The sequence below is a fragment of the Pseudoclavibacter sp. 8L genome (genome assembly GCF_902506465.1).
Taxonomy (GTDB): Bacteria; Actinomycetota; Actinomycetes; order Actinomycetales; family Microbacteriaceae; genus Pseudoclavibacter.
Map to the genome: position 1 here is coordinate 1,040,270 of NZ_LR733185.1, position 56,018 is coordinate 1,096,287.

Sequence of the window (56,018 nt, forward strand, 5' to 3'; positions counted from 1 at the left end):
GTATGCGAAGCGAGGGCTGAGCCGCGCGTGCTGCGTGAGGCTCGTCATGAGGTCACGGGGCGGAGTGCTGGCGATGAACGCGATCGACAGCATGCCGATGACCGTCGTTCGCAGGGCCAGCGCGAACCCGATGGCGAGGCCCTCGCTGGTCACCCGAACCGGCAGACCTTCGAGGATCTCGCTCCCTGGGCGGCTGAGCGCGTTGACCATGACCAGGCCGATCCCGAACGCCACGAAGGGGACGGATGCGGCGAGCAGTCTTCCCGGGGTGAGCCTCGTCGTCGTCAGCGTGGCGATGATCGCGAGCACGGTCAGCACGCCAAGGGTCAGCGGGTTCAGGATGAACAGCGTCGCGAGCGAGCAGGCGAACAGCACCACGAGCTTGACGGTGGGGTTGCGGCGCTCGAGTGCGGGACTCATGCCGCGACCCGTGTCGCGGCGCCGTCGAGCTCGCGCAGGATCGCGCGTGCCCGCTCGGCGGGGAAGCGCCGCGCCTGGAGCCAGCTCAGCAGCGGCGTTCGCTCGAGGCCCGCTGCGGCGAGGAGGCTCTCGTCCTCGAGGAGCTCGAACGGCGTCACTTCGGCGAGGAGACCGCCTTCGGCGAGGACCAGCACGCGGTCGGCGTACGTGCAGACGGCACGCAGCTCGTGGCTGGAGAAGAGCACGCCGCAGCCGCTGCGCGCGGTGCGCTCCAGGGCGTGCATCGCGGCAATGCTCGAACGGCGGTCGAGGCCGAAGCTGGGCTCGTCGGCGAGGAGGAACGGCCGGTCGTGGGCGAGCATGGCGGCGATGCTCACCCGCCGCTGCTGCCCGCCCGAGAGGCGGAATGGGCTGTGGTCGAGTTGTGCCGAGAGGTCGAAGCGGGTGACCAGCTCGGCGATGCGCTCCGCGTCATCCGCTCCGAGGCCGTGCTCGATCTCGCGCCGCACTGTCGGCTGGGAGAACTGGTGCTCCGGGTTCTGGAAGATGAGGCCGGGGCGGGGGCCGTGCACCTGCCCCGAGCCCGCCCGCGCGAGACCCGCGAGCGTTCGCAGCAGGCTCGACTTCCCGCATCCGTTGCGGCCGAGGAGCGCCACGACCTCACCCGCTCTGAGCTTGAAGCTCATGCCTCGGAGGACCGCCTCTACGGCGTTCTTCGCGCGAGGGCGCTTCGGGGCCCCGCCAGCGACGACGTCGAGGCTATCGACGCTGAGGACCTCCGCCTCGCGGGTCGGCGTCGAGGGCGCCGCTGCGGCTGCGCCAGTTGCGGCGCGCGCCCCGAGCGCGGCGACACGGTCCGCGACCTCGTCGTTCGCGAGTCCGCCCTCGAGGCCGGTGAGTGCGGCGAGTTCCGCGTCGAGCGGCAGCCAGCACCCGGCCTCCTGCAGCTCCGCTGCGTGCTCGACCAGCACGCGCGCCGTCGGGCCGTCGTGTGCGATGACACCACCGCGCGCGACCACGACCGTTCGTCCCGGGAGGCCCGCGATGCCGCGCGCTCCCGCGTACTCGTCCAGTCGGTGCTCGACGAGCACGATCGTGGATGCTCGTGCAGAGGCCGCGTCGACCGCCTGTCGGACCGACGCGATTCCCGCAGGGTCGAGCATCGATGTGGGCTCGTCGAGCACCAGGACACGGGGCTCCGTGACGATGGCCGCGGCGATGGCCACGCGCTGGGTCTCGCCACCCGAGAGCGTCGCCGTGCGACGGTCGGCGAGCGTCCCTGCGCCGACGAGGTGGAGGGCCGCGTCAACCGCTGGCCCCATCGCCTCGGGAGCCCAGGCGTGGTTCTCGAGCGGGAACGCGATCTCGTCGGCGACGTCGGGGAGGCACACCGATGAGCTCGGGTTCTGCGCGACGACGGAGAGATGCCTGGAGAGGCGCGGCACGTCCGACTCCTGCGTATCCACCCCGCAGATGCGGATGCGCCCGCTGACCTGTGCGGGGACGCTGTGGGGGATGACCCCGCTGAGCGCCTGCAGCAGCGTCGACTTCCCCGCCCCCGACGGCCCGATGACGAGCACGTGCTCGCCGGGCGCCACGCGCAGATCCACTGGCCCGAGCCCGTCTCCCGAGGAGTGGATCGCCTCGAAGCCGACCGCCTCGATGTCCACGCTCGAGATGTCGACGCTCGAGCTGTCAGGCCGCACGGCGCACGGCAAGCGGCTTCGAGTCCTGCACGATCGCGAAGTTGTCGAGCACGCCGGTGTGCACGAGCGAATCGACGATGAGCTTCGCGAGGAGACCGCCGAGGATGATGCCGGACGCGACCTGGATGCCGAAGCGAAGGAACAGGATCTCCTGGCCGTACCAGCCTGAGCGGAACGCCGAGTAGAAGAACACGAGGCCGGCGCCGAGCGCGCCGGAGATCGCGTACCGCAGCCAGCCGTACTTCCGGTACCGGCCGAGCGCGAACGGCAGCTCGCTGCCGATGCCCTGGATGGCGGCGGCGACGAAGAGCAGGGGGCCGACGGCAGAGCCGAGGAACACGACCTCGATGACGGAGGCGAGCACCTCCGCGATGACACCGACGAACGGCCGGCGGATGATGGCGATCGCGATGGGCGCGACGAGCAGCCAGCCGCCGAAGAGGAAGTGCTGGGCGAGGTCGCCGGCCGGCCCCATCGCGATGGAGAGCGCAGTCCACGCCTGCACGAGCGCCCAGTACAGGAAGCCGAAGACCGTGCCGAGCACGACCATGAGCACGATGTCTCGCAGCTTGAGGCTCATGCGCGGGCCTCGGCTGCTGCGTCGAATGCCGAGTCAACTGCTGTGTCTGCCTGGCGGCCTGCGTGGCTGGGGCTGTTCAGCGAGATCGTGAGGTGGCTCGTCACATGCTGCACGTGCGCCCCGACCCCCGCCCAGGCGACCGCGACCGTCTCGAGCACGCGCCCGAGGTCGCCGCTGAGCTTCGTCACGAAGTGCTCGGAGGCTACGAACGTGCCGCTCGCCTTCGCCGTCTCTATGGCCGCGTAGATCTCGCGCATGTGGTCGGGCGTCCGCTCCGCCGAGCCCGCATCCTCGAGGGGGTAGAGCGCCCACTCCGCACTCGCGAAGCTGCCAGACTTCCGGCCGCGGGGCGCATCCACTTGCCTGGGGCCGGCGCCTCCCGGCAGATCGCACACGGCCTCGCCGGGGCAGCCGCGAGACAGCAGCACCTGGATGGAGGCGTGCAGTCCCGTCGCCGCGATGTGCTGCGAGAGGTCGGTGAGCCAGCGCAGCAGTGACTGCTCGTCGCCGCCCGCGTAGGTGCTCACGTCGCCCGTCTCGAGCACGAGGCCGGAAGCGTCCGCGGCGTCGAGTGCGGCGAGGATCACGTCGACGTATCGGTCTGACATGACCGAGACGGTGACTCGTGCGCCCACCCCGAATGCGAGCGGGTCCTGGGTGATGGTTTCCATGTGCGTGCCTTCCGTCGGAGCGTGACGGCACGGGTGGGTTGACTCCCTTCGCTGGCATTACCCAGATCAGGTTCAACGGTCGGAGTTCGAGTACTCCCTCTCAGCCCGACTCATCGGGCTCCCGTGCACGGCCACACTGTAGCCCCGGCGCAGTTCGCGCCTAGCTCCCTGCGCTCGTGAAGACCACGTGGTTGCCTTCCGGGTCGAGCACCTGGAGGATCTGGAAGTGAGTGGCGTCTTCGATTCCGCCGTGCTCGATCCTGGCCGCGTCGAGCCGTTCGGCGACACCGGCGAGGTCGTCTTCGGTGAACACCACCGTGGATCTGCCCGAGCGGCTCGAGTCGGCCCAGAGCTGCAGGCCGGCTTCGCTTGTGAAGTGCCACTCCAGAAGTCCGGGCATCGGATTCTCGTCGGGGCCACGGCCGAAGAGCCTGCCGTAATATTCCGTAGCCTGAGCCAGGTCGGACACGGTGATCTGCGCAAGTACGCCCTTGATAGCCATGCCCCGATGATGCTCGCCTCTGGTGCGAGGAGCCTCCACGAACATGTCCCCACGTTGCGACGCGTAACGGGGTGCGTCAGGCGCCGTGGTCCCGCCGCGAGGCGCCACCTAGCGTCAGACCATGACGAACCCACCCCGAATCCACCTCGGCGTCGCACTCGATGGCGCCGGCATCCACCCGGCCGCCTGGCGGGAGCCGAGCGCCCGTCCGGACGAGCTCTTCACGCCCGACTACTGGGTGGGGCTCGTCCAGCTCGCCGAGCAGGGGCTCCTCGACTTCGTATCCATCGAGGACTCGTTGGCGCTGCAGTCGTCCGAGCGGCTGCACGACGACGATCGCACCGACGAGGTTCGGGGTCGACTGGATGCGCTGCTCATCGCCTCGCGGGTAGCCCCCGTGACCCACAGCATCGGTCTCATCCCGACCGTCACGACGACGCACACCGAGCCCTTCCACGTCTCCAAGGCTGTCGCGACGCTCGACTACACGAGCGAGAGTCGCGCCGGCTGGCAGGCTCGACTCTCGATCGGGTCGGACCACACGCACTTCGGGCGCCGCGACCCGGCGGAGTTCCTGGAGACCCTCGAGCGCGCATCGACCGCCGACATCGGCGACCTCTTCGCCGAGGCCAACGACTTCGTCGAGGTCGTGCGCAGGCTCTGGGACAGCTGGGAGGACGACGCGGAGGTCCGTGACGCCTCCACGGACCGCTTCCTCGATGCGGCGAAGGTGCACCGCGTCGAGTTCGAGGGCAGATGGTTCAGCGTGCGTGGTCCGTCGATCACGCCGCGTCCGCCGCAGGGGCAACCCGTGGTCGCTTCCCTCGGGCACGCCCAGGTGCCGTACGAGTTCGCCGCCGCGAGCTCCGATCTGCTCTTCGTCACCCCGTCGGATGTCGCCTCGGCCGTGAGCATCCTGTCGGAGGTGCGGGCTGCCGAGCAGAAGGTGGGCCGTGCCGGCGAGCCGCTCTCCGTCTACGTCGACGTGGCCGTGTTCCTCGACGGGCCCGAGGAGACCGGGGCCGCTCGTCTTGCGCGCCTCGACGCGAAGGGCCGCACGCTCGGGCAGCCGCCGGCGGTATTCACCGGTTCGGCCTCCGAGCTCGTCGAGCACTTCGAGACGCTCTCGGCGCTCGGCTACGACGGCTTCCGTCTGCACCCCGGAGTCGTGACGGACGACCTTCCCCGCATCGTCGCCGATGTCGTTCCCCTCCTCCAGCAGAAGGGGCTCTTCAGGGAGCGCTACGAAGCACGCTCCCTGCGCGGCCTCCTCGGCCTGCCGACCACCGTCCCGAACCGCTACGCCGCCGTCTAGGCCCGACTCGATCAGGAGATCATCGTGACCAAGAAGCAGATCATCCTCGCCGCCTACGTCGGCGGAGTCAACGAGCACACCCTCTGGGAGCACCCGGATGCGGGGAGCCAGATCGAGTTCTCGACGTTCAAGCACGCCGCCCAGAAGGCGGAGGCGGGGAAGTTCGACTACTTCTTCCTCGCGGAGGGTCTCGCGCTGCGCTCGCGGCGGGGCGAGATCTTCGACCACGACATCGCGGGGCGCCCCGATACCATTCCCGTGCTTGCCGCCATCGCCGCGGTCACCGAGCACATCGGGCTCGTGGGCACCATCAACGCCACCTTCAACGAGCCGTTCGAGCTCGCGCGCCAGTTCGCCAGCCTCGACCACCTGTCCGGGGGGCGGGCTGGCTGGAACGTGGTCACGTCGTTCGACGCGTTCACCGGTGCCAACTTCCGACGCGGCGGCTTCCTCCCGCATGCTGAGCGCTACGAGCGGGCAGAGCAGACGGTCAACACGGTCCGGGAGCTGTGGGATTCCTGGTCGGCGGATGCGATCGTCGCTGACAAGGAGTCCGGCCGGTTCCTGGACTCCGCCGACGAGGGGCGCTTCGACGTCTCGACGAGTCAGTTCGACATCAGCGGTCGGTTCACGGTTCCCCGCAGTCCACAGGGCAGACCGATCATCGTGCAGGCCGGCATCTCGCCGCAGGGTCGCGACTTCGCGGCCGCCAACGCCGACGTCATCTTCTCCCCGTACTCGCGCCTCGAGGAGGCACGAGACTTCTACGCCGACATCAAGGGTCGGGTCGAGGGCTTCGGGCGCAACCGGGATGACCTCAAGATCCTCCCGCAGTCGAGCTTCGTGCTCGGCGACACCCGCGAGGAGGCGCAGGAGAAGGCGCGCTGGGTGACGGAGCAGCAGCTGAGCCCGCGCACCATCCAGGTGCGACTCGAGCAGGTCTGGAACCGAGACTTCTCGGAGATCGACTTCGATGGTCCGCTGCCCGACTTCGACCCGGATGGGGAGAGCGCGCCCATCATCGAGGGCCGGGCCTTCACCTACGGCGACCGCCTCGCGACTGTGCGCAGGTGGCGCGAGAAGGCAAGGGAGAACGACTGGAGCATCCGCGAGTTCGCGCGCCACGAGCTCGGCGGTGTGCGGTACGTCGGGACGGCGTCCCAGGTTGCCGAGGAGATCGACGACTTCGTGCAGAACGAGGGCTCGGACGGCCTGGTCATCGGCTCGCATCTCACCCCGGGCGGCATCGACGAGTTCGTGGACCGTGTCGTTCCGATCCTCCAGGAGCGCGGCTCGCTTCGCGAGGAGTACACGGGGACGACGCTTCGGGACAACCTCGGCATTCCCGTGCCCGAGCGAGGAACGCGCGCGCCTTCGGCCTTCGCGCACTGACCCGGAGCTGGGCCGAGGCGCTGCGTTCGACTACGAGTTGGGGTAGGTCTCGCGGAGGATGCGCCCGAGGAGAGCGGCGATCGCGCCCGGCCCGGATCCTTCGGCGACGCGCTCGACGTCGGCGTTGTAGTTGGTGTTCGTGTTGATGTCGTACACCACCTGACGGCCGTCCTCGGTCTCGATGAACTCGATGCCGGCGATCTCGAGGCCGATGTCCTTCGTGAACGCGACGAGGCGCTCGACGAGCTCGTCGTGTCCGCCCTGTCGGAGCGAGAAGATCGAGGTGCCTGGCTCCGGCGCGAGCTCGGCACCAGGTGGCACGACCGGGCGCCCAGTATCTGGGTCGATCGCGCAGGCATCCGCCGGGCAGAGCTGGAACCCGCCGTGGATGGTGTCTGCCGCGATCGAGTAGATGTGCTCGCCGCCGACGATCTCGACGCGGGTGATGAACCCGCCTGCCGGTCGCAGGTACTCCTGCAGGAGGGTGATGCCGTCGAGCGGCTCCTCGAACTCGGGGGAGTCGAGGTAGCTCTCGAAATCGGCGAAGGCGTCGAAGCGGCGCACGCCGAGGCCCTTGCCGCCCTGGTTGTGCTTCGTGATGAAGGGCGTCGGGAACTCCCTCGCAGCGTCCCGCAGCCCCTGCTTGCCGATGACGGCGACCGTGCGGGGCGTGTCGATGCCCGCGCGGCGCAGGAGCGTCAGCTGGTCGACCTTGCTGACCTCGAGTTCGATGGCCCGCCGGCCGTTGACGGTGCGTCGGCCGGCAGCCTCCACCCAGTTGAGCACCGAGCGTGCGTAGTCCTTCGAGAGTGCGTGGTCGCGGGTGTGCGACGAGGCGCTGATGCGCGACCAGAAGATGCCCTCTGGCGGGAGCGCGTCGATGTCGAGCACGCCCTCGACGAGCCGCCACTCGACGACCGGGACGCCGGCCGCGTCGAAGGCGGCCTGGAACGGCGGCCACCATTCGGGGTTCTCGTGCAGGGCGTAGACGACGGGGCCCGCAGCTACGGGCTGGGAGGAGGGAGCTGCGCTCATGAGAAGAAACCTTCGACATCGAGTGCGCCGCCGGCCGCGTCGAAGTCGGCGCGTGCGGCGGCACGGAGGTTGGAGTCGGCGAGGAAATCGGCGGCCACGAGGGCGAGGCCGGCGCTCGCATCGGCGATGGCCGTGCTCGCGGCGTCGCTGGTCGCGTACTCGGCGAACTCGCGCGTGTGCAGGCTCACATCCGGCGGGCTGATGGCGATGACCGGGTGGATGCCCGGCACGCGAACGCTCACGTTGCCGAAGTCGGTGGATGCTGCGAGGTGCGATGGCACGGACGCCTTCGTGAGGACGCGTCGGCCCCGCGCCTCCTGGTGCACCGCCCACCGCTCGGAGAGGGGCGTGTTGTAGCGCAGCGGCATCGTGAACGGCTGCGGGTCCCACTCGACCTCGACGCCGGTGCCGGTCGCGAGGGCGATGCCGTTGGCGATGTCCTCGAGGCGCAGGCTCAGCTCTTTCAGGGTCTCTGCCGCGTTCGAGCGGACGTAGTACTCGAGCTCCGCGAACTCCGGCACGACGTTGGGGCGCTGCCCGCCGTCGAGAATGACGCCGTGGATGCGGTCGCCGGGGTAGAGGTGCTGCCGGATGAGGCCCGTGGCCTGGTAGTTGAGGTTGGCGGCGTCGAGCGCGTTCCGGCCCTGGAACGGCGAGGCGGAGGCGTGCGCCGGGACGCCGTAGTAGCGCACGCGCAGAATGCGTCGTCCGATGAATGGCTGGTCGGTGACGTCGTAGCCGAACGGATGGATCATGATGGCGGCGTCGATGTCGTCGAAAGCGCCAGCCCGCGCCATGATCTCCTTCCCGTTGCCGCCTTCTTCTGCGGGCGTGCCGTAGAGCACGATCCGGCCGGCGGGGAGTTCGCGGCGGCGGCTCGCCTCGACGAGCGAGAGGAAGGCGCCGACTGCGGAGGCGGCGATGATGTTGTGCCCGCAGCCATGCCCGACTCCGGGCAGAGCGTCGTATTCGGCGAGGATCGCGACCGTCGGTGCATCTCTCGAATCTGGCTTCGCTTCGCCCACGACGAGCTCAGCGACGAGCGCCGTGTCGAGCCCGAAGGCTCCGAGCTGTGCCGAGATGCCGTGCTCCGCGAGCAGCTCGGCGATGTCGGCGACGCTCTGCGTCTCCTCGAAGCCCTCCTCGGCGTACTCGAAGATGCGGTGGGAGAGCTCGACCAGCTCGGGCTGCAGGGAATCGGCGGCCACGCGGATGGCCGACGCGTCCTCGATGGATGCTCCGTCGTGCGATGAGGTGATGCGCGGCGCAGCAGCCGCCGCGATGGCGGTCTCCGCGGCGACGAGGTCGAGGTAGGTGGTGCTGGGCGTCGTGGGGGATGCGCCCACCCGGATTCCGCGGGTCGCCCCTGTTGCTCTGGGTGCGCTGGTCGGGTCCGCTGCTTCGCTCACGTGGTGTGCTCCTTGCCGCCGGCAGCCCCGGGTGGGCCGTCCGCTTCCATCGTGCCTCGATTCTCCGGGAGCGTGGTGGGCCGTGTCGGGGTCGCCGTCGTGGGCCGTAACGTGAATCTCGATTACAGTGGCAGCGTGATGTTCATCCTCGGTGCCGTGCTGCTCGGGCTCAGCCTCGTGCTCACGACCTGGGCGCACTTCCTTGTCGGCCGGGCGGGTGCCGGGCGCAGGCTGCCGATCTTCAGGGACCCGCCGGGGACGCCGAAGTTCGCGAGCTGGCTGCGCATGGGTGGGGCCCTCCTGGCTGTCATCGCCGCCGGGCAGCTGTGGCACGTCATCGGGCTCTTCGCGATGCTTCCCGTCGCTCTCGTTCTGTTCGTGCCAGGGCTCGTCATGCACACGCGACACGAGCGCGCGCTTCACCGCTGAGATCCACGATCATCTTGCCCGTGTTGGCACCGCGCATCATGTCGAGGAACGCCTGCACGGTGCTGTCCAGGCCGTCGACGACCGTCTCGTCGTAGGCGATCTCGCCCGCGCGGATCCACTCGACCATCTGCTGCTGGAACTCCCCGGCGAGGTGGCCGTAGCCTCCGACGGTGAACCCCTCGAGTCGCAGGGCTCGCTTGATGAGGTTGGCCATGTTGTCCGGGCCCGCTGGCTTCTCGCGCTCGTTGTAGCTCGAGATGGCGCCGCACAGCGCCGCTCGGCCGCCCCGGTTGAAGACGTCGAGTGCCGCCTCGAGGTGGTCGCCTCCCACGTTATCGAAGTAGACGTCGATACCGTCTGGCGCCGCCGCTGCGAGCTGCTCCCGCACGGGCTGCTCCTTGTAGTTGAAGGCTGCGTCGAAGCCGTACTTCTCCGTGAGGAGGGCCACCTTCTCGGCTGTGCCCGCTGAGCCGATGATGCGGCCGGCGCCGAGCTTGCGGGCGATCTGTCCGACGGCGGTGCCGACGGCTCCCGCCGCGCCGGACACGAAGACGGTCTCGCCCTCCTTGAGCCCTGCGATGGCGGTGAGGCCGACGTAGGCGGTGAGGCCGGTCATGCCGAGCATCGAGAGGTAGAGCGACAGTGGGACACCGGGAATCTCGTCGACGACGCGGAACGATGCCGCGTCCTCCTGGACGATGTCGCGCCATCCGAAGGCGTGCAGCACGTGGGCCCCGACCGGCACGTCATCGCTGGTCGACTCGACCACGACGCCGACCGCGCCGCCGGTGAGTGTCTCGCCCAGGGCGTACGGGGCGACGTAGCTCGGCGCGTCGGTCATGCGACCTCGCATGTATGGATCGACCGAGAGGAAGAGGTTCTCGACGCGCACCTGACCCGGCTGCAGTTCGGCGTACTCGACCGTGACCGTGCGGAAGTCCGTTTCCTTGGGCCACCCCTCCGGGCGGGAGGCGAGCTGGATCTGCGTGCTGATGGCGGTTGAGGTCATCACGTCAGACAATCACAGCATTCTGACCATACCGGCCGATTACTACATTCGTAGTGGATGCACTACGTCCGTAGTTTTCGTGTCGAGATCTCTGCGTCTAGAGTTCGGGGGTGCCCTCCACGCGTGATCGTTCGCTGACCGCCGCTCTTGAGCTCCTCGCATCTGGCGGCATGCGTGCGCTCACGCACGTGCGGGTCGATGCCGAGGCGGGGCTCCCGCGGGGGTCGACTTCGAACCATTTCAGGACCCGGCAGGCGCTCATCGAGGGTGTCATCGGTCGCTTGGAGCGCAGTGACTACGCCGAGTGGCTGCTGAGTTACGAGTGGGGCGAGCCGAGCGTGGACCGCTTCTGCGCGGCGATCGGCGCCGCCGTCGACGACATGACCGGCGCCGGGCGAGTGCAGGCGCTCGCCCGGTACGTCCTGGTCCTCGAGGGAACCCACAACGCGATGGTCGCCGAGGCGATCCGGGTGGGCCGTGATCGCCTACGGGGCTGGGCGGCGGGCGCTATCGCCGGTCTCGGCGTCGACGATGCCGAGGCCTGTGCGTCAGCGCTGTTCGCGTTCATCGACGGGGCCGTCCTGCACCGGCTCTCCCTGCCAGAAGAGGACCTCCCCGACGTGTCCGTCGACGTGCAGTCGACCGTGCGACGGATACTCACTCAGCGTGACGCCGTGCCTTCCGCCTAGGGCTGGAGTTCTGCCGCCCATGCTGAGGTCGCCGCGGCGATCTGCTGGCGCCCGTCCTCGTCGGGGATCGTCGCTGTTCCGTCGCCGGACTGCGGGCCGTAGTTGCCGAACATCGCGTGGTTCGCGCCCTCGATCTCCAGGGTCTCGGCGTCGGCGGGGAGCAGGCCGCGTGCATCCGCTGCCTTCTGCGGGGTGCTGAGCCCGTCGGCGCTTCCTGTGATGCTGAGCACGTCGAGCGACTCGTCGGCGGCGAGGTCGTTGGCGCAGTAGCTGCCGAACAGCAGCAGGCCGGCGACGTCCGGCGACTCGGCGAGCTGGCAGGCGCGGACTCCGCCGAGGGAGTGCCCTCCCACGGACCAGGTGGTGACCTCGGGGGCCACGGCCGCGTAGTCGTCGAGCGTGCGGGTGTCGAAGAAGGCGAGGTTGAGGAGCGGCTGCGGGATGACGACGGTCATGTTGTCGTCGGTGACGAGGCTCGAGAGCTTCGCGGCGTAGGCCGACGGCTCGACCTTGGCTCCGGGGATGAACACGAGTCCGGTGTCGCTTGGCTCCTCGCTCGGGCTCAGCACGAGGGTGCCGTCGACCTCGGTGACCGAGATGGCTGGGTCGTTGGTGACGGATGCGAGGGGTTCCGGTTCGGCTGCCATGACCCCGACGTTCGCCCAGATCAGGAATGCCGCGATGGCGACGACGAAGACCGCGGCGATGATGGAGAACGTCCAGATCAGCGCGCGGCGCAGCCGGCTGCTTCTGCGTCGTGGTGGCTGCTGGTTCGGGGGAGTTGCTGGCACCCGCAGAGGATATCGCTCAGCTGTGGGAGGGACGCTCGGTGAGGGTGGTGCGGCCGACGTGTTTCTCGAACGCGAAGATGGGGAGGTCGAATTCCGGGATGCGTCGTTCGCCACCTTCGAAGCCCGACGCTCGGTAGAGGGCGACTGCTTCGGGCTGCCGGGAGCCGGTGGTGAGGAAGATGCGGGTGTAGCCCAGGTCGCCGGCTGCTGCGTCGAGTTCTCGCAGGACCTGTTGGGCGAGTCCGCGGCGGCGGTGCGTGTCGCGTGTCCACATGCGCTTGACCTCTGCGGTGGTGGAGTCGTATCGGCGGATGGCGCCGGCGGCAACGAGGACGTCACCCTCGAGGATGCCGATGAAGGCGCCGTCGGGGGACGTGAAGTCGGTGACGGGGTACGCGGTGATGTCGTCTTTGTAGAACTCCCGGTACCTGGTCCGGTACTCCGCGTCGAGGATGTCGAGCACTTCCGACACCTCGGCGGAGGTGATGTCAAGGTGGCGGACGGTGAGCGCATTTGTCATGCGCACATGTTGCTCCGCCTCCGGGCGTCTCGCTCTTCGTTCGGCCCCCAGGTGACGCCGTGTTTCGCCCCGCGAAGCGCGGTGTCGTCTCGTGTGTCCGTCTTGCGCAGGCTGCTGTTCCTCCGGACTGGGGATTCCTACGCTGACGGGACGACCTATCCAACCGGTGCCGCACGAGAGGGCAGATCATGAGCATCACGCTCCGCATGACGCACGGCCGCTTGACCGACAACCGCACGACGGGCGGACGCACGAACGACGGGCATGCGGCCGGCGCTCCGTCGTTCGTCGTTCGTCTGCAAGAGGTGCTCTCGCGGGTCTTTCTCTCGGAGCGCGCAGGGGTTGGCGAGCAGAGGCTTCTGCTGCGCGGCGTCGGTATCGAAGAGGTCTAGCTCGACGAGGCCTCAGAACGGCGGAGGGTCGGTGCCCGCGTCGCGTTCTGGCTGGGCGCTGCTGCCCCGCTCGGCGTCCGATCCTGTGCCTGTGCCTGTGCCTGTGCCTGTGTCTGGTCCTGCGTCTGTCTCTGTCTCTGACCCTGACCCAGACCCAGGCCTTGCATCCGCCTCACTCGTTGCATTCGGCGGGCTGGTGCTTCCGGCGTCCGCCGACGGCGCGAAGCGAACGCCTTGCCTGTCGGGTCTGTCTGTCAAGACTTTTCCGCTTGGTGTCGTCCACTGAAGGACTCCGCCTTCGAGTTGCAGAACTGACCACGGTGTTGCGTGCCTCATGACGTGGTGGAACACGCAGAGGTGCTCCAAGTTGTTCGTGCAGGTTGCACCGCCGTGCTGCCACTCATGGGTGTGGTCGATGTGGCATCCGCGCGCTGGGAGTCGGCAACCGGGGAACCGGCAGTGCACGTCGCGCGCCGCTAGGAACCGCCGCATCGCCGCTGTTGGCTTGTAGGTGTCCACGGCCTGGACAGTGCCCGTGATCGGGTGGGTGAGAATTCTCGTGAACATGGGGGCGTTGGCCGCGAGACGCTTGGCTTCGTCGAGCGGTACCGGTACGAGGCCATCGAGGAGAGCCGGAGGGTGGCCGGGTTCGCGTTCGTCGGCGAGCAGTGTGGTCGTGGGGATGACCAGGTGCACCTTCGCCTGGACCCCGGATGCCAGGGGTGCGGAGGTCGGTTCGCTCGTGAGGAGCTGGTCGCAGATGAGGTCAGCGCTGACCTCGCCGAGGGTGCGCTCGTCGGCAGCGCCGGGCGGTACCTCTCCCGTTGCTTGAGCCTTCTGCGCCCGTGATCGAGCTCGTAGGACAAGCGTCGCCTGCTTTCGGACTCTGTCCCGGACGGCGGTGAGGAGAAGGAGTGAGCCGCCGACGTGGAGCACTCCGTGTCCGTCACCGGAGTCGGTCACGGACACGAAGCCCTTCATGCGTGTCACCTTGCGCCGCTGGGCGAGCGGGACTCGCGTGAGTTCCTCTGCGATGCGTGAGGTCAGCCGCTTCAGTGCCGCGTCCGTGAGGATCTGGGTGCTCACCTCTCGGAGAGCGAGGTCGACATACTGGGCACGCAGGGCAGTCTGCTCGGCTTCGACCTCGTGGGTGACGAGGAGCCCTGAGCTGACGATGGCATCGAGGTGGCGACCGGAGATGCGCCCGTCGGCCACGGCGTCCACTGCGGCCGGAAATTCACGCACGGCGTTCCACGAACCGGCGAGCTGCCTCATGACGAAGCCGTGCTTCGCCTGCACCTCGATCGAGATCTCTGCCGAGATCGACCGTACGTGCATGCCCATCTCGGGATGCCCTTCGGCGAGGTCGAGGAGGTAGCCGAAGTTGTACGCACGAGCTTCGAGCAGGATCTGCTCGGCGTCGACCGCACGCTTGGCGGATTCGATGCGGGAGGTCTCGGACAGGATGGCGGCGCGTTCGGCGGCGACGGAGGCCGGGTCGTTGACATCGAAATGCCACCGCTCCTCGAACTTCGCCGCCGCTTGGTACATGGTTCGATCGTAGCATCACTCGAATGTAGATTCGAGGAATTGTGAATAACTTGCGAGACGCAGTCGCTGCGATCGACGCGTCCTCAGGTCTGCCTCAGGGCAGCTGCCTCGCGACGAAGCCGAGCGCGGCGGCCGTGTCGACGATCTCGGTGACGGATTCGCGCGGTACGACCACCAGCGGGTGGGCATCGCTGTCCTCCTCGAGGAACACGAGTGCGAGCCCCGCGGGCGCGAGGAGCGCATCAGCTGCGGCGGCTGCCGTCGGCACGTCGCCGTCCACGTCGCCGACCTCGTCGGTGTCGAGGCCGAGGCGGACGATCCGAGGCACTCCGGCGAGGGCGTCTGCGAGTTCCATGCCCGTGTCCTCGGCGTGGAGGTAGGCCAGCGCTCCACAGTCGTCGAGCGCGTCGATGAGCGCGCCCCACGCTTCATCTGCGCCGTCGTCCTCCTCGACGCCACTCTCGTCGCGGTCCTCGCCGGACTGGTCCTTGCCCATGTCCTCGTCTTCGTCCAGAGACTCACCCTCGAGGGCCTGCTGGACGCTCGGCCAGATCTCGGGGTCGTCGTCGATGAGCGTGCAGAGGCGTTCCCAGGCGGTGTAGTCAGTCACGGCCCCGAGGGTACCCGCCCACACGGAGCCACGCGGCTGGCCTACGCTCCCGCGACTGCCGCGATGAGGGCATCCACGTCGTGCTCGGTGGTGTCCCAGGAGCAGAGGAAGCGGACCAGGCCGCGAGACGCGTCCCAGGTGTGGAACGCGTAGCTCTCGCTGACGCGCTCGGCGACCTCGCCGGGGAGGACGGCGAAGACGCCGTTCGCCTGGCGGGGGAGTGGCACTGAGCAGCCGTGGACGCCCTCGATGCCGGTGGCGAGGCGCGCGGCCATGGCGTTGGCGTGTTCCGCGTTCTCGCGCCACAGCTCGTCGCCGAACAGTGCGAGGAGCTGGGCGGAGATGAAGCGCATCTTCGATGACAGCTGCAGGTCGATCTTGCGGGCCTCCTCGGAGCCATAGACGGCTTCCGGGTTGACGACGACAACCGCTTCGGCGGCCAGCGCGCCGTTCTTGGTGCCGCCCAGGCTGATGACGTCGGCCCCGGCCGCGCTGGAGACCTCGGCCAGCGTGCAGCCGAAGTAAGCGGCGGCGTTCGAGAGACGGGCGCCGTCGACGTGAAGCCACATGCCGCTCGCGTGGGCGACCTCGGCGAGTGCCCGGACCTCATCTGGCGAGTAGGCGGTGCCGACCTCGGTCGCCTGGCTGATGCTCACGGCGAGGGGCGTGGCCCGGTGCACGTCGCGGCGTACTGCAGCGGCCCGCTCGATGTCTGCCGGAACGAGCTTGCCGTCCACCGTCTCGACGGTGAGGAGCTTCACCCCGCCGACGCGCTCCGGGGCGGCGTTCTCGTCGGTGTTGATGTGCGCGGACGCCGGGCACACGACGCCGCCCCAGCGCGGCACCATCGACTGCAGCGCGACGACGTTGGCACCGGAGCCGTTGAAGACCGGCAAGCCGATCGCCTCTGGGCCGAAGAGGTCCCTGCACAGTGCCTGGAACGCTGCCGAGTAGGGGTCGCCCCCGTAGGCGCCGACATGCCCGCCATTGGCGGTGACGAGCGCATCCAGTACCTGCGGGTGAGCGCCCGCGGCGTTGTCGCTGGTGAAGGTGCGGAGGTGGGGGTCGTGCAGCTGCGTGATCACCGATCCATTCTTCCGCACGCGCCACATCGATGAGAACTCATGGGTTCGCGTCTACGCTCTGAGCTATGAGCAATGCGGAGGCCAACTCCATCGAGGCACAGCTGCAGGCCGCCTACGAGACCGGGCAGGTGGTTGCCGGCATCGAGCTGCTCCTGCCGCGTGAGGTGCCGCTGGGAGGCCCGCGCTCACTGCCTGTCCTGCGATCGGTGCCCAACAAGTTCCGCCACTTCATCGGCGCCTGGTGCTTCATCGACCACTACGGCCCCGTGGATGTGCCGTCGGGTGCTGGCATGGATGTGCCCCCGCATCCGCACACCGGACTGCAGACCGTCAGCTGGCTGTTCTCCGGCGAGGTCGTGCACCGGGATTCCATCGGCAGTCTCCACGAGGTCGAGCCCGGTGGCGTCAACGTCATGACCGCCGGACGCGGCATCGCTCACTCGGAGGTGTCTGCTGATCGCCCGGATCGGGCCCGCGTGCTGCATGGCGTGCAGCTCTGGGTCGCCCTGCCGGCAGCGCAGCGGGACATCGCGCCCGCCTTCATCGGCCTGGACCGGTGCCCATCGCTGCGACTTTCCTCACCGACGACGGCAGGGGCCCCCGTGGAGGCGACCGTCTTCATGGGTGAGTTCGCGGGTCTCCGCTCGCAGGCCCCCAGCTTCTCGCCGCTCGTCGGCGTCGAGCTCGCCTTCTCGGGCTGCGCGGAGGCCCAGCTCGACCTCGAGCGCAGCTACGAGCACGGCATCCTCGCGTGCTCGCCCGGCATCACCGTCGACGATGTCGAGCTTCCCGTCGGGGCCGTCGGCTACCTGCCCACCGGCACCGACCTCGCGATCGTGGGCGCGCGTGACGGCGGGCGGGCCCTGCTGCTCGGTGGCGCGCCGTTCGAGGAGAAGATCGTCATGTTCTGGAACTTCGTCGGCTCCTCCCACGACGACGTCGCGGCAGCTCGCGACGAGTGGCAGCGGGGCAGGACGAGCCCCGCCACTGATGACCGCTTCGGCCGCGTCGACAGCCACGACGGCAGGACGCTCGCCGCTCCGGCACTCCCGAACGTCCGGCTCAGTCCGCGCGGACGAACCCGCGAGGACTGAGCCGTCCCGGAGCGGCCCGCTATCGCTCGCGGTCCTCGGGGTCGATGATGGGGATGGCGTTCGTGAACACCGATGCCCGCTCCTGCGCCTGGACGCTGCCGGTGAAGAGCCCCGACCCGCTGGCGCTGTCGTCGTCGCTCCTGGTGTCCTCCGCCTGCGAGGCGCGCGATGCGGCGTCGCCCGGGCCCGCCGACTCGGTGATGAGCACACGCTGCACGGGCAGTGCCGACGGCATGGTGCGCTGAATCCACGTCACCATGGCCTCGCGAACGAAGCAGCGCAGGTCGAAGAGGGTGGGTGCATCCACCGCGGTGACGAGGATGCGGATACGGACGAGCCCGCCGGTCGCCTCGGTCACCTGGAGGACCTGCGCCCGCCCATCCCAGAGGTCGGTCTGCGTGAGCACCTCGGCGAGGCGCTCGCGCATGAGCGCCGGGGAGACGCGCCAGTCGACGTCGAGCTCCACGGAGCCGAGGAGCTCGCTGCCCTGCCTGGTCCAGTTCTGGAAGGGCTGGGTCGTGAAGTAGGTGCACGGCAGCACGAGGCGGCGGTCGTCCCACAGGTCGACGACGACATAGCTCAGCGTGATCTCGCCGATGCGCCCCCACTCGTCCTCGACCACGACGACGTCGTCCACGCGCAGCGCCTCGCTGAACACGAGCTGGAGGCCCGCGAAGATGTTCGCGAGGACCGACTGGGCGGCGAGGCCCGCGACCACGGAGGCGATGCCAGCGGACGCGAGGAGGCTGGCCCCGACGGTCCGCACCGCAGGGAACGTGAGGAGGATCGCCCCCAGCGCGATGACGATGATCACCGCGACGGCGAGCCGCCGGAGGATGAGGGTCTGCGTGCGGATGCGCCGAGCCACGCGGTTGTCCGCCACGTCGATGCGGTTGCGGCCCAGTGTGATGTCCGTGGAGAAGGCGACGAGTCCCGCCATGAGCCAGGCGCCGGCGGCGATGATGAAGATCGTGAGCGCGTGGTAGATGAGGTCGCGCCAGGACCCGTCACCGTCGGAAGGGAAGGCGACGGCGACTGCGGCCCAGAGCGCGATGATGAGCACGACGACCCGGAACGGACGCCGCGTGTGTCGCACGAGCGGCTCCGGCCAGCGAAGTCGCTTCGCGACGAGGCGGATGATGAGCGCGACGAGCGCGGTGAGAGCGACGGCCGCGACGACGGCGACGGCAATCCAGAGGGCGAAGTTCCACCAGGGATCGAGCACGTTCCTCCTCGGGGAGTGGAGGGCCCCTCCGTGCGAGAGTGGAGGGCTGGGGAAGCAACGCTAGTGAGCGAGCCTCCGTGCTGCCTGGCCTGCCCGCCAGCGCGCGCATCTCGCCAGCGGGGTTCAGCCCCGCCGCTCGGCCTCCGAGCGCTCCCGCCACTGGATGAGGTACCGCCGGTCGAAGGAAGGTGCGCACCGGAGGCAGGAGACGAGCCTGCCGCGCGTCGGGCGGCGGAACCTCAGAACCTCGTGCCCGTTCGGGCAGACGCCGACCCACTTCGCGAACTCGGTCGCCACCTCGCCGTCGTGCGTGCGACCGCCGACGTAGCCGAGCTCGTCGGCGATGCGCTTCCATTCGGGGCCGTGTCCCGCCTTGTGCCCGGCGACGGCGTGAGCCACCTCGTGCAGCAGCGTCTGGTGCACGGTGTCGTCGTCGTAGCGGGCCGAGAGGTAGCGCGAGACGGTGATGCGCTTGTCTCGGAAGTTGCAGGCACCCGCGCGCTTCTTCGCGTGATCGAAGCCGAAGCTCCAGCTCTCGTCGAGGTGCATGCGGATGAGGGCTTCCGCCCAGACTCGCACCTTGGCCAGGTCGGCCACGGACCCTGCCCCTAGGAGTCGATCGAGGTGATCGGCTCGCTCAGCTCCGAGGAGGGCTCCTCGTCGCCCTCGAGGATCGCGCGGGTGACGCGGATCGCGAACTTCGAGGACTGCAGCTGGTCGGCTGCGACGCCCCTGGCGAGGCGCAGCTCGTGCGCGCGCTCGAAGTCGACGAGCGCGTCGGTGTACTCGCGCTGCTCGAAGCGCACCTTGCCGCGATGCTGCAGGGCGAAGGCCGCGAGCTCGTCCCACTCGTGGGTGAGTGCCTCGTCGACGCAGTTGTTCAGGTCCTGCAGCGCGACGTCGTGCTTGCCCTGGAACTGCTGGACCTGCGCCTTGCGGATGCGAGCGGCGAGGGCATCCTCGCGGGCGCCCGTGAACCGCGACTGGCGGTACGCGGTCTGCGCGGTGTCGAACGCCTCGTCGAGCCGGCCGAGCATGCGCAGCAGCGCGACCTTCTCGTTGAGTGCGGAGAGGGATCGAAGCACGGCGATCTCCGCCAGGCGAGCCTCCGCGGCGTCGATGTCGATGCGCTCGCGGAGGGTCTCCGGGTCGTAGCCGAGGATGATGGGAGCGTCTGACACCCCAGCAGGTTAGCCGCAGCCGCGACGGAATGGGCGCATCCCTCGCCGCGTTGTGGAGAGCCTGTCGGTCGGCCTTCTGCTCGCGACTACCAGCCGCCCTGCCTGCGCTCGCGGAAGACGCTCTTCCCGGGCAGTGGCGACGCCGTCGCGGAGGCGTCGCGCGCTGCCTCCGTGCCGCGCACGAACTCGCGAACCGCCTTCCCGCGCACGACGACGGCTGGCGGGAAGCCCGACGCGACGCGCCTCTCGAGGCCAGGCAGCGAGAGCGCTTCCGGCGAGCGGGAGGCGACCGCGGCGATGTTCCCGAAGCGGCGCCCCTTCAGCATGGCCGGGTCGCCGACGAGCGCGACCTCGCCGAACACCTCGATCAGGGTCGCGACCTCGGCCCGCGCGAAGGCGAGATCGTGGCCGTCGGCGATGTTGACGAGCACGATGCCGTCCGGGCGCAGGAACGGCTCGAGCTCGGCGAAGAACTCGACGCTTGTGACATGCGCCGGCGTCTGGGCGCCGGAGAAGATGTCGACGACGATCGCGTCGACCGAGCCGAGGAGCCCTCGGGGGAGTCTGCCGAGCTGTTCTCGGGCATCTCCGTAGCGGATGCGGATGCTCGCGCCGGCGGGGAGCGGAACGACCTCGCGCACGAAGTCGACGAGGGATCTCTCGAGCTCGACGACCTGCTGCCTCGAGCGCGGCCGCGTGGCGTCGACGTAGCGCGGGATCGTGAGTGCTCCAGCGCCGAGGTGGAGGGCGGTGATCGCCTCCGCCTCGGGGAACGCGAGGTCGAGGACGTAGCCCATGTGCCGGATGTAGCCGAAGGAGAGCTCTCTGGGGTCGAGCGGGTTGACCGCGGACTGCGGGGTGCCGTCGACGATGAGGGTCCACTCTTCTCCGTCACGCGAGAACCGGGCCTGAGCTCCGGAGTCGAGCGTCACGCTCGTCGCGGGACTTGCACTGCTTGGGATCTTGCTGCTGGCTGGCGACACCTGGCAAGTCAAGCAGAGACACGCGGATTTCGAGCAAGGGTGACCTTGTTTGGAATCATTCAAAAGAACGGCCACGATGGTCCCATGGCCACCAGCATCGAGCACGCGAGCAGAGAGCGACGAGACTCCGCGTTCTGGCAGTCCTCGCTGCGCCGGGCCGGTCTTCGCGTCACCCGTCAGCGGGTCGCGGTGCTCGAGCTGCTCGACGCCAGCCCGCACTCGTCTGCGGAGCGAATCTTCGCCGCGGCGACCCCTCAGCGCGCCGAGCTCGGCTCGCTGACCCTGCAGGCCGTCTACGGAATCCTCGACGACCTCGGCCGCACCGGCCTCGTGCGCCGGTTCGATGCGCCGCGCACCGCGGCCCGGTTCGAGACCCGTATCGGCGACAACCACCATCACGCCGTCTGCGACGAATGCGGCCGCATCGAGGACATCGACTGCGCCGTCGGCGAGGCACCGTGCCTCGTTCCAGCTTCGCCCAGCGGCTTCGCGGTGCACACGGCGGAAGTCGTGTATCGGGGTGTCTGCGCCGACTGCGCGACGCCCTGACCCCAGATCCCCTTCCCAGTCCACAGCCCAGATGAATCCGACAAGGAGCGTTTATGACTGAGTACATCGACCCGACAGTCCCATCGACCGAGACCAACGGCTCGCCCACCGAGAGCGACCGCAACTCCCTCAGTGCCGGGGCAGACGGCCCCCTGATGCTCCACGACGTGCGCCTCGTCGAGACGCTCGCGAGCTTCAACCGCGAGCGCACGCCGGAGCGCAACCCGCACGCCAAGGGTGCCGGCGCGTTCGGCACGTTCACGGCGACGGAAGACGTGTCGCAGTACACGCGTGCCGCCGTCTTCCAGCAGGGCGCCGAGAGCGAGACGCTCCTCCGCTTCTCGACCGTCGCCGGCGAGCAGGGCTCCCCTGACACGTGGCGAGACGTGCGTGGCTTCTCGCTTCGCTTCTACACGAGCGAGGGCAACCTCGACATCGTCGGCAACAACACGCCGGTCTTCTTCCTCCGCGACCCGATGAAGTTCCCGCACTTCATCCGCTCGCAGAAGCGCCTCCCAGACTCCGGACTGCGCGACAACAGCATGCAGTGGGACTTCTGGACCCTCAACCCGGAGACCGCCCACCAGGTGACCTACCTCATGGGCGACCGTGGACTCCCGCAGTCGTGGCGGCACATGAACGGCTACGGCTCGCACACCTACGCGTGGATCAACGCTGCAGGTGAGCGCTTCTGGGTGAAGTACCACTTCATCTCCGAGCAGGGCGTCGAGGTGCTGTCGAACGATGAAGCTGAGAAGCTCGCTGGCTCGGACGCCGAGTTCCACCGCCGTGACCTCTTCGACGCGATCGGCCGCAAGGACTTCCCACGCTGGAAGCTGAGCGTTCAGGTCATGCCCTTCGAGGAGGCGAAGACCTACCGCATCAACCCCTTCGACCTCACGAAGGTATGGCCGCACGCCGACTACCCGCTCATCCCGGTCGGAACGCTCGAGCTGAACCGCAACCCCGAGAACTTCTTCGCGCAGATCGAGCAGGCCGCGTTCTCCCCGTCGAACCAGGTGCCGGGAACCGGCATCTCGCCCGACAAGATGCTCCTCGGTCGCGTCTTCGCGTACCCGGACGCACAGCGCGCGCGCATCGGCACCAACTACCAGCAGCTCGACGTGAACCGGCCGAAGAACTCCACGAACTCGTACACGTTCGACGGCAACATGACGGTTTCGCACTCCGGTGCGGCTCCCGTCTACGCGCCGAACTCGTTCGGTCGCCCCTACGCGGACCAGACGGGCCCGGTCGAGAACTCCTGGGAGACCGACGGCGATCTCGTGCGCAGCGCCTACACGCTCCGCCAGGACGACGACGACTTCTCGCAGGCCGGCACGCTCATTCGCGAGGTCTACTCGCCGGAGCAGCGTGACCGACTCGTTGAGACCGTGGCAGGAGCCCTCGAGACGGTTGTAGAGCCCGTTCGCTCGAACGCCTTCCAGTACTGGACGAACATCGACGCCGAGACGGGTGCGCGCATCCGCGCCGCCGTCGAGGCGAACGCCGTGGACACCGACCCGGCACCCGTGGGCGTCGGCCACTAGTCGCTGACCGGCACAGACAGGCGTGCCCCCTCGAGAGAGCTTCTCGAGGGGGCACGCCTTTCGTCGTGGAGCCGAGGGTCAGGATGCTCGCCAGTATCCGCAGTTGCGGGACTCGAACGTGCCGTCGGTCGCGGCGATCGTGACGACGATCTCGGTCTGCACCTTGTCGTAGGAGGACTCGATCCAGTCGCCCTTGTCGTCGTAGCGGAACCAGCGGCAGTTGTCGCTGGGCGACTCCGGCTTGTAGGTGCCCGGCTTGATCTCCTCGCCAACCTGCCAGACCCCGTCGTTGAAACGAGTGCCGTCGTTGCCTGCGGTGACGTTGGCATCGTAGGTGTTGAGCGAGGTCCTGGCGGCGTCGGCGTCGGGGTGCTCAGGGCAGAGAATGAGGGCGGATTCGAGCTGCGAGGCCTGCTCGTCGGTGGAGATGCCCGGTGAGATCGCGAAGTAGAAGCCAGGGGTGGCGCACAGCGCGTACACGTCGGCGAGGCGCACGTCGTCTGGGGCGGCCTCCTTGTCGTCGTCCGTGGCCGCCTGGCCGAGGGCATCGAGGGCCTTCTGCTCGGTCTCCGAGAACGTGGTGCCGCCGTTCGACTTGCCGGTGCAGCGCGTGACATCGTCTCCGAGCGCCCAGATCTCGGCGAGGTCGGAGGGGGCCTCCGCGAAGTTGCGGGTGTCGGCCATGCGACACGAGTAGGTGACGGCGAAGGCGCCGGTGTCGCCCGTTCCCGCGGGTTCCGTTTCCGTCGGCGCTGCCGTCGTGGTCCCGCTGGTGGCGCTCGAGGTCGTCTCGACCTCCGGAGCCTCGTTGCCGGACATCTGGTCGACGAGCGCGCATCCGGAGAGCAGGAACAGGGCGGTGAACGCGAGCGCCGACGAGCGCATGAGCTTCTTCACGGGGGTCTCCTTCGATGCGGGGCTTGGCGTGTCCGAGCTCAGCTGGGGCGCTTCCTCGCGACCCGACGGAGTCGATCTGCTGGAAGACACGCTAACGGAACAGGGGCATCCGGCGTGCATGCGGGGGAGCACTGCCCGGATGCACGGCCGGTGCTGGCGCGTGCGCGTGCCCGGCGATGAGCGTGGTGGGAAGCGTGGCAAGAGCATTGGGGGCAGAGGCACGAATGCCCCTGCCCCCAGTGCGTCGAATGCTGTGCTCGTCGAGCTGGTGCCGCTACGCGTCGCGGCGGCGTGCGAGCGCCACGCCTCCGAGAGCGAGTGCTGCGAGGGCGGTCAGCGTGATGATGGCGAGGTGCTCTGCACCCGTCGTCGCCAGCGTGGTGCCCGTGCCGACAGCCTCGCCATCCGCGTCGCTTCCACCGCTCGAAGCGCCACCGGAGCCCGCGGTCGCGCCCGGCGCCGTCGTCGCGCTCGGAGCCTCCGTGCCGACGGGCGTCTCCGTGGGTCCGGGCGTCTCCGTGGGTCCGGCAGTCTCCGTGGGGTCGGGCGTCGCGAGCGGGGCGCACGCGACCGCGCCCTGCTTGAGAGCGTCCGACTTCACGCCGTCCTCGAGCCAGTACGCTGCGCGAGTGCCGTCGATGCAGGTCTCGTTAGCCGCGATCGCAAAGCCCTCGTTGTTGGTGTCCGGCAGGCCGGCAGGGCGTGCCACGTGCGTCACGGAGTAGCCGGCGGCGCCGTCTGCCGCGCCGAACTGGAAGAGCGCGCTCGTTCCGCCGCAGCCGTTGTCGCACATGCCCCACAGGGTCTGCGTCGACTCGTCGTAGTCGAGGGCCATGACGCCGCCGAGGCCCGACTCCAGCGTCGCGATGCGCGCGGCGGTGCCGTCATCGAAGAGCGCGTAGGCGTACACGCCAGCGGTCTCCTCGACGGCGACGAAGAACAGGCCGTCGGCGCCCGGGTAGTTCGCGGAGTCGTACGGCGCCCCCGTGCGCTCATCGAGGAGGCGCCCCTCGAGCTCGCTGTCCGCCACCCACTCGATGGCCTCGATGCCTGTATTGGCGCCGACCTGGGGCAGGCTCGCGGTGAGGTCCCACTCGGCTGCCGCGACGACGTCGGGGCCGCTTGCGTCGCCGAGGTCGACCTTGAGGATCGTGTTCTTGTTCGTCGACTTGTCCGAGTTGTCGCGCTCCGAGCCGATGTAGACCGACTCGGGCTGCTCGGCCGAGACCGTCACGCCCTCGGCGTCAGGGCCCGCAGCAGCCGGGTTTTCCGCATCCGCCTGGAAGCGAACCCGCTTGGGCTGCTCCCAGCCTGCCGCCGGGGTGACGCCGCCGTCGACCGCGACGTCGAAGCGGTACAGGCCGCCTGTGCCGTTGTCGACAGCCCAGAGCGTGCTGCCTTCAGGGGAGTACTGGTACTCGAGGCCGGACATGTCCTCGCCGAGCGTGATGTCGCTCGCGATGGGAGTCACCTCGGGGGAGCCGGTCCAGGGCTCGGGCGCGGGAGCCGTGGGTCCAGGCGTCTCGACGGGCACGTCGGAGCACGCGTTCAGCGCACCCTTGGTCGAAGCCGTCGTCGCGCGGAAGTCGCCGTCGCCGTCGGCGCAGCGGGCCCAGCTCACCTCGGCGTGGTCGATCCAGGTGGTCGTGTCGACGATCGTTCCGCTGGGGTCGGCCAGCGTGGCGCTGTCCCCGCTGCCGAGCCCGAAACCGAGGCGGCTCTCCTCGTAGACGTAGAACTCGCCGGGTGCGAGCACGGTGGATGCGGGGGCGGGCGCGGGCGTGTGGCCTGCGTTGTCGTCCACGATCGTCCAGCCGGAGATGTCCACCGTCTCCGCGCTGCGGTTGTAGACCTCGACCCAGTCTCCCGGGGTGCCGCCGTTCGACTCGACCTCGTTGATGACCACGGGGGAGGTGGGGGCGACGCCGGCGAAGAGGTTCTCGGCTCCCTTGGTGGGCTCCGAGGTCTCCGTGAAGGCACCGGTGCCGTTCGGGGAGCGGCCGTAGCTGGTCGCCGCGTGCTGCGTCCAGGAGTACTCGTCCACGAGCGTGGTCCCGTCCGGCGCGAAGAGCATCGCGCTGTCGCCGCCGCCCAGGCCGAAGGCGAAGTCGGCCTCCTCGATCACGAGGTAGTCCCCGGGCTGCAGGGTCGTGCCCTCCGCCAGCGCAGAGCGGTGGGTGGTGTCCTCCGGGGAGTTGTCGGTGAAGACGTAGCCGCCCAGATCGATCGCGCCGATGCCCGGGTTGAAGAGCTCGACCCAGTCGCCCGGCTCCCCGCCCGAGGATTCGATCTCGTTGATGACGACGGAGCCGACCGCGGGGGCGTCGCGGTTCGCTGCGCCCCTGCTGCTCGCTGTCGTCTGGGCGAAGTCGCCCGTGCCGTCGGGGAGTCGCGCGTAGCTGACATCCGCGTGCTGCGCCCACGAGTGGGAGTCGACGAGGGTCGACGAGGCGTCGAAGACCCGTGCTTCGTCCTCCTTGCCGAGCCCGAAGCCGAACTGGAGGTCGTCCACGACGAGGTGAGCGCCCGGCTGGATGCTCGTGCCGGCCGGGAAGCGGAAGTCGCGGGTGTCGTCGTTGTCCTTGACCGCCCACCCGGAGATGTCGACGGGGACCTCGCCCGTGTTCTTGAGCTCGATCCAGTCGGTCGTGTCGCCGTCGGACTCGACCTCGTTGATGACGACGCCGGTCGGGTGGGGCGCGGGGGAGGTGGCCGCATTCGCCGACATGGGAACTGCCAGGGCCGCACCTCCGCCGATGATGGCGGCGACGAAGGCCGCCAGGGTGATTCGTTGTGCTTGCACGCACGCGCTCCTCTGCGCTCGGGAATGAAGCGAAGTGCGCTCGGGGCGAGCGCATGCGCCTCCCCCATCGAAGCGGGAGCGGGTGCCGTGGCGGTAGCGAGCACCTGAACAGCAGGAGAACGCCGAAGCGCCGGCCTCCTTGCGGAGGTCGGCGCTTCGGAACGGGGCCGTGGGGCGGTCAGGCGGCTTCGTAGGTGAGGCAGTCAGCGGCATCGCTGCCCTGCGCGCCCACGCGGATCGCCGGAGCGGTGCACGTGAGGTCCTTGTTGAAGCGGCAGTCGGTCGACTGGCAGGCGCCGACGCCGGCGATGACCTTGTCGAGGCCGCCCTTGCGGTCGAGTGGAATGAACGTGGCGCAGCCCTCGTGGCCGTCGATGGTCACCGCGGGCGCGTGGCAGCCGTCGTGGTTGAACGAGCAGCCGGCAACTGAACAGGTGCTGACGTTGGGAAGATCGAGCAGTGTCATGGTGTGCCTCCGATGTTGGGTTGATCCCACGGTAGGAGCCGGAGAGGCCGGTACTCAAGCCGACACTGGACTCCGTGGCACCTTTCTGATAAGGCCAGGGTCCCCTTGCTGAGCAGAGCCTTGCCTGCCTCGGACGGGTGAGCTCGGTGGAGCACGAACGCCATCGGCCAGCGCGTTATACCTGAGAATTCAGATTGAGGCAAGGTCGGGGTAGACATACCACCAAACGGCGCATACACTCGATGTTTGCGCTTCGTCTCACCATGCCTTCATATTGCGGTCGGCCTGGCAGTGCTTCTCTCACCAACTTCTTCGCGGGTCTTCCTCGACCGCGTCCGTTGGCGATGGGCACGCCTTGTACATCGTGAAACGTGGCGGAACCTCACCGACGACACTACTGGCATCTCGCGGAATCCGCGGGATCGTGGAGGGAACTTCCTTGGCTGCTGCGCGCAACGCATCTCCGACGCCTACGACCGGTCGGAATGCACGCCGACTCTCATTCGCGAAGATCAGCGACACACTCGATGTCCCAGATCTTCTCGCCCTGCAAACCGAATCCTTCGACTGGCTCGTCGGCAACGACGCCTGGAAGCAGCGCCTCGCTAAGGCGCAGGCTGAAGGCCGCACCGACGTCGCTCTCCGCTCAGGCCTCGACGAGATCTTCGAAGAGATCTCTCCCATCGAGGACCTCGGCGAGACGATGCAGCTGAGCTTCACCAACCCGTACCTCGAGCCCGAGAAGTACTCCCTCGAGGAGTGCAAGGAGCGCGGCAAGACGTACTCCGCGCCTCTCTACGTCGAGGCCGAGTTCATGAACCACCAGACGCTCGAGATCAAGACCCAGACGGTCTTCATGGGCGACTTCCCGCTCATGACGAGCAAGGGAACGTTCATCATCAACGGCACCGAGCGTGTCGTCGTCTCGCAGCTCGTTCGCAGCCCGGGCGTCTACTTCGAGCGCACCCCTGAGAAGACCAGCGACAAGGACGTCTTCTCGGCCCGCATCATCCCGAGCCGTGGAGCCTGGCTCGAGTTCGAGATCGACAAGCGCGACCAGGTCGCCGTTCGCATCGACCGCAAGCGCAAGCAGTCGGTCACCGTCTTCATGAAGGCCCTCGGCCTCACGACCGACGAGATCCGCGAGCAGTTCGCCGGATACGAGTCCATCGAGCTCACGCTCGAGAAGGACGACATCCGCACCAAGGAAGATGCCCTCAAGGACATCTACCGCAAGCTGCGTCCGGGCGAGCAGGTCGCGACGGAAGCCGCGCGTGCGCTCCTCGACAACTTCTACTTCAACTCGAAGCGCTACGACCTCGCGAAGGTCGGTCGCTACAAGATCAACCGCAAGCTCGGCATCGAGTCCGCGATCAGCGAGTCGGTCCTGACCGTCGAGGACATCGTCTCGACGATCAAGTACCTCGTCGCGCTGCACGCTGGTGACGAGAAGTTCGATGGCAAGCGCGGCGGCGAGCCCGCCGACATCCGCCTCGACGTCGACGACATCGACCACTTCGGCAACCGTCGCATCCGCGCCGTCGGCGAGCTCATCCAGTCGCAGGTCCGCACGGGCCTCAGCCGCATGGAGCGCGTCGTCCGCGAGCGCATGACCACGCAGGAGATCGAGGCGATCACGCCGCAGACCCTGATCAACGTGCGCCCCGTCGTCGCCGCGATCAAGGAGTTCTTCGGAACGTCCCAGCTCTCGCAGTTCATGGACCAGAACAACCCGCTCGCGGGTCTCACGCACAAGCGTCGCCTCTCGGCCCTCGGGCCCGGCGGTCTCTCGCGTGAGCGTGCCGGCGTCGAGGTCCGTGACGTCCACCCGTCCCACTACGGACGCATGTGCCCCATCGAGACGCCTGAAGGCCCGAACATCGGCCTCATCGGCTCGCTCGCGACGTTCGCGCGCATCAACGCGTTCGGCTTCATCGAGACGCCGTACCGCCGTGTCGTCGAGACCAAGGTCACGGAGCAGGTCGACTACCTGACCGCATCCGAGGAAGACGAGTACGTCGTCGCGCAGGCCAACGCTCCCATCGGGGCAGACGGCCACTTCGTCGAGGACGAGGTCCTCGTCCGACGCAAGGGCGGAGAGGTCGAGCTCGTCCCAGCCGGCGAGGTCAACTACATGGACGTCTCGCCGCGCCAGATGGTGTCGGTCGCGACGAGCCTCATCCCGTTCCTCGAGCACGACGATGCGAACCGCGCGCTCATGGGCGCCAACATGCAGCGTCAGGCCGTCCCGCTCGTTCGCAGCGAGAGCCCTGTCGTCGGAACCGGTATGGAGGGCTTCGCGGCCATCGACGCCGGTGACGTCATCACGGCGAACCGCGCAGGTGTCGTGCAGTCGGTCTCGGCCGACCACGTCGTCCTGCAGCTCGACGAGGGTGGAACCGAGTCCTACTTCCTCCGCAAGTTCGACCGCTCGAACCACGGCACCTGCTACAACCACCGTGTTGTCGTCTCGGCCGGCGAGCGCGTCGAAGAGGGAATGGTCATCGCGGATGGACCCGCGACGGAGAATGGCGAGCTCGCGCTCGGCAAGAACCTCCTCGTCGGCTTCATGCCGTGGGAAGGCCACAACTTCGAAGACGCCATGATCCTCAGCCAGAACCTGGTGAAGAACGACACGCTCTCCTCGATCCACATCGAGGAGTACGAGGTCGACGCTCGCGACACCAAGCTCGGCAAGGAAGAGATCACGCGCGATCTGCCCAACGTCTCGCCCGAGCTCCTGAAGGACCTCGACGAGCGCGGCATCATCCGCATCGGTGCAGAGGTCCAGCCCGGTGACATCCTCGTCGGCAAGGTCACGCCGAAGGGCGAGACCGAGCTCAGCGCAGAAGAGCGACTCCTCCGCGCCATCTTCAACGAGAAGAGCCGCGAAGTGCGCGACACCTCGCTCAAGGTTCCTCACGGTGAAGCCGGCACCATCATCCAGGTGAAGGTCTTCGACTCCGAGGAGGGCGACGACGAGCTCGGCTCGGGCGTCAACCAGCGCGTTGTCGTGTACATCGCCCAGGAGCGCAAGATCACCGAAGGCGACAAGCTCGCTGGCCGCCACGGCAACAAGGGCGTCATCGCGAAGATCCTGCCGGAAGAGGACATGCCGTTCCTCGCCGATGGAACTCCGCTCGACATCGTGCTCAACCCGCTCGGCATCCCGAAGCGCATGAACTTCGGTCAGGTGCTCGAGACGCACCTCGGCTGGGTTGCGAAGACCGGCTGGAAGATCGAGGGCGAGCCCGAGTGGGCGAAGAACCTCGTTCCCGAGGCCTACGAGGGAACGCCGGGCGTCAAGCTCGCAACCCCCGTCTTCGACGGCGCGACCGAGGAAGAGCTCACGGGCCTCCTCGACTCGACGCTCAAGACGCGCGACGGCGACCGCCTCATCAACTCGACCGGAAAGACCGTCCTGTTCGACGGCCGCTCCGGAGAGCCCTTCCCAGACCCGATCTCCGTCGGCTACATGTACATCCTGAAGCTGCACCACCTCGTGGATGACAAGATCCACGCGCGTTCGACGGGTCCGTACTCGATGATCACGCAGCAGCCACTCGGTGGTAAGGCGCAGTTCGGTGGACAGCGCTTCGGTGAGATGGAGGTGTGGGCGCTCTACGCATACGGCGCCGCGTACACGCTCCAGGAGCTCCTCACCATCAAGTCCGACGACATCGTCGGACGCGTCAAGGCCTACGAGGCCATCGTCAAGGGCGAGAACATCCAGGAGCCGGGTATCCCCGAGTCCTTCAAGGTTCTCCTCAAGGAGATGCAGTCGCTGTGCCTGAACGTCGAGGTCCTCTCGGCCGACGGAACAGCGCTGAGCCTCCGCGACAACGACGACGAGGCCTACCGGGCCGCCGAAGAACTCGGCATCAACATCTCCAGCCGCTTCGAGTCCTCGTCCGTCGACGAGATCTAAGCCTCCCCGACACGACGAAGACTCATTCTTCACAAGGAGACAACAGCATTGTTGGATGCAACCAAGTTTGATGAACTGCGCATCGGCCTAGCCACGGCAGATGACATTCGCAAGTGGTCGTACGGCGAGGTCAAGAAGCCCGAGACCATCAACTACCGCACGCTCAAGCCCGAGAAGGACGGCCTGTTCGGCGAACAGATCTTCGGCCCTTCCCGCGACTGGGAGTGCGCCTGCGGCAAGTACAAGCGCGTGCGCTTCAAGGGCATCGTCTGTGAGCGATGCGGCGTCGAGGTCACGAAGTCGGCTGTGCGCCGTGAGCGCATGGGCCACATCGAGCTCGCAGCGCCCGTCACGCACATCTGGTACTTCAAGGGCGTTCCGAGCCGTCTCGGATACCTCCTCGACATGGCGCCGAAGGACCTCGAGAAGGTCATCTACTTCGCCGCGTACATGGTCATCTCCGTCGACACCGAGGGTCGTCGCGACGACCTCAGCGGTCTCGAGAGCGAGATGCGTCTTGAGCTCAAGAGCCTCAACGACCAGAAGGATGCGGCCATCGCGGCTCGCATGCTCCGGCTCGAAGAGGAGCTCGGTGCTCTCGAGGCAGAGGGCGCCAAGGCAGACCAGCTTCGCAAGACGAAGGACGCCGGCGAGAAGGAGATGGGTCAGCTCCGCAAGGGGTTCGACGAGGACATCACCCGCGTCGAGCGCGTCTTCGAGTCGTTCAAGAACCTGAAGGTCGGTGAGCTCAAGCCTGAGGACACCGACTTCCACGAGCTCGTCGACCGCTACGGCGACTACTTCGAGGCCTTCATGGGCGCGGAGTCGATCCAGAAGCGCCTGCAGAACTTCGACCTCAAGGCCGAAGGCGAGCTCCTTCGCACGCAGATCGCTGAGGGCAAGGGTCAGAAGAAGATCCGTGCCATCAAGCGACTCAAGGTCGTCTCGTCGTTCCTGGCGACGGGCAACAGCCCCGCCGCGATGGTGCTCGATGTCGTCCCGGTCATCCCGCCGGAGCTCCGCCCCATGGTGCAGCTCGACGGTGGCCGCTTCGCAACGAGCGACCTCAACGACCTCTACCGTCGTGTGATCAACCGCAACAACCGTCTCCGCCGCCTGCTCGACCTCGGTGCTCCCGAGATCATCGTGAACAACGAGAAGCGCATGCTCCAGGAGTCGGTCGACGCGCTGTTCGACAACGGTCGTCGTGGCCGCCCCGTCACGGGCACCGGCAACCGCGCTCTCAAGTCCCTCAGCGACATGCTGAAGGGCAAGCAGGGCCGCTTCCGTCAGAACCTCCTCGGCAAGCGAGTCGACTACTCGGGCCGTTCGGTCATCATCGTGGGCCCGCAGCTGCGCATGCACCAGTGCGGTCTCCCCAAGCAGATGGCGCTCGAGCTGTTCAAGCCGTACGTCATCAAGCGCCTGATCGACCTGCAGCACGCTTCCAACATCAAGGCAGCCAAGCGCGCGGTCGAGCGCGCGAAGCCCGAGGTGTGGGACGTCCTCGAAGAGGTCATCCGCGAGCGTCCCGTGCTGCTCAACCGTGCACCCACGCTGCACCGTCTGGGCATCCAGGCGTTCGAGCCGCTCCTCGTCGAGGGCAAGGCGATCCAGCTGCACCCGCTCGTCTGCGCGGCGTTCAACGCCGACTTCGACGGTGACCAGATGGCAGTCCACCTGCCCCTGTCGGTCGAGGCTCAGGCTGAGGCTCGCGTGCTCATGCTCGCGTCGAACAACATCCTCAAGCCGTCGGATGGCCGCCCCGTCACCCTGCCTTCGCAGGACATGGTCGCGGGTCTGTACCACCTGACGACGCTGCAGGACGACGTCGAGGGCGCTGGACGAGTCTTCTCGTCCACGGCCGAGGCGATCATGGCGTTCGACCAGGGCTCGCTCGACCTCAACGCACCCATCAGGCTCCGCCTCACGGGCATCACGTTCGAAGAGGGCAAGGCTCCAGAGGGCTACGTCCAGGGAGAGACCGTGCTCGTCGAGACGACGCTCGGCCGGGCTCGCTTCAACGAGCTGCTTCCTTCCGACTACCCCTACGTCGAGGACACGATGACCAAGGGACGTCTGTCCGGTGTCGTCAACTACCTCGCGGAGCGGTACTCGAAGGACGAGGTCGCAGAGACCCTCGACCGCATCAAGGACTCCGGCTTCTACTGGGCGACCCGCTCGGGCATCTCGATCGCGCTGAGCGACCTCGTGACGCCTGACTCGAAGCGCGAGATCGTCGAGCGCACCGAGGCCGAGGTTGCCGAGCTGCGCAACGAGTGGCAGGTCATGGGCGCGATCTCCGAGCAGGAGTATCGCGAAGAGGTCATCAAGAAGTGGGAAGCTGCAACCGCGCTCGTCGCCGACGAGATGCAGGCGGCCTTCCCGTCGACCAACTCCATCCACCGCATGGTCACGGCAGGTGCAAACGGAAACTGGCTGCAGGTTCGCCAGATCGCCGGTATGCGCGGCCTGGTCGCCAACCCGAAGGGTGAGACCATTCCTCGCCCGATCGTGCACTCGTACCGCGAGGGCCTGACGGTTGCCGAGTACTTCATCTCGACTCACGGTGCCCGTAAGGGTCTGGCCGACACGGCTCTCCGTACGGCCGACTCGGGTTACCTGACGCGTCGACTCGTCGACGTCTCGCAGGACGTCATCATCCGTGAGGACGACTGCGGCACCGCACGTGGTCTCGACATCCAGATCGCCCACATCACCGATGGCGGCGAGATCGTCGTCGACGACAACGTGGAGAACGCGGTCTACGCCCGCAGCATCTCGGTCGACGCAGTCGACGCCGACGGCAACGTCGTCGCAGCTGCAGGCACCGACATGGGCGACGTCGTCATCGACCAGCTCATGGATGCGGGCATCACCGAGGTCAAGATCCGCTCCGTCCTCACGTGCGAGTCCAGCGTCGGCGTCTGCGCGGCGTGCTACGGCCGCTCGCTCGCCACGGGCAACCTCGTCGACATCGGCGAGGCAGTCGGCATCATCGCGGCACAGTCCATCGGCGAGCCGGGCACCCAGCTCACGATGCGTACCTTCCACTCCGGTGGTGTGTCGAGCGCCGGTGACATCACGCAGGGTCTGCCGCGTGTCCAGGAGCTCTTCGAGGCCCGCACCCCGAAGGGCGCATCGCCGCTCGCCGAGGCCGCTGGTCGCATCGAGATCCAGGACACCGACAAGTCGCGCAAGATCGTCCTCATCCCGGACAACGGCGACGAGCCGCACATCTACCCGGTGCTGAAGCGCGCTGAGCTCCTCGTCGAGGATGGCCAGCACGTCGAGCACGGCCAGCAGCTGCACGAGGGTCCCATCGACCCGAAGGACGTGCTGCGCGTCAAGGGCGCTCGCGAGGTGCAGAAGTACCTCGTCAGCGGCGTGCAGGGCGTCTACCGTTCGCAGGGTGTGCCGATTCACGACAAGCACATCGAGGTCATCGTCCGTCAGATGCTCCGGAAGATCACGGTCATCGACCACGGCGAGACCGACATGCTGCCGGGTGAGCTGGCTGATGGACAGCGCTTCGCTTCCATCAACCGCGCAGCCGTCATGTCGGGCCGCAAGCCCGCGACCGGCCGTCAGGAAGTCATGGGAATCACGAAGGCGTCGCTTGCGACCGAGTCGTGGCTCTCGGCAGCTTCGTTCCAGGAGACGACCCGCGTCCTCACGCAGGCCGCCATGGAAGCGACGACCGATCCGCTGGTGGGCCTGAAGGAGAACGTCATCATCGGACGCCTCATCCCGGCCGGTACTGGTCTCACCAAGTACCGCGAGATGTCGGTCGAGCCGACCGACGAGGCGCGCGCCGAGCGGTACCCGTTCGGTGCCGACGAGGGCAGCTTCGACGAGAACGACCTCACCTTCGTGGACTTCGAGGCCTTCTCGAGCGACGACTTCGGCGGATCCAACTTCAGCTAGTCACTCGCTCGCGTCGATTCGACGCAGCTCCAACGCGAACGCCCCTACCCGTCTCGGGTGGGGGCGTTCGTGCGTCTGCGGCTTGTCACCGACCCGATGTGTGCGGACGGCCCTAACGTTGGCCTCATGAGTGACGACACGCGCGCGCCTCGCCAGCCCTTCGATGACGGCCCGCAGCCGGAGGCCGGCGGAGGGACGGGCGAGCCCCGAGAGCTTTCAGACGCCCAGGACCAGCTGGAGGCCGCGCTCGCGCGCAGCCGAGGCATCGGCGAAGACGGGGACGTGCGCTCTGGCGATGTGCTCGCGGGGGACGACCTCGCGTTCGACGGACGGGCTGAGGCACCGACCGATCCGGCACTCGCCCCGCAGGACGACGTCGCGGTCGCCTTCTCCGACCCGCTGGCGGCAGACGGCGCGCCGCCTGCCGAGGCCGCAGACCCCAACGCCACGGTGGGCCTGGACCGCGAGGAGCTGGCAGCTGTGCTCGGTTACCAGCCGGATCGGGATGCAACCGAGCTGTCTGCCGAGGAGTCCCACGCCGTCCCAGAGCAGATGGATGGTGACGCCGCCTCGTCTCCGGATCTCGAGGAAGGGGCCTCGGTGCGGTCGGAGGCCGCCGAGCCAGGCGACGTCCGCTCCGATAGCAGTGAGCACCTCGTCGACACCTACGATTCCGTCCCTGTCGTGGACCGAGTGGACGCCGAGGAGGATGACGCGGCAGAATTCCCGGTGACGGAGCCGGTCCCTGCCCAGGAGCTCGCTGCCGATGCCATCGGCGCCGAATCCGTTGCCGCGATCACGGTGGACGCTGCCGGTTCGGCAACCGCCCCCGAGGACGAGCTCGACGCTCCCCGCAGGACCTTGGAGATCGACCGCACCGCGGCTCGCGTCGCAGCGGTGAGCGCCGCTGCCCCGGTCGCTTCAGCAGCGCTGGACGGCAAGCGGGCAGCGGCCACGGAGACTGAAACGGAGACCGACAGTGCCGCGAAGGCGGAGGTCGTCGTCACGGAGACGGTGACCGAGCAGCTTGCCGACGACGGGGAGACGGTCGAAGCCGTCACCGTCACGGAGCGGGTCGATGTCCTCGAGAGCGCGTCGGTCACGGACCCAGTTGTGCCCGTGGTGGACGCAGAGGCTCCAGAGGGGCTCGCTGAGGCGGACGGAGACCCGGGGGCAGAGGTCTCCTCGAATGACGCAGAGGATGACGCCACGCGCCCATCTGAGCGCCTCGACGACTCAGACGACGACGAGCGCGCCGCTGGAGCCGTCGCAACGTCGCCGTCGACGGATGACGCGACTTTCGCCCCGCTGCGTCTCTCCGCCCCTACTGACAGTGACGACCTCGCGCCCGTGAAGCCCAAGAAGCGCGGGAACCGGATGTTCGCCGTGTTCGTCGCGCTGGTCGCGGCTGTGGTGTTCGCCGCCCTGTACCTCCTCGCCTTCGCTCTGCTCCGGACGGCGTTCAATGCCGGCCTCGACCCGATCGGCGAGGCCTCGGAGTTCGCCATAACGGCGGCCTTCACGGTGCCGGTGACGGTCTTCGCCGCTTTCGGAGTCATCTGGGCGCTCATCGTGAATCGGGCTGGCTGGTGGGCTTACGTGCTCGGGGGCTTCCTCGCGGCCGCGCTTGTCGTCCTCGGCTACTACTTCGGCGCCGCACTGCAGCAGCACCTCGCGGATGGGCTCCCGCTCTCGAGCATCCGGATCGACGAGGTGATCGCGAAGTTCGGCGCCTCCGAGCACCTGCTCACGGCGCTCGTCGCGGCCATCGCGGCCCGTGAGGCCTTCACCTGGGTCGGTGGCATCGCGGCGGCACGCGGACGACGGGTGTCCCGTGCGAACCGCAGGGCCAAGCTCAGCTATGAGAAGCGCATGGCAGAGCGCGCGGCCGAGACCGCCGAGGCGAACGGAGCGGCAGAGTGAGTGAAGGAACCCAGCTGCGACGACTGACGTTGCCGAGCGAGGAGTTCCCCGCCTTCCCAACGGTGTCCCTCGACGTGCCTGCCGGCTGGGAGCCGCTCCAGTGGGCGGGGTCCGTGCTCGGCGCGCGTCACCTCGTGGCGACCAATGGATTCAACCCGAACGTGCTCGTCACGATCGAGCGGTGGCCGGGAACGATCTCGCCAGAGGATGCGCTCACCGTGCTCCGGCAGCGCATCACACAGGGGGGTGGCAAGGAGCGCTCCGCGGAGACGCTCGACCAGCCCCAGCTCTCCCACTACGTCGAGTCCACGCAGCGCGACCCGAGGCTCGGCGGACTCGAAGTGCGCTCGAAGATGGTCATCCTGCACCGTGGGCCCGTCACGGAGATCGTGACGGCGGTCGGGACGAGCACCGCGGGACAATCGGCGCACATCGGCAAGGACATCGCGCGCATCGTCCGCGGCCTGCAGGTCGAGGTCGCGTCCTGAGGAAGGCGGCCGCGAGGTCATGATCGAACGCTTCGACGCCGAGCTGCCGCCTGATCCTGGCTCCTCGTGGGGGAGGGCCGCGACGTGGGGTGCGGTGAGCGGCCTCGTGTTCGCCTCGCTGGTGATCGCCACGTGGGGATTCGTCTCCCTCGGCCTCGATCGGGATGTCATCGAGCTGCCTGGCGTCGGTGTCCTCGTGGCCCCACTGGCCGTCGCGGCCGCGACCGTCGTGGTCGGGCTCTCCGCGGCTTTCGCCCTCCGGAGGAGGTTCCTCGGCAAGCCGGGTTCGCTGTGGGTGTCACTTCCCGGTGGCTTGCTGGCCTGGCTCTCGTTCGCGATCATGGCCGGCATCGCGGTCTCGAGCTCCCGGCCGGAGCCGGGGGAGTCGGATGCGCTCTCCGCCCTTCCGGGACAGGTCGCCGTGGGCCTCTCCACGAGTCCGTTCGGGATCGCGATCGTGCCACTCGCGATCATCGTGATCGTCGCCGTGCTCCTCTCGACCGCGCGTCCGTCTGGACGCGATCGGGGTGTGGCTTGACCCTGCAAAACTGACGGGGTAGGATTTTTCGGTGCGCGCGCCCTGTCGCGCCCAAAACCGTGCGAACGTTGAAACTGCGTAAAACCGCAGCTCGACGCGCAACTGTAAGCAACGCCAGTCGCCTCGACTGCCACCGCTTCACCAACCAGCGATACCAGAGATTTTGTACCGCCGGTCGGTTATCAAGAGGCAAACAGTGCCTCGTAGGCACAGGAATCGTGCTTACCACGATCACGCAGTACAAAACCAAGGAGATTATTCGTGCCAACAATTCAGCAGTTGGTCCGCAAGGGCCGCCGCCCCAAGGCGTCGGCGTCCAAGACGCCAGCCCTGAAGGCCAACCCTCAGCAGCGCGGGGTTTGCACCCGCGTCTACACGACGACGCCTAAGAAGCCGAACTCGGCGCTCCGCAAGGTTGCCCGTGTCAAGCTGTCGAACGGCACCGAGGTGACCGCCTACATCCCAGGTGAGGGCCACAACCTCCAGGAGCACTCGATGGTGCTCGTCCGTGGCGGCCGTGTGAAGGACCTCCCGGGTGTGCGGTACAAGATCGTCCGCGGTGCACTTGACACCCAGGCAGTGAAGAACCGCAAGCAGGCTCGCAGCCGTTACGGCGCGAAGATGGAGAAGAAGTAATGCCACGCAAGGGTCCAGCCCCCAAGCGCCCCGTGGTCGCCGACCCCGTGTACGGCGCCCCCATCGTCAGCCAGCTCGTCAACAAGATTCTTCTTGATGGCAAGAAGGGCCTCGCCGAGCGCATCGTCTACGACGCACTCGAGGGTGTCGCTGCCAAGTCCGAGCTCGACGCAGTCGCGACCCTCAAGAAGGCGCTCGACAACGTGCGCCCCACGCTCGAGGTTCGCTCGCGCCGCGTCGGTGGCTCGACCTACCAGGTCCCGGTCGAGGTCAAGCCTCACCGCGCCAACACGCTCGCTCTCCGCTGGCTCACGAGCTACGCGAAGAACCGTCGCGAGAAGTCGATGACCGAGCGCCTCACGAACGAGATCCTCGACGCATCCAACGGCCTCGGCGCCGCGGTGAAGCGCCGTGAAGACACGCACAAGATGGCCGAGTCGAACAAGGCCTTCGCGCACTACCGCTGGTAATCCAGCAGCTGGTAGCCCTCACCACTCTCGCTTCAATCCTTTCGGAGGACACCCGTGGCACAGGACGTGCTTACTGACCTGAACAAGGTCCGCAACATCGGCATCATGGCGCACATCGATGCTGGCAAGACGACAACCACCGAGCGCATCCTGTTCTACACCGGTGTCAACCACAAGCTCGGCGAGACGCATGATGGCGCCTCGACGACGGACTGGATGGAGCAGGAGCAGGAGCGTGGCATCACGATCACCTCCGCTGCTGTGACGTCGTTCTGGAAGAAGAACCAGATCAACATCATCGACACGCCTGGTCACGTCGACTTCACCGTCGAGGTGGAGCGTTCGCTCCGCGTCCTCGACGGTGCTGTCGCCGTGTTCGACGGCAAGGAGGGCGTTGAGCCCCAGTCGGAGACCGTCTGGCGTCAGGCTGACAAGTACGACGTTCCGCGAATCTGCTTCGTCAACAAGATGGACAAGCTCGGCGCTGACTTCTACTTCACGGTCGACACGATCGTCAACCGCCTCGGCGCGAAGCCGCTCGTCATCCAGCTCCCCATCGGCGCTGAGAACGACTTCATCGGCGTCGTCGACCTGGTCGAGATGAACGCCAAGGTCTGGCCGAGCGACTCCAAGGGTGACACCACCCTGGGTGCCGCCTACGAGACCCAGGAGATCCCGGAAGACCTCAAGGAGCGCGCGGAAGAGTACCGCACGAAGCTTCTCGAGGCCGTCGCCGAGACCGACGACGCGCTCATGGAGCGCTTCTTCGCCGGCGAGGAGATCTCGATTCCTGAGATCAAGGCAGCCATCCGCAAGCTCACCGTCACGAGCGAGATGTACCCGGTGCTCTGCGGCTCCGCGTTCAAGAACCGCGGCGTCCAGCCGATGCTCGATGCCGTCGTCGACTACCTCCCGTCGCCGCTCGACGTTCCTGCCGTCATCGGCATGAACCCGCGCGACGAGTCGGAGGAGCTCACGCGTCGTCCGAGCGCCGACGAGCCCTTCGCGGCCCTCGCGTTCAAGATCGCGGTGCACCCGTTCTTCGGTCGCCTCATCTACACGCGCGTCTACTCGGGACACGTCCCGTCCGGCGCGCAGGTCGTGAACTCCTCGAAGGGCAAGAAGGAGCGCATCGGGAAGATCTTCCAGATGCACGCCAACAAGGAGAACCCGGTCGAGTCGATGACCGCTGGACACATCTACGCCGTCATCGGCCTCAAGGACACCATGACCGGTGACACCCTGAGCGACCCGGACAAGCAGATCGTCCTCGAGTCGATGACCTTCCCGGACCCCGTCATCGAGGTCGCGATCGAGCCGAAGACCAAGGCCGACCAGGAGAAGCTGGGAACGGCTATCCAGAAGCTGGCCGAGGAAGACCCGACGTTCCGCGTCATGCTCGACCAGGAGACCGGTCAGACGGTCATCAAGGGCATGGGCGAGCTCCACCTCGACATCCTCGTCGACCGCATGAAGCGCGAGTTCAAGGTCGAGGCGAACGTGGGCAAGCCCCAGGTCGCCTACCGCGAGACGCTCACGAAGGTCGTCGAGAAGTTCGACTACACCCACAAGAAGCAGACGGGTGGCTCCGGCCAGTTCGCCAAGATCCAGATCAAGCTCGAGCCGCTTGAGATGGATGCGGAGAAGACCTACGAGTTCGTGAACGCCGTCACCGGTGGTCGCGTGCCTCGTGAGTACATCCCATCCGTGGATGCTGGCATCCAGGACGCCATGCAGGTCGGCGTCCTCGCCGGCTACCCGATGGTCGGCGTCAAGGCGTCGCTCCTCGATGGTGCTGCGCACGACGTCGACTCCTCGGAGATGGCGTTCAAGATCGCGGGCTCGATCGCGTTCAAGGAAGCAGCCCCCAAGGCCGGTCCCGTCATCCTCGAGCCGCTCATGTCGGTCGAGGTCCGTACTCCTGAGGAGTACATGGGCGACGTGATCGGCGACCTGAACTCCCGCCGCGGCCAGATCCAGTCGATGGAAGATGCCAGTGGCGTGAAGGTAGTGCGTGCACTCGTACCGCTGTCGGAGATGTTCGGATACATCGGTGACCTGCGCAGCAAGACCTCTGGTCGCGCCGTGTACTCGATGACGTTCGAAACCTACTCCGAGGTCCCCAAGGCCGTTGCCGAGGAGATCATCCAGAAGAACCGGGGCGAATAAGCCTCTACCGGCTCGGGTGACGCAGCGCGTCGCCCGAGCGGGTAACATTCATCACTGAAAACCCGGAAGTCCTTCTGCATCATTGGCGGATGGACACCAACGACGTCCTAGGAGGACCACAGTGGCCAAGGCCAAGTTCGAGCGGACCAAGCCGCACGTAAACATCGGAACGATCGGTCACGTCGACCACGGCAAGACCACGCTCACCGCAGCGATCTCGAAGGTGCTTGCTGACAAGTACCCTTCGGCGACCAACGTGCAGCGTGACTTCGCGTCGATCGACTCCGCTCCGGAAGAGCGTCAGCGCGGTATCACGATCAACATCTCCCACGTCGAGTACGAGACGCCCAAGCGTCACTACGCTCACGTCGATGCTCCGGGTCACGCCGACTACATCAAGAACATGATCACGGGCGCTGCGCAGATGGATGGCGCAATCCTCGTGGTCGCCGCAACCGACGGCCCCATGGCTCAGACGCGTGAGCACGTGCTGCTCGCGAAGCAGGTCGGCGTGCCGTACCTGGTCGTCGCGCTGAACAAGGCCGACATGGTTGACGACGAGGAGATCCTGGAGCTCGTCGAGCTCGAGGTTCGCGAGCTCCTCTCGAGCCAGGACTACCCCGGCGACGACGCTCCTGTCGTCCAGGTCTCCGGCCTCAAGGCGCTTGAGGGCGACGAGGCTTGGGCCGAGAAGATCGTCGAGCTCATGCAGGCTGTCGACGACAACGTGCCGGAGCCCGTCCGCGACAAGGACAAGCCGTTCCTCATGCCCGTCGAGGACGTCTTCACGATCACCGGTCGTGGAACCGTCGTCACGGGTCGCGCCGAGCGTGGCACGCTCGCCATCAACTCGGACGTCGAGATCGTCGGACTCCGTCCGACCGTCAAGACGACCGTCACGGGTATCGAGATGTTCCACAAGCAGCTCGACGAGGCGTGGGCCGGTGAGAACTGTGGTCTGCTCCTTCGTGGCACCAAGCGTGAGGACGTCGAGCGCGGTCAGGTCATCGTCGCTCCCGGTTCCGTTACGCCGCACACGAACTTCGAGGGAACTGCATACATCCTCTCGAAGGACGAGGGTGGACGTCACAACCCGTTCTTCACGAACTACCGCCCGCAGTTCTACTTCCGCACCACGGACGTGACCGGCGTCATCACCCTGCCCGAGGGCAAGGAAATGATCATGCCTGGTGACACCACGGACATGACGGTCGAGCTCATCCAGCCGATCGCCATGGAAGAGGGCCTCGGCTTCGCAATCCGTGAGGGTGGCCGCACGGTCGGCGCCGGCACGGTGACGAAGATCAACAAGTAAGCTTCCAGCTCACTTCGCAGTGGGGTCGGACCTTCGGGTCCGGCCCCATTTCGTGTTTTCATCCGTTTTCACGGAGTCGAGATGCGAGCTACACTCGTCTCTCGTGTGCCGGGTCGAAGCCTGCCCCTTCCCTGGCGCTGATCGGTCACCTCCGCATCCCCAGCCGAGGGCCATCCATCGCCTCAGTGCAGTCAGGGAGCACGACGTATGTCCGTACGCGCAGAACGCCCGACGAGCGTGCCAGCTCGACCGGAGCCGAATCGCTACCGCTCGGACATCCAGGGCCTTCGGGCGATCGCCTCGCTCCTCGTCGCGTCGTTCCACATGTGGTTCGGCACGGTCTCTGGCGGTGTCGACCTCTTCTTCGTCCTCGGTGGCTTCCTGCTTGCGACGACGCTGGTCGGCGAGCTCGAGCGACGGGGGAGCATCCGCGCCTGGCAGTACGTCAAGCGCACGGCCACTCGGCTGTTCCCGATGGCCGGACTCGTGCTGCTCGTCGTCTCGGTCGTGCTGCTGCTCACGGCGCCGGCGCTGTCGTTCCAGCGGAACGTCACCGACGTCTTCGCCGCCGCAACCTACTGGGAGAACTGGCGCCTCGCGGGGGATGCGACTGACTACATTGCGGCGGGACACGACAAGTCGGCCGTCCAGCACTTCTGGGCGATGTCCGTCCAAGGGCAGTCGACGCTCCTGCTGCTCGGATTCGTCCTGCTGCTCGGCCTCATCGCGAAGGTGGGGCGCTGGCCGGTCCGCCGAGTCGCCACCGTGGGCTTCGTGCTCCTCACCGCAGCATCGTTCGCCTACGCGCTGAACGGCGTCGCCGTCGACCCCGTTCCGACCTACTACAGCACGTGGGCGCGGCTCTGGGAGTTCGGCATCGGCGCCATCGCGGCGCTGGTCATCACGCGCATCCATCTTCCCAAGGCCGTGCGCGCTGTGATCGGCAGCGTCGGGCTCCTCCTGGTCCTCACCGCCGGGCTGCTGCCGAGCGAGTGGCCGTACCCGGGACTCATCGCGCTCTACCCGGTCGGTGGCGCGCTGCTCGTTCTCATCGCAGGTGCCTCGGGCGCCCCCACGGGAGGCAACCGGCTGCTCACCTGGAAGCCACTCGTCTGGCTCGGTGGGTTCTCCTACGGCCTCTACCTCTGGAGCTGGCCGATCCTCAAGCTCTTCGTGGATCTCTTCCCGGAGCGTGCGGAGCCGGTCTCCTTCTTCGATGGCGTGATCCTGCTCGCAGTCTCCATAGCGGTCGCCTGGGTGACGTCCCGCCTGCTGAAGATGGTCGGTCGGGTGAGGAACCCGGTCGCGCAGGTCGACGCCTCCGCCCCGAAGTGGAAGCCGAACCCGAGGCTCATCACCTCGGTGACCGTGCCGCTCGTCGCGCTGGTCGCCTTTGCCGGAGTCCAGATCGCTCCGCAGGTCCACGAAGAGGCCATCGAGGCCATCGAGCTCGCACCGGCAGTGGACAACCTCGACGAGCTCTCCGCAGTGGTCGCGGAGGCGGCAGCCCAGCCGACCGTGCCGGATGGAAGCCTCATCACGGGTGCCGAGGCACGCAGCGAGGAGTGGGAGCTCGACGACTGCGTCTCGGTCGCCTCCGAGGACGCACTGGATCGCTGTGCCTACGGAAGCTCTGATGCTGAACGCGAGGTGTGGCTCGTCGGGGATTCGCAGGCCGTGACCTGGGCTCCTGGTTTCCGGGAGGCGCTCGGGGAGGACACCCGCCTGCAGCTCATGGGCCTCTCGATGTGTCCGTTCACCTCCGGCGCGGCGCTCGACAGCATCGACCACTACCGCGAGACCTGCGAGGGGCACAACGAGTGGGTTGTCGACCTCGCGGCCGAGCGCCTTCCCGATCTCGTGGTGATCTCCTACGGTGCCTGGTGGGTCGGCGAGGGATACGAGCACCTCAGCGATGACATCGGCGTGGACCTCGGGCGGGGCTCGAGCGACTACGTCCGCGAACTGACCGAGCTCGGCGTCGATGTCGTCTGGCTCGACTCGGTCCCTCCCACGCAGGACCTGGACGAGTGCATGGAGGCGTCGACGCCGGCGCAGGCTGCCGGCTCCTGCGAGACACCGTTCGGCGCGGAGCGTCAGCTGCGCGCCAACCAGCTCGCAGAGATCATGGGGGAGTCGGGCGCGACGGTCGTCCCGACGGCCTCCTGGTTCTGCGACGGAGTGCTCGGCGTCTGCCCGAGCGTCGTCGCCGGGATGCCGGTGCACAGCGACCCGACCCACATCGGGCGGCAGTACTCGCTCTACCTCTCGAAGGTCATCGGCGACCGCGTTCTCGCGCCGGAGGGGTTCTGACCCGCGGATTCGAAATCCGCGACACGCCCGGGTTGCAAGAACAGGCCTCGCCGGTCTAAACTCGGTGAGTTCAGTATTTCGGGGCACGGCGCTAGTCGTGTGTTCGAATCACTGCCCGGAGTGTGCATAAGCGCCCCGCGTCGCAAGACGCCTGGTGTGCAGCTTAGGCCGCCGGCAGCAGAGCAAAGCTCCGGCCAAAGGACGACACCTCACCGAGGTCGAATCCGGAAGGCCGTCCATCAGCTTGAGTACACTCCTGTGCTCCGAGCAGGTGAACTTGACAGAAAAACAGTGGTGCGAATCCCGGCGTGAAGACGCCACGGGGTTGCATGCGAAGCCGCAATGGCGGCACGTCATTGAGAGAGAGAGTCAACCATGGCGGGACAGAAGATCCGCATTCGACTGAAGTCGTATGACCACGAGGTCATCGACAGCTCGGCGCGCAAGATCGTCGACACCGTAACCCGTGCTGGCGCCTCCGTCATCGGTCCGGTGCCCCTGCCTACCGAGAAGAACGTGATCGCTGTGATCCGTAGCCCTCACAAGTACAAGGACAGCCGCGAGCACTTCGAGATGCGCACCCACAAGCGTCTGATCGACATTGTCGACCCGACGCCGAAGGCCGTCGACTCGCTCATGCGCCTCGACCTTCCGGCCGATGTCAACATCGAGATCAAGCTCTAGGGAAACACATGTCTACCGCTACCAAGACGTTCAAGGGTCTGCTGGGCACGAAGCTCGGCATGACCCAGGTCTGGGACGCTGAAAACCGTCTCGTCCCCGTCACGGTCATCCAGGTGAGCACCAACGTCGTCACCGAGATCATGACCGTCGAAAAGAACGGCTACGAAGCCGTTCAGATCGCCGCAGGCGCGATCGACCCCCGCAAGGTGAACAAGCCGGCAGCCGGCAAGTTCGCAGCAGCGGGCGTCACGCCTCGCCGCCACATCACCGAGCTCCGCACCGCTGATGCAGCCTCGTACACGATCGGTCAGGAGCTCGGCGCAGACACGTTCGAACCCGGCACCAAGATCGACGTCGTCGGCACCAGCAAGGGCAAGGGCTTCGCCGGTGTCATGAAGCGTCACAACTTCTCCGGTGTCGGCGCATCTCACGGTGCGCACAAGAACCACCGTCGCCCCGGCTCCATCGGTGCCTCCGCGACCCCCAGCCGTGTCTTCAAGGGCACGCGCATGGCTGGCCGGATGGGTGGCGACCGCGTCACCGTCCAGAACCTCACGGTTCACGCAGCCGACGCCGAGAAGGGCATCCTCCTCGTCAAGGGTGCTGTCCCCGGCCCCAAGGGTCGTCTCGTTTTCGTTCGCAACGCAGTGAAGGGGGCCTAGTTTCCTATGGCAACCAAGATTGACGTCACCGACGCAGCCGGCAAGAAGTCCGGCTCGGTCGAACTGCCTGCCGCCATCTTCGACGCGCAGACCAACGTCCCGCTGATCCACCAGGTCGTCGTCGCACAGCGTGCGGCTGCTCGTCAGGGCACGCACAAGACGAAGAACCGTGGAGAGGTTTCCGGCTCCGGTCGCAAGCCGTTCAAGCAGAAGGGCACCGGCCGCGCCCGTCAGGGTTCGGTCCGCATGCCGCAGCACAAGGGTGGTGGCATCGTCCACGGACCGACGCCGCGTGACTACTCGCAGCGCACCCCCAAGAAGATGATTGCAGCCGCCCTCATCGGCGCACTGAGCGACCGCGCACGCGGTGGCCACCTGCACATCGTCGACTCCCTCGTCACGGGCGAGAAGGCCTCGACCAAGGTCGCAGCCGCAGCAATCGCGAAGGTCGCGGCAGGACGCAACATCCTCGTCGTCCTCGACCGCAGCGACGAGCTCAGCCTCCTGAGCGTCCGCAACCTGCAGGCACTTCACGTGCTCTTCGTGGACCAGCTCAACGCCTACGACGTCCTCGTCTCGGACGACATCCTCTTCACGAAGGCTGCTTACGACGCGTTCGTCGAGAGCAAGACCAGCAAGGAGCAGGGCGCATGAGCGCAAACAACAAGGACCCGCGCGACATCATCTTCGCGCCGGTGATCTCCGAGAAGAGCTACAGCCTGATCGACCAGGGCAAGTACACCTTCGAGGTCGACCCCCGTTCGAACAAGACCGAGATCAAGCTCGCTATCGAGCAGATCTTCGACGTCAAGGTCGACAAGGTCAACACCTTGAACCGCACGGGCAAGACGCGCCGCACCCGCTTCGGGCTCGGCAAGCGCAAGGACACCAAGCGCGCCATCGTCTCGCTCAAGTCCGGCACCATCGACATCTTCTCGAACGCCGGTTAATCGAGAGCACAGAGGACGAATTCACATGGCTATTCGCAATTACAAGCCCACGACGCCAGGTCGTCGTGGAGCCTCGGTGTCCGAGTTCACCGAGATCACGCGCTCGACTCCCGAAAAGTCGCTGCTCCGCCCCCTCACCAAGTCGGGTGGACGCAACAACCAGGGACGCATCACGACCCGTCACATCGGTGGTGGCCACAAGCGCCAGTACCGCGTCATCGACTTCCGTCGTAACGACAAGGACGGCGTGAACGCCAAGGTCGCTCACATCGAGTACGACCCCAACCGCACCGCTCGTATCGCGCTGCTGCACTTCTTCGACGGATCCAAGCGCTACATCCTGGCTCCCAACAAGCTCAAGCAGGGCGACATCATCGAGTCGGGCGCTGGCGCCGACATCAAGCCGGGTAACAACCTCCCGCTTCGCAACATCCCGACCGGTACGGTCATCCACGCCATCGAGCTCCGCCCAGGCGGCGGCGCGAAGCTGGCGCGCTCGGCCGGAGCCTCCGTTCGCCTCGTTGCGAAGGACGGCCCCTACGCCCAGCTGCGTCTGCCGAGCGGCGAGGTCCGCAACGTCGACGTGCGCTGCCGCGCGACGATCGGCGAGGTCGGCAACGCCGAGCAGTCGAACATCAACCTGGGCAAGGCCGGCCGCAAGCGCTGGCTCGGCGTTCGCCCGACGGTCCGTGGTGTCGTCATGAACCCGGTCGACCACCCGCACGGTGGTGGTGAGGGCCGCACATCCGGTGGACGTCACCCGGTGAGCCCCTGGGGTAAGCCAGAAGGCCGCACCCGTCGCCCCAACAAGGAGAGCGACAAGCTCATCGTCCGCCGTCGCCCTGCCGGCAAGAAGCGTAAGTAGGAGATCAGAAGATGCCTCGCAGTCTCAAGAAGGGCCCCTTCGTCGACGAACACCTCTTCCAGAAGGTGGTCAAGCAGAACGAAGCTGGCTCGAAGAACGTCATCAAGACCTGGTCGCGCCGATCGATGATCGTGCCGGACATGCTCGGCCACACCATCGCCGTGCACGACGGTCGCAAGCACATCCCCGTGTTTGTCACCGAAACCATGGTCGGCCACAAGCTCGGCGAGTTTGCACCGACCCGCACCTTCCGTGGACACGAGAAGGACGACAAGAAGGGTCGTCGCCGCTAACGCGGCGACGTGAAGGAGGAAAATATGGTGGAGTCAACCGCACGCGTGCGGCACATCCGCGTCACCCCTCAGAAGGCTCGTCGCGTCGTCAACTTGATCCGCGGCAAGCAGGCGCTCGAAGCGCTCGCCATCCTGAAGTTCGCACCTCAGGGTGCCTCTGAGCCGGTCTACAAGGTCGTTGCATCCGCAATCGCCAACGCACGTGTCAAGGCAGACAAGGAAAGCCAGTTCCTTGACGAGCGCGACCTCTACATCGCCAAGGCGTTCGTAGACGAGGGTGCAACCCTCAAGCGCTTCCGTCCGCGTGCACAGGGACGAGCATTCCGCATCAACAAGCGCACAAGCCACATCACGGTTGTGCTGGCGACGCCGGAGCTCGCCGAGGCCGAGAAGGGGAGCAGCAAGTAATGGGCCAGAAGATCAATCCGTACGGCTTCCGTCTCGGAATCACGACCGACCACGTCTCCCGCTGGTACGCAGACTCGACCAAGCCGGGTCAGCGCTACAGCGACTACGTCAAGGAAGACATCCGCATTCGCGAGTATCTCCAGAAGACACTCGACCGTGCAGGCGTCTCCCGCATCGAGATCGAGCGCACGCGTGACCGCGTTCGCGTCGACATCTACACGGCACGCCCCGGCATCGTCATCGGACGACGCGGAGCAGAGGCCGAGCGCATCCGCGCCGACCTCGAGAAGCTCACGGGCAAGCAGATCCAGCTGAACATCCTCGAGGTCAAGAACCCCGAGGCTGACGCTCAGCTGGTCGCGCAGGGCATCGCCGAGCAGCTTTCTGCTCGTGTCGCCTTCCGCCGTGCGATGCGCAAGGGCCTCCAGGGCGCTCAGCGTGCAGGTGCCAAGGGCATCCGCATCCAGGTCTCCGGCCGCCTCGGCGGTGCTGAGATGAGCCGCTCGGAGTTCTACCGCGAGGGACGCGTTCCGCTGCACACGCTCCGCGCCAACATCGATTACGGCTTCTACGAGGCCAAGACCACCTACGGTCGCATCGGTGTCAAGGTGTGGATCTACAAGGGCGACATGACCAACAAGGAACTCGCCCGCGAACAGGCCAACCAGAAGTCGTCCCGTGGGGACCGTAACGACCGCTCACGCCGTGGCCCGCGCCGCGACAACGAGAAGCAGGTCGCCGCAGGAGTTGAGGCGTAACCATGTTGATTCCACGTCGAGTCAAGCACCGTAAGCAGCACCGCCCGGACCGTAGCGGCATGTCGAAGGGTGGCAACACCGTATCGTTCGGCGAGTTCGGCATCCAGGCGCTCACCCCGTCCTACGTGACCAACCGTCAGATCGAGGCAGCTCGTATCGCCATGACGCGTCACATCAAGCGTGGCGGCAAGGTCTGGATCAACATCTACCCGGACCGCCCGATGACCGCTCGCCCCGCTGAGACCCGCATGGGTTCCGGTAAGGGTGCAGTCGACTCCTGGGTTGCGAACGTCAAGCCCGGCCGCGTCCTCTTCGAGGTCGCCGGCGTCAGCGAGGAGCTCGCTCGCGAGGCCCTCACGCGCGCCATCCACAAGCTGCCGCTCAAGGCACGCATCATTTCGCGCGAGGAAGGCGAGTAATCATGGCGATTGGTACCAAGGAGCTCGCCACCACCGAGCTCGACAACTTCGAAGACGGACGTCTCGTCGAGGAGCTCAAGAAGGCCAAGGAAGAGCTGTTCAACCTGCGCTTCCAGGCCGTGACCAACCAGGTCGAAGAGCGCGGACGCATCCGTCAGGTCAAGCGCGACATCGCGCGCATCTACACGGTGATCCGCGAGCGTGAGCTCGGGATCCGCGCAACCCCGGCCCCGGTCGAGAAGCCGGCCAAGAAGTCGAAGGCCACCAAGGCTTCGAAGAAGGCCGAAGCCTCCGAGGCTGCGCCCGAGGCTGAGAACGAGGAGACCAAGTAATGGCTGAAAGCACGACACAGCCCGAGGCAACGGAAGAAGCGCACGAGCGCAACTACCGCAAGACCCGGCGCGGCTACGTCACGAGCGACAAGATGGAAAAGACCATCACCGTCTCGGTCGAAGAGCGCGTCAAGCACCCCCTTTACGGCAAGGTGCTCCGCCGCTCGAGCAAGGTCAAGGTGCATGACGCCGACAACCAGGCCGGCATCGGCGACCTCGTCCTGATTGCAGAGACCCGTCCCCTCAGCGCTACCAAGCGCTGGCGCCTGGTCGAGATCCTGGAGAAGGCGAAGTAGGCCTCGCCTCTTCGACCACTCAGCGAAGGAATTTGACAGATGCTTCAGCAAGAATCACGAGTCCGTGTCGCCGACAACACCGGCGCCAAGGAACTCCTCACGATCCGCGTACTCGGTGGCTCCGGCCGCCGCTACGCGGGAATCGGTGACGTCATCGTCGCGACCGTCAAGGACGCGATCCCTGGCGGAAACCTCAAGAAGGGTGAGGTCGTCAAGGCCGTCATCGTTCGCACAGTCAAGTCGACCCGTCGTCCCGACGGTTCGTACATCAAGTTCGACGAGAACGCAGCCGTCATCCTCAAGGGTGACAACGAGCCGCGTGGCACTCGAATCTTCGGACCGGTCGGTCGCGAACTCCGCGACAAGAAGTTCATGAAGATCGTGTCGCTCGCGCCGGAGGTGATTTAACCCATGGCAACGATCCGCAAGGGCGACCTGGTCCAGGTCATCTCGGGCCCGAGCCAGGCTCGTGGTGGAGACCGCGGCAAGCAGGGCGAAGTGCTCGAGGTGCTCCGCGAAGAGAACCGCATTCTCGTTCAGGGAATCAACTTCGTGACCAAGCACGTTCGCGTCGGACAGACGCAGCGTGGCACGAAGACGGGTGGCATCGAGACCGTCGAGGCCCCCATCCACATCTCCAACGTCGCACTCGTCGACCCCGAGACCAAGCAGCCGGCTCGCACCGGTGTGCAGGTCGAAGAGGTCACGAAGGACGGCGTGACCAAGACGGTGCGCACGCGCGTCTTCAAGCCATCGCGCCGCGCTGCGAAGCCGGCCAAGGTCGAGAAGGCCGCCAAGGCCGACAAGGCTGAGAAGGCTGAGAAGAAGCCCGCGACGAAGGCCAAGGCCGCCGCACCGAAGAAGAAGGACGACGAGTAGATATGACTGACATCGCCACGGAGGCTGGCAAAATCCAGCCCCGTCTCAAGCTGAAGTACCGCGACGAGCTCAAGGCTCAGCTGCAGGCAGACCTCGGCGTGAGCAACGTCCACCAGGTTCCCGGTCTCGTGAAGATCGTCGTGAACATGGGTGTTGGCGAAGCAGCTCGCGACGGAAAGATCATCGAAGGTGCCATCACGGACCTCACGGCGATCACCGGTCAGAAGCCGAAGGTCACGAAGGCCACGAAGTCGATCGCACAGTTCAAGCTGCGCGAAGGACAGCCGATCGGCGCGCACGTCACACTGCGCGGCGACCGCATGTGGGAGTTCCTCGACCGCCTGCTCTCGCTCGCTCTTCCCCGTATCCGCGACTTCCGTGGTCTCAACGACCGCCAGTTCGACGGAAACGGAAACTACACCTTCGGCCTCACGGAGCAGGTAATGTTCCATGAGATCGATCCAGACAAGATCGACCGCACACGCGGTATGGACATCACCGTCGTCACGACGGCGAAGAACGACGAAGATGGGCGCGCTCTCCTGGGCAAGCTCGGCTTCCCGTTCCAGGCCGGTCTCCAGCAGAACTAGTCTGAACACCCGAGGGTCACGGCATACGCCGTGACCCCATCGGGCTGTTGCAACCGCAACGGCCCGTCCACCACAGGTCGCGGGGCCGTGTACGGCCCCGCGAAACCAGGCGAAAGGCACTCATCATGACGATGACAGATCCCGTCGCAGATATGCTGACGCGACTGCGCAACGCGAACTCGGCGCACCACGACTCCGTGTCGATGCCGAGCTCGAAGCTCAAGTCCCACATTGCCGACATCCTCAAGCGCGAGGGTTACATCACCGACTGGACAGTCGAAGATGCACGAGTGGGCCAGACCCTCACTCTCTCGCTGAAGTTCGGTCCGAACCGCGAGAGGTCGATCGTCGGCATCAAGCGCGTCTCCAAGCCAGGTCTCCGCGTGTACGCGCGCTCGACCGAGCTGCCAAGCGTCCTCGGCGGCCTCGGCATTGCCATCCTGTCCACCTCCTCCGGTCTCCTCACGGACCGTCAGGCCGAGCAGAAGGGCGTAGGCGGAGAAGTCCTCGCCTACGTGTGGTAATCCGTCATGTCACGAATTGGTCGTCTCCCGATCAGCGTCCCAGCTGGCGTTGACATCAAGATCGACGCGCAGAACGTCACCGTCAAGGGACCGAAGGGCGAGCTCGCGCTCGTCGTCGCGAACCCCATCGAGGTCAAGCTCGAAGACGGTCAGCTTCTCGTCACGCGTCCGAACGACGAGCGTGAGTCCCGTGCACTGCACGGCCTGACCCGCACGCTCATCAACAACAACATCATCGGCGTCACCGAGGGCTACACGAAGAAGCTCGAGGTCGTTGGAACCGGTTACCGCATCGTTTCCAAGGGCACGGGCGTCGAGTTCGCACTCGGCTACTCGCACCCGATCAACGTCGAGCCCCCCGTGGGCATCACGTTCCAGGTCGAGGGCAACAACAAGCTCACGGTCGTCGGAATCGACAAGCAGGCTGTCGGCGAGGTCGCAGCGAACATCCGCAAGCTCCGCCTCCCCGAGCCCTACAAGGGCAAGGGCGTGCGTTACGAGGGCGAGCAGATCCGCCGCAAGGCCGGAAAGTCAGGTAAGTAACCATGGGACTCGGAACTCGAGGAAAGAGCAAGCAGGCAGCGACCCGTCGCCGCCACGTCCGCCTTCGCAAGAAGGTCTCCGGCGACGCACAGCGTCCCCGTCTCGTCGTCACGCGCTCTGCGCGTCACGTCTTCGTCCAGGTTGTCGACGACACCAAGGGCATCACGCTCGCATCGGCATCCACCATGGAAGCCGAGCTGCGTGAGTTCGACGGTGACAAGTCGGCCAAGGCAAAGCGGGTCGGCGAGCTCGTCGGCGCACGCGCCAAGGACGCCGGCATCGAAAGCGTGGTCTTCGACCGCGGCGGCAACAAGTACGCCGGTCGCGTCGCGGCCATCGCTGATGGAGCACGAGAGGCAGGGCTGAACCTGTGACCGAGAAAATCGACACCAACACGCCCGACAACATGACCGACACGCCCGTTGAGACGGCCGCGTCGAGTGAGTCGGCACAGCGCGAGGGTGGCCGTGACAACAACCGTCGCGGTGGCCGTGGCGAGCGTGGCCAGGGCGGCCGCGACCGCAACTCACGCGATGACAAGAGCCAGTTCCTGGAGCGCGTCGTCACCATCAACCGCGTCTCGAAGGTCGTCAAGGGCGGTCGTCGCTTCGCGTTCACCGCGCTCGTCGTCGTCGGCGACGGCAACGGACTCGTGGGCGTCGGCTACGGCAAGGCCCGTGAGGTCCCGCTGGCCATCTCCAAGGGCGTCGAAGAGGCGAAGAAGAACTTCTTCCGCGTTCCTCGCGTCCTGAAGACGATCCCGCACCCCGTGCAGGGCGAGGCAGCAGCAGGCGTCGTCCTGCTCCGTCCCGCCGCTGCAGGTACCGGTGTTATCGCCGGTGGCCCCGTTCGCGCCGTGCTTGAGTGCGCGGGCATCCACGACGTCCTGTCGAAGTCGCTCGGTTCGTCGAACACGATCAACATCGTGCACGCAACCGTCGCGGCGCTGAAGCAGCTCGAGGAGCCGCGCGCAGTCGCAGCTCGTCGTGGCCTGCCCGTCGACCAGGTCGTTCCGCAGCGCATTCTGCGTGCCGAGGCCAACGCGGCCAAGGCCGCAGCCGAAGCACAGAAGGTCGGTGCCTGATGGCCAAGAGTCTCAAGGTGACCCAGATCAAGTCCAAGATCAGCGAGAAGCAGAACCAGCGCGACACACTGCGCTCGCTCGGCCTCAAGCGCATTGGCCACACCGTCGTCAAGCCGGACAACTCGGTGAACCGCGGCTACGTCAAGACAGTCGCTCACCTGGTTTCAGTTGAGGAGATCTCCGAATGACCAAGAACGAGAACGAGAAGGATGTGACCTCCGAGCCTCAGCTCAAGGTCCACCACCTCCGCCCCGCTCCCGGTGCCAAGAAGTCCAAGACGCGCGTCGGTCGCGGTGAGGGCTCCAAGGGCAAGACCGCCGGTCGCGGCACCAAGGGCTCGAAGGCGCGCACGACAGTGCGTATCGGCTTCGAGGGTGGCCAGATGCCGCTGCACATGCGTACGCCGAAGCTGCGCGGGTTCAAGAACCCGTTCCGCGTCGAGTACCAGGTCGTCAACCTCTCCAAGCTGGCCGAGCTCTTCCCCGAGGGCGGCGATGTCACCATCGCGAACCTCGTGGCAAAGGGTGCGGTTCGCAAGAACGAGCCCGTCAAGGTGCTCGGCAATGGTGAGATTGCGGTTAAGCTGAACGTCGCGGTCGACAAGGTCTCCAGCTCAGCAGAGCAGAAGATCGTTGCCGCCGGCGGTTCCGTCAAGTAGCAACTCCAAGCGGGGGTCGGCGGTTGCCGACCCCCGTTTGTCTCTTTCACGAGAAATGAAAGCAGGAACGTAGTGTTCAGTGCCGTCGCACGAGTGTTCAAGACACCGGATCTTCGTCGCAAGATCCTCTTCACGCTCGCTATGGTCGCCATCTACCGGATCGGCACCACGGTTCCTGGCCCATTTGTGAACTACGTCAACGTGCAGCAGTGTCTCGACACTGGAACGCAGATGGCCGGTCTCTACGACATGGTCAACCTGTTCTCCGGTGGCGCTCTGCTGCAGTTGTCGATCTTCGCGCTGGGCATCATGCCGTACATCACGGCCTCGATCATCACGCAGCTGCTGCGTGTGGTCATCCCGCACTTCGAGGCGCTCCACAAGGAGGGTCAGGCCGGTCAGTCGAAGCTCACGCAGTACACGCGCTACCTGACCATCGCCCTCGCGATCCTCCAGGCGACGACGCTCGTGACGGTGGCGAAGTCGGGAACGCTCTTCGGTACGGGCAACCCGGCCTGCGAGAACGTCCTCGACATGCTCAACGAGTCCGCCGCGACCCCGGAGAACGCCGTCATCAACATGGTGCGCGTCGTGCTCATGGTCGCAGCCATGACAGCTGGCACCGCGGTCATCATGTGGATGGCAGAGCTCATCACCGAGCGCGGCGTCGGCAACGGCATGTCGCTCCTGATCTTCACGTCGATCGCAGCCTCGTTCCCGTCCGCCTTCGGCGCCATCGCCGCCGGTACCGGTGGAATGACCACGCTGGTCATCGTCATCGCGATCGGGCTGCTCATCATGATGGCCGTCGTGTTCGTCGAGCAGTCGCAGCGACGCATTCCCGTCCAGTACGCGAAGCGCATGGTCGGACGCCGCACCTATGGCGGCAACAGCACGTACATCCCGATCAAGGTGAACCAGGCAGGCGTTATCCCTGTCATCTTCGCCTCGTCGCTGCTGTACCTCCCCGCGCTCGTCGCCCAGTTCAACCAGCCTGCCGCGGGGGAGACCCCGCCAGAGTGGGTCACCTGGGTCATGAACAACTTCACGACGGGCGACCACCCGCTCTACATGGCGGTCTACTTCCTCCTCATCATCGGCTTCACGTACTTCTACGTCGCGATCGCCTTCAACCCTGAGGAGGTTGCCGAGAACATGCGAAAGCACGGTGGCTTCGTCCCCGGCATCCGTGCCGGACGTCCGACCGCCGAGTACCTGAACTTCGTGCTCACGCGAATCACCTTCCCCGGTTCGCTCTACCTCGGCGTGCTCGCGCTCATCCCGCTCATCGCGTTGTCCACGGTCAATGCAAATGCCAACTTCCCGTTCGGCGGCGCATCGATCCTCATCGTCGTGGGCGTCGGACTCGAGACGGTGAAGCAGATCGACGCTCAACTCCAACAACGCAACTACGAGGGGCTTCTCCGATGACACATCACGACCAGACCTTCCGCCTGCTCATCGTTGGTCCCCCCGGGGCCGGCAAGGGAACGCAGGCCGTCGGCATCGCCG

At 66.8% G+C, this 56,018-nt stretch carries 59 protein-coding genes, 1 pseudogene and 1 riboswitch (2 of these 61 running past the window's edge); of the genes and pseudogenes, 40 read left to right on the forward strand and 20 right to left on the reverse strand.

Features of this window, described 5'->3' with window-relative positions:
* The 5 genes from GV007_RS04885 to GV007_RS04905 all read right to left on the reverse strand — a co-directional run.
* Positions 1 to 420 carry the 5' portion of an energy-coupling factor transporter transmembrane component T family protein gene (locus GV007_RS04885; RefSeq protein WP_160071232.1) on the reverse strand. 345 nt of this gene lie to the left of the window's left edge, so 420 of the gene's 765 nt are visible here — the first part of the coding sequence; its start codon is at positions 418 to 420; its stop codon lies off the left edge, out of view.
* Positions 417 to 2,126, reverse strand: coding sequence for an ABC transporter ATP-binding protein (locus tag GV007_RS04890; RefSeq protein WP_160071233.1), 1,710 nt, complete (start codon positions 2,124 to 2,126; stop codon positions 417 to 419). Before GV007_RS04890 ends, GV007_RS04885 begins: the two co-directional genes overlap by 4 nt.
* The gene (locus GV007_RS04895) at positions 2,116 to 2,706 is read right to left on the reverse strand and encodes an ECF transporter S component (RefSeq protein WP_160071234.1); all 591 of its coding nucleotides are present in this window, start codon (positions 2,704 to 2,706) and stop codon (positions 2,116 to 2,118) included. The genes GV007_RS04890 and GV007_RS04895 overlap by 11 nt, the downstream gene beginning before the upstream one ends.
* Complete coding sequence (locus GV007_RS04900; RefSeq protein ID WP_160071235.1) at positions 2,703 to 3,377, reverse strand: YkoF family thiamine/hydroxymethylpyrimidine-binding protein; 675 nt, start codon at positions 3,375 to 3,377, stop codon at positions 2,703 to 2,705. The genes GV007_RS04895 and GV007_RS04900 overlap by 4 nt, the downstream gene beginning before the upstream one ends.
* A 42-nt stretch (positions 3,378 to 3,419) precedes the next feature.
* Positions 3,420 to 3,503: riboswitch (TPP riboswitch) on the reverse strand.
* A gap of 34 nt (positions 3,504 to 3,537) precedes the next feature.
* Positions 3,538 to 3,879, reverse strand: coding sequence for a VOC family protein (locus GV007_RS04905; RefSeq protein WP_104242817.1), 342 nt, complete (start codon positions 3,877 to 3,879; stop codon positions 3,538 to 3,540).
* Positions 3,880 to 4,000: 121 nt separating this feature from the next.
* On the opposite strand from GV007_RS04905, the gene GV007_RS04910 reads away from it, so the two are divergent.
* On the forward strand, positions 4,001 to 5,194 hold the full coding sequence (locus tag GV007_RS04910) for an LLM class flavin-dependent oxidoreductase (RefSeq protein WP_160071236.1): 1,194 nt from the start codon (positions 4,001 to 4,003) through the stop codon (positions 5,192 to 5,194).
* Positions 5,195 to 5,218: 24 nt separating this feature from the next.
* On the forward strand, positions 5,219 to 6,586 hold the full coding sequence (locus GV007_RS04915) for an NtaA/DmoA family FMN-dependent monooxygenase (RefSeq protein ID WP_328809430.1): 1,368 nt from the start codon (positions 5,219 to 5,221) through the stop codon (positions 6,584 to 6,586).
* Positions 6,587 to 6,616: 30 nt separating this feature from the next.
* Here GV007_RS04915 and GV007_RS04920 read toward each other — a convergent pair whose 3' ends face one another.
* Positions 6,617 to 7,621, reverse strand: a complete 1,005-nt coding sequence (locus GV007_RS04920) for an ATP-grasp domain-containing protein (RefSeq protein ID WP_160071237.1) — start codon at positions 7,619 to 7,621, stop codon at positions 6,617 to 6,619.
* A complete protein-coding gene (locus GV007_RS04925; protein ID WP_236558337.1) occupies positions 7,618 to 9,030 on the reverse strand; it encodes a M20 family metallopeptidase in 1,413 nt (470 codons plus the stop codon). Before GV007_RS04925 ends, GV007_RS04920 begins: the two co-directional genes overlap by 4 nt.
* A gap of 135 nt (positions 9,031 to 9,165) precedes the next feature.
* On the opposite strand from GV007_RS04925, the gene GV007_RS04930 reads away from it, so the two are divergent.
* A complete protein-coding gene (locus GV007_RS04930) occupies positions 9,166 to 9,459 on the forward strand; it encodes a hypothetical protein (protein WP_160071238.1) in 294 nt (97 codons plus the stop codon).
* On the opposite strand, the gene GV007_RS04935 is transcribed toward GV007_RS04930, so the two are convergent.
* Positions 9,422 to 10,468 (reverse strand): NADP-dependent oxidoreductase, encoded by a 1,047-nt coding sequence (locus tag GV007_RS04935; RefSeq protein ID WP_160071239.1) that lies wholly within the window; start codon positions 10,466 to 10,468, stop codon positions 9,422 to 9,424. The two genes, GV007_RS04930 and GV007_RS04935, sit on opposite strands and share 38 nt — an antisense overlap.
* A gap of 110 nt (positions 10,469 to 10,578) precedes the next feature.
* Here GV007_RS04935 and GV007_RS04940 point away from each other — a divergent pair, with 110 nt between their 5' ends.
* Positions 10,579 to 11,157, forward strand: a complete 579-nt coding sequence (locus tag GV007_RS04940; RefSeq protein ID WP_160071240.1) for a TetR/AcrR family transcriptional regulator — start codon at positions 10,579 to 10,581, stop codon at positions 11,155 to 11,157.
* On the opposite strand, the gene GV007_RS04945 is transcribed toward GV007_RS04940, so the two are convergent.
* The gene (locus GV007_RS04945; RefSeq protein ID WP_236558338.1) at positions 11,154 to 11,948 is read right to left on the reverse strand and encodes an alpha/beta hydrolase; all 795 of its coding nucleotides are present in this window, start codon (positions 11,946 to 11,948) and stop codon (positions 11,154 to 11,156) included. The genes GV007_RS04940 and GV007_RS04945 overlap by 4 nt on opposite strands.
* Before the next feature lie 16 nt (positions 11,949 to 11,964).
* Entirely contained in the window at positions 11,965 to 12,468 is a 504-nt protein-coding gene (locus GV007_RS04950) for a GNAT family N-acetyltransferase (protein ID WP_160071241.1), read from the reverse strand.
* Positions 12,469 to 12,656: 188 nt separating this feature from the next.
* Between GV007_RS04950 and GV007_RS04955 the strand changes: the two genes are divergently transcribed.
* The gene (locus GV007_RS04955; RefSeq protein ID WP_160071242.1) at positions 12,657 to 12,860 is read left to right on the forward strand and encodes a hypothetical protein; all 204 of its coding nucleotides are present in this window, start codon (positions 12,657 to 12,659) and stop codon (positions 12,858 to 12,860) included.
* A 12-nt stretch (positions 12,861 to 12,872) separates the two neighbouring features.
* Here GV007_RS04955 and GV007_RS04960 read toward each other — a convergent pair whose 3' ends face one another.
* The 3 genes from GV007_RS04960 to GV007_RS04970 all read right to left on the reverse strand — a co-directional run bounded on the left by GV007_RS04960 (position 12,873) and on the right by GV007_RS04970 (position 16,106).
* The gene (locus GV007_RS04960) at positions 12,873 to 14,411 is read right to left on the reverse strand and encodes an HNH endonuclease signature motif containing protein (RefSeq protein ID WP_160071243.1); all 1,539 of its coding nucleotides are present in this window, start codon (positions 14,409 to 14,411) and stop codon (positions 12,873 to 12,875) included.
* 94 nt (positions 14,412 to 14,505) lie between these two features.
* The gene (locus GV007_RS04965) at positions 14,506 to 15,021 is read right to left on the reverse strand and encodes a DUF6630 family protein (protein WP_160071244.1); all 516 of its coding nucleotides are present in this window, start codon (positions 15,019 to 15,021) and stop codon (positions 14,506 to 14,508) included.
* A 41-nt stretch (positions 15,022 to 15,062) separates the two neighbouring features.
* Positions 15,063 to 16,106, reverse strand: a complete 1,044-nt coding sequence (locus tag GV007_RS04970; protein WP_328809431.1) for a threonine aldolase family protein — start codon at positions 16,104 to 16,106, stop codon at positions 15,063 to 15,065.
* Between the two features lie 65 nt (positions 16,107 to 16,171).
* On the opposite strand from GV007_RS04970, the gene GV007_RS04975 reads away from it, so the two are divergent.
* Positions 16,172 to 17,200: a pirin family protein gene (locus GV007_RS04975; protein WP_160071246.1), complete on the forward strand. Its 1,029-nt coding sequence runs from the start codon at positions 16,172 to 16,174 to the stop codon at positions 17,198 to 17,200.
* Positions 17,201 to 17,219: 19 nt separating this feature from the next.
* Here GV007_RS04975 and GV007_RS04980 read toward each other — a convergent pair whose 3' ends face one another.
* The 4 genes from GV007_RS04980 to GV007_RS04995 form a co-directional block, all read right to left on the reverse strand.
* Positions 17,220 to 18,425 (reverse strand): mechanosensitive ion channel family protein, encoded by a 1,206-nt coding sequence (locus tag GV007_RS04980; RefSeq protein WP_160071247.1) that lies wholly within the window; start codon positions 18,423 to 18,425, stop codon positions 17,220 to 17,222.
* A gap of 123 nt (positions 18,426 to 18,548) precedes the next feature.
* Positions 18,549 to 19,022 carry a SprT-like domain-containing protein gene (locus GV007_RS04985; RefSeq protein WP_160071248.1) on the reverse strand — a complete coding sequence of 158 codons (474 nt, stop codon included), beginning with the start codon at positions 19,020 to 19,022 and terminating at the stop codon, positions 18,549 to 18,551.
* An 11-nt stretch (positions 19,023 to 19,033) separates the two neighbouring features.
* Positions 19,034 to 19,606, reverse strand: a complete 573-nt coding sequence (locus GV007_RS04990) for a hypothetical protein (protein WP_104242710.1) — start codon at positions 19,604 to 19,606, stop codon at positions 19,034 to 19,036.
* An 86-nt stretch (positions 19,607 to 19,692) separates the two neighbouring features.
* The gene (locus tag GV007_RS04995; protein ID WP_236558339.1) at positions 19,693 to 20,589 is read right to left on the reverse strand and encodes a spermidine synthase; all 897 of its coding nucleotides are present in this window, start codon (positions 20,587 to 20,589) and stop codon (positions 19,693 to 19,695) included.
* Between the two features lie 84 nt (positions 20,590 to 20,673).
* Between GV007_RS04995 and GV007_RS05000 the strand changes: the two genes are divergently transcribed.
* On the forward strand, positions 20,674 to 21,138 hold the full coding sequence (locus GV007_RS05000; RefSeq protein ID WP_160071249.1) for a Fur family transcriptional regulator: 465 nt from the start codon (positions 20,674 to 20,676) through the stop codon (positions 21,136 to 21,138).
* A gap of 53 nt (positions 21,139 to 21,191) precedes the next feature.
* A complete protein-coding gene (locus GV007_RS05005; RefSeq protein WP_160071250.1) occupies positions 21,192 to 22,688 on the forward strand; it encodes a catalase in 1,497 nt (498 codons plus the stop codon).
* Positions 22,689 to 22,766: 78 nt separating this feature from the next.
* Here GV007_RS05005 and GV007_RS05010 read toward each other — a convergent pair whose 3' ends face one another.
* From GV007_RS05010 to GV007_RS05020, 3 genes are all read right to left on the reverse strand, one after another.
* On the reverse strand, positions 22,767 to 23,585 hold the full coding sequence (locus GV007_RS05010) for a hypothetical protein (RefSeq protein ID WP_160071251.1): 819 nt from the start codon (positions 23,583 to 23,585) through the stop codon (positions 22,767 to 22,769).
* Between the two features lie 274 nt (positions 23,586 to 23,859).
* Positions 23,860 to 26,388, reverse strand: a complete 2,529-nt coding sequence (locus GV007_RS05015) for a lamin tail domain-containing protein (RefSeq protein ID WP_160071252.1) — start codon at positions 26,386 to 26,388, stop codon at positions 23,860 to 23,862.
* 178 nt (positions 26,389 to 26,566) lie between these two features.
* Positions 26,567 to 26,854, reverse strand: coding sequence for a DUF1540 domain-containing protein (locus GV007_RS05020; RefSeq protein WP_104242700.1), 288 nt, complete (start codon positions 26,852 to 26,854; stop codon positions 26,567 to 26,569).
* A gap of 439 nt (positions 26,855 to 27,293) precedes the next feature.
* On the opposite strand from GV007_RS05020, the gene rpoB reads away from it, so the two are divergent.
* The 32 genes and pseudogenes from rpoB to GV007_RS05180 all read left to right on the forward strand — a co-directional run.
* Positions 27,294 to 30,782, forward strand: a complete 3,489-nt coding sequence (gene rpoB, locus GV007_RS05025; protein WP_160071253.1) for a DNA-directed RNA polymerase subunit beta — start codon at positions 27,294 to 27,296, stop codon at positions 30,780 to 30,782.
* A gap of 48 nt (positions 30,783 to 30,830) precedes the next feature.
* The gene (locus tag GV007_RS05030; protein ID WP_160071254.1) at positions 30,831 to 34,709 is read left to right on the forward strand and encodes a DNA-directed RNA polymerase subunit beta'; all 3,879 of its coding nucleotides are present in this window, start codon (positions 30,831 to 30,833) and stop codon (positions 34,707 to 34,709) included.
* 126 nt (positions 34,710 to 34,835) lie between these two features.
* Positions 34,836 to 36,632: a hypothetical protein gene (locus tag GV007_RS05035; protein WP_160071255.1), complete on the forward strand. Its 1,797-nt coding sequence runs from the start codon at positions 34,836 to 34,838 to the stop codon at positions 36,630 to 36,632.
* Positions 36,629 to 37,120, forward strand: coding sequence for a hypothetical protein (locus GV007_RS05040; RefSeq protein WP_160071256.1), 492 nt, complete (start codon positions 36,629 to 36,631; stop codon positions 37,118 to 37,120). Before GV007_RS05035 ends, GV007_RS05040 begins: the two co-directional genes overlap by 4 nt.
* Before the next feature lie 19 nt (positions 37,121 to 37,139).
* On the forward strand, positions 37,140 to 37,658 hold the full coding sequence (locus GV007_RS05045) for a hypothetical protein (protein WP_160071257.1): 519 nt from the start codon (positions 37,140 to 37,142) through the stop codon (positions 37,656 to 37,658).
* Positions 37,659 to 37,919: 261 nt separating this feature from the next.
* Positions 37,920 to 38,294: a 30S ribosomal protein S12 gene (gene rpsL / locus GV007_RS05050; RefSeq protein ID WP_068479306.1), complete on the forward strand. Its 375-nt coding sequence runs from the start codon at positions 37,920 to 37,922 to the stop codon at positions 38,292 to 38,294.
* Positions 38,294 to 38,764 carry a 30S ribosomal protein S7 gene (gene rpsG, locus GV007_RS05055; protein ID WP_068479304.1) on the forward strand — a complete coding sequence of 157 codons (471 nt, stop codon included), beginning with the start codon at positions 38,294 to 38,296 and terminating at the stop codon, positions 38,762 to 38,764. Before rpsL ends, rpsG begins: the two co-directional genes overlap by 1 nt.
* 54 nt (positions 38,765 to 38,818) lie before the next feature.
* Positions 38,819 to 40,933, forward strand: coding sequence for an elongation factor G (gene fusA / locus GV007_RS05060; protein WP_160071258.1), 2,115 nt, complete (start codon positions 38,819 to 38,821; stop codon positions 40,931 to 40,933).
* Positions 40,934 to 41,054: 121 nt separating this feature from the next.
* Positions 41,055 to 42,248, forward strand: coding sequence for an elongation factor Tu (tuf, locus tag GV007_RS05065; RefSeq protein ID WP_104242686.1), 1,194 nt, complete (start codon positions 41,055 to 41,057; stop codon positions 42,246 to 42,248).
* A gap of 207 nt (positions 42,249 to 42,455) precedes the next feature.
* Positions 42,456 to 44,561 carry an acyltransferase family protein gene (locus GV007_RS05070; protein WP_160071259.1) on the forward strand — a complete coding sequence of 702 codons (2,106 nt, stop codon included), beginning with the start codon at positions 42,456 to 42,458 and terminating at the stop codon, positions 44,559 to 44,561.
* Positions 44,562 to 44,936: 375 nt separating this feature from the next.
* Positions 44,937 to 45,245 (forward strand): 30S ribosomal protein S10, encoded by a 309-nt coding sequence (gene rpsJ, locus GV007_RS05075; RefSeq protein ID WP_068479296.1) that lies wholly within the window; start codon positions 44,937 to 44,939, stop codon positions 45,243 to 45,245.
* Positions 45,246 to 45,253: 8 nt separating this feature from the next.
* Positions 45,254 to 45,907: a 50S ribosomal protein L3 gene (rplC, locus tag GV007_RS05080; protein WP_104242682.1), complete on the forward strand. Its 654-nt coding sequence runs from the start codon at positions 45,254 to 45,256 to the stop codon at positions 45,905 to 45,907.
* 6 nt (positions 45,908 to 45,913) lie between these two features.
* Entirely contained in the window at positions 45,914 to 46,561 is a 648-nt protein-coding gene (rplD, locus tag GV007_RS05085; RefSeq protein ID WP_104307186.1) for a 50S ribosomal protein L4, read from the forward strand.
* A complete protein-coding gene (gene rplW, locus GV007_RS05090) occupies positions 46,558 to 46,857 on the forward strand; it encodes a 50S ribosomal protein L23 (protein WP_068479290.1) in 300 nt (99 codons plus the stop codon). The genes rplD and rplW overlap by 4 nt, the downstream gene beginning before the upstream one ends.
* A 25-nt stretch (positions 46,858 to 46,882) precedes the next feature.
* Positions 46,883 to 47,722, forward strand: coding sequence for a 50S ribosomal protein L2 (gene rplB, locus GV007_RS05095; protein WP_160071260.1), 840 nt, complete (start codon positions 46,883 to 46,885; stop codon positions 47,720 to 47,722).
* A gap of 11 nt (positions 47,723 to 47,733) precedes the next feature.
* The gene (gene rpsS / locus GV007_RS05100) at positions 47,734 to 48,015 is read left to right on the forward strand and encodes a 30S ribosomal protein S19 (RefSeq protein ID WP_068479286.1); all 282 of its coding nucleotides are present in this window, start codon (positions 47,734 to 47,736) and stop codon (positions 48,013 to 48,015) included.
* 24 nt (positions 48,016 to 48,039) lie between these two features.
* A complete protein-coding gene (gene rplV, locus GV007_RS05105) occupies positions 48,040 to 48,423 on the forward strand; it encodes a 50S ribosomal protein L22 (protein ID WP_104242678.1) in 384 nt (127 codons plus the stop codon).
* Entirely contained in the window at positions 48,423 to 49,181 is a 759-nt protein-coding gene (gene rpsC / locus GV007_RS05110) for a 30S ribosomal protein S3 (protein WP_104242676.1), read from the forward strand. Before rplV ends, rpsC begins: the two co-directional genes overlap by 1 nt.
* 2 nt (positions 49,182 to 49,183) lie before the next feature.
* Positions 49,184 to 49,600, forward strand: a complete 417-nt coding sequence (rplP, locus tag GV007_RS05115; protein ID WP_068479279.1) for a 50S ribosomal protein L16 — start codon at positions 49,184 to 49,186, stop codon at positions 49,598 to 49,600.
* Positions 49,601 to 49,602: 2 nt separating this feature from the next.
* The gene (gene rpmC / locus GV007_RS05120; protein WP_104299433.1) at positions 49,603 to 49,932 is read left to right on the forward strand and encodes a 50S ribosomal protein L29; all 330 of its coding nucleotides are present in this window, start codon (positions 49,603 to 49,605) and stop codon (positions 49,930 to 49,932) included.
* On the forward strand, positions 49,932 to 50,228 hold the full coding sequence (gene rpsQ / locus GV007_RS05125; RefSeq protein WP_160071261.1) for a 30S ribosomal protein S17: 297 nt from the start codon (positions 49,932 to 49,934) through the stop codon (positions 50,226 to 50,228). The genes rpmC and rpsQ overlap by 1 nt, the downstream gene beginning before the upstream one ends.
* Before the next feature lie 39 nt (positions 50,229 to 50,267).
* Entirely contained in the window at positions 50,268 to 50,636 is a 369-nt protein-coding gene (gene rplN, locus GV007_RS05130; RefSeq protein WP_068479273.1) for a 50S ribosomal protein L14, read from the forward strand.
* A gap of 3 nt (positions 50,637 to 50,639) precedes the next feature.
* Positions 50,640 to 50,984, forward strand: a pseudogene (gene rplX, locus GV007_RS05135) (50S ribosomal protein L24); the annotation flags it as partial.
* 125 nt (positions 50,985 to 51,109) lie between these two features.
* Complete coding sequence (gene rplE, locus GV007_RS05140; RefSeq protein WP_104242668.1) at positions 51,110 to 51,697, forward strand: 50S ribosomal protein L5; 588 nt, start codon at positions 51,110 to 51,112, stop codon at positions 51,695 to 51,697.
* Between the two features lie 125 nt (positions 51,698 to 51,822).
* A complete protein-coding gene (gene rpsH, locus GV007_RS05145; RefSeq protein ID WP_068479267.1) occupies positions 51,823 to 52,221 on the forward strand; it encodes a 30S ribosomal protein S8 in 399 nt (132 codons plus the stop codon).
* A 6-nt stretch (positions 52,222 to 52,227) separates the two neighbouring features.
* A complete protein-coding gene (gene rplF, locus GV007_RS05150; RefSeq protein ID WP_160071262.1) occupies positions 52,228 to 52,764 on the forward strand; it encodes a 50S ribosomal protein L6 in 537 nt (178 codons plus the stop codon).
* Between the two features lie 2 nt (positions 52,765 to 52,766).
* On the forward strand, positions 52,767 to 53,138 hold the full coding sequence (gene rplR / locus GV007_RS05155) for a 50S ribosomal protein L18 (RefSeq protein ID WP_104242664.1): 372 nt from the start codon (positions 52,767 to 52,769) through the stop codon (positions 53,136 to 53,138).
* A gap of 32 nt (positions 53,139 to 53,170) precedes the next feature.
* Positions 53,171 to 53,848 carry a 30S ribosomal protein S5 gene (gene rpsE, locus GV007_RS05160; protein WP_104331901.1) on the forward strand — a complete coding sequence of 226 codons (678 nt, stop codon included), beginning with the start codon at positions 53,171 to 53,173 and terminating at the stop codon, positions 53,846 to 53,848.
* A complete protein-coding gene (rpmD, locus tag GV007_RS05165; RefSeq protein ID WP_104242663.1) occupies positions 53,848 to 54,036 on the forward strand; it encodes a 50S ribosomal protein L30 in 189 nt (62 codons plus the stop codon). The genes rpsE and rpmD overlap by 1 nt, the downstream gene beginning before the upstream one ends.
* Positions 54,033 to 54,506, forward strand: a complete 474-nt coding sequence (gene rplO / locus GV007_RS05170; RefSeq protein ID WP_104242661.1) for a 50S ribosomal protein L15 — start codon at positions 54,033 to 54,035, stop codon at positions 54,504 to 54,506. Before rpmD ends, rplO begins: the two co-directional genes overlap by 4 nt.
* Before the next feature lie 72 nt (positions 54,507 to 54,578).
* On the forward strand, positions 54,579 to 55,937 hold the full coding sequence (secY, locus tag GV007_RS05175) for a preprotein translocase subunit SecY (protein ID WP_104242659.1): 1,359 nt from the start codon (positions 54,579 to 54,581) through the stop codon (positions 55,935 to 55,937).
* On the forward strand, positions 55,934 to 56,018 hold the start of the coding sequence (locus GV007_RS05180; protein ID WP_104331843.1) for an adenylate kinase. The gene runs 539 nt beyond the window's last position; only the first 85 of its 624 coding nucleotides appear in the window; the start codon lies at positions 55,934 to 55,936; the stop codon falls past the right edge of the window. Before secY ends, GV007_RS05180 begins: the two co-directional genes overlap by 4 nt.

What these genes read in the sequence shown, in the direction of transcription:
- GV007_RS04895 (WP_160071234.1), bottom strand. Translation starts at nt 2,706, where the DNA reads ATGAGCCTCAAGCTGCGAGACATCGTGCTCATGGTCGTGCTCGGCACG.
- GV007_RS04900 (WP_160071235.1), bottom strand. Translation starts at nt 3,377, where the DNA reads ATGGAAACCATCACCCAGGACCCGCTCGCATTCGGGGTGGGCGCACGA.
- GV007_RS04905 (WP_104242817.1), bottom strand. Translation starts at nt 3,879, where the DNA reads ATGGCTATCAAGGGCGTACTTGCGCAGATCACCGTGTCCGACCTGGCT.
- GV007_RS04910 (WP_160071236.1), top strand. Translation starts at nt 4,001, where the DNA reads ATGACGAACCCACCCCGAATCCACCTCGGCGTCGCACTCGATGGCGCC.
- GV007_RS04920 (WP_160071237.1), bottom strand. Translation starts at nt 7,621, where the DNA reads ATGAGCGCAGCTCCCTCCTCCCAGCCCGTAGCTGCGGGCCCCGTCGTC.
- GV007_RS04935 (WP_160071239.1), bottom strand. Translation starts at nt 10,468, where the DNA reads ATGACCTCAACCGCCATCAGCACGCAGATCCAGCTCGCCTCCCGCCCG.
- GV007_RS04950 (WP_160071241.1), bottom strand. Translation starts at nt 12,468, where the DNA reads ATGACAAATGCGCTCACCGTCCGCCACCTTGACATCACCTCCGCCGAG.
- GV007_RS04955 (WP_160071242.1), top strand. Translation starts at nt 12,657, where the DNA reads ATGAGCATCACGCTCCGCATGACGCACGGCCGCTTGACCGACAACCGC.
- GV007_RS04960 (WP_160071243.1), bottom strand. Translation starts at nt 14,411, where the DNA reads ATGTACCAAGCGGCGGCGAAGTTCGAGGAGCGGTGGCATTTCGATGTC.
- GV007_RS04975 (WP_160071246.1), top strand. Translation starts at nt 16,172, where the DNA reads ATGAGCAATGCGGAGGCCAACTCCATCGAGGCACAGCTGCAGGCCGCC.
- GV007_RS05000 (WP_160071249.1), top strand. Translation starts at nt 20,674, where the DNA reads ATGGCCACCAGCATCGAGCACGCGAGCAGAGAGCGACGAGACTCCGCG.
- GV007_RS05005 (WP_160071250.1), top strand. Translation starts at nt 21,192, where the DNA reads ATGACTGAGTACATCGACCCGACAGTCCCATCGACCGAGACCAACGGC.
- GV007_RS05020 (WP_104242700.1), bottom strand. Translation starts at nt 26,854, where the DNA reads ATGACACTGCTCGATCTTCCCAACGTCAGCACCTGTTCAGTTGCCGGC.
- GV007_RS05035 (WP_160071255.1), top strand. Translation starts at nt 34,836, where the DNA reads ATGAGTGACGACACGCGCGCGCCTCGCCAGCCCTTCGATGACGGCCCG.
- GV007_RS05045 (WP_160071257.1), top strand. Translation starts at nt 37,140, where the DNA reads ATGATCGAACGCTTCGACGCCGAGCTGCCGCCTGATCCTGGCTCCTCG.
- rpsG (WP_068479304.1), top strand. Translation starts at nt 38,294, where the DNA reads ATGCCACGCAAGGGTCCAGCCCCCAAGCGCCCCGTGGTCGCCGACCCC.
- GV007_RS05070 (WP_160071259.1), top strand. Translation starts at nt 42,456, where the DNA reads ATGTCCGTACGCGCAGAACGCCCGACGAGCGTGCCAGCTCGACCGGAG.
- rpsJ (WP_068479296.1), top strand. Translation starts at nt 44,937, where the DNA reads ATGGCGGGACAGAAGATCCGCATTCGACTGAAGTCGTATGACCACGAG.
- rplC (WP_104242682.1), top strand. Translation starts at nt 45,254, where the DNA reads ATGTCTACCGCTACCAAGACGTTCAAGGGTCTGCTGGGCACGAAGCTC.
- rplD (WP_104307186.1), top strand. Translation starts at nt 45,914, where the DNA reads ATGGCAACCAAGATTGACGTCACCGACGCAGCCGGCAAGAAGTCCGGC.
- rplW (WP_068479290.1), top strand. Translation starts at nt 46,558, where the DNA reads ATGAGCGCAAACAACAAGGACCCGCGCGACATCATCTTCGCGCCGGTG.
- rplB (WP_160071260.1), top strand. Translation starts at nt 46,883, where the DNA reads ATGGCTATTCGCAATTACAAGCCCACGACGCCAGGTCGTCGTGGAGCC.
- rpsS (WP_068479286.1), top strand. Translation starts at nt 47,734, where the DNA reads ATGCCTCGCAGTCTCAAGAAGGGCCCCTTCGTCGACGAACACCTCTTC.
- rplV (WP_104242678.1), top strand. Translation starts at nt 48,040, where the DNA reads ATGGTGGAGTCAACCGCACGCGTGCGGCACATCCGCGTCACCCCTCAG.
- rpsC (WP_104242676.1), top strand. Translation starts at nt 48,423, where the DNA reads ATGGGCCAGAAGATCAATCCGTACGGCTTCCGTCTCGGAATCACGACC.
- rplP (WP_068479279.1), top strand. Translation starts at nt 49,184, where the DNA reads ATGTTGATTCCACGTCGAGTCAAGCACCGTAAGCAGCACCGCCCGGAC.
- rpmC (WP_104299433.1), top strand. Translation starts at nt 49,603, where the DNA reads ATGGCGATTGGTACCAAGGAGCTCGCCACCACCGAGCTCGACAACTTC.
- rpsQ (WP_160071261.1), top strand. Translation starts at nt 49,932, where the DNA reads ATGGCTGAAAGCACGACACAGCCCGAGGCAACGGAAGAAGCGCACGAG.
- rplN (WP_068479273.1), top strand. Translation starts at nt 50,268, where the DNA reads ATGCTTCAGCAAGAATCACGAGTCCGTGTCGCCGACAACACCGGCGCC.
- rplE (WP_104242668.1), top strand. Translation starts at nt 51,110, where the DNA reads ATGACTGACATCGCCACGGAGGCTGGCAAAATCCAGCCCCGTCTCAAG.
- rpsH (WP_068479267.1), top strand. Translation starts at nt 51,823, where the DNA reads ATGACGATGACAGATCCCGTCGCAGATATGCTGACGCGACTGCGCAAC.
- rplF (WP_160071262.1), top strand. Translation starts at nt 52,228, where the DNA reads ATGTCACGAATTGGTCGTCTCCCGATCAGCGTCCCAGCTGGCGTTGAC.
- rplR (WP_104242664.1), top strand. Translation starts at nt 52,767, where the DNA reads ATGGGACTCGGAACTCGAGGAAAGAGCAAGCAGGCAGCGACCCGTCGC.
- rpsE (WP_104331901.1), top strand. Translation starts at nt 53,171, where the DNA reads ATGACCGACACGCCCGTTGAGACGGCCGCGTCGAGTGAGTCGGCACAG.
- rpmD (WP_104242663.1), top strand. Translation starts at nt 53,848, where the DNA reads ATGGCCAAGAGTCTCAAGGTGACCCAGATCAAGTCCAAGATCAGCGAG.
- rplO (WP_104242661.1), top strand. Translation starts at nt 54,033, where the DNA reads ATGACCAAGAACGAGAACGAGAAGGATGTGACCTCCGAGCCTCAGCTC.